This is a genomic window from Planctomicrobium stercoris (assembly GCF_051465655.1).
Classification (GTDB): domain Bacteria; phylum Planctomycetota; class Planctomycetia; order Planctomycetales; family Planctomycetaceae; genus Planctomicrobium.
On record NZ_CP195791.1, the window covers coordinates 57672 to 115342 of the forward strand.

The following is a 57671-nucleotide window of genomic DNA, read 5'->3' on the forward strand; positions in this document are numbered from 1 at the left end:
CTGCAGACCCCATTCGATGCCGATGGGTCGATCGATCTGCCGACGCTGCAGAAGGAGATTGACTGGGCTTTCTCCCTCGGGGCTGACGGGGTCGTCATTGCCATGGTGAGCGAAATCCTTCGTCTCACCACCTCCACGCGGAATCAACTGACCGAGCAAACCTGCCAGATGGCTGCCCGGAGAGGGAGTGTGGTCATCAGCGTGGGTGCCGAGAGCACTCGTCAAGCGATCGAGTGGGCCCAGCACGCTCAGGAATGCGGCGCACATGCCGTCATGGCGATCCCTCCTGTCGCGACCTCGTTAGGCAGCACCGGAATCGTCAACTACTTTTCCGCGATCGCAGACAGTGTCGAGATCCCCCTGATCGTGCAGGATGCCTCCAGCTACGTCGGAGCAGCAATTGATCTGAAGGTGTATCAGGTCCTGCTGGATCGGTTCGGCCCGGATCGAATCTACTTCAAGCCAGAAGCCAGTCCACTGGGTCCCAATCTGTCACGGCTGCGAGATGCCACCCAGGGGCAGGCGCGGATTTTCGAAGGCTCCGGCGGGATCAATCTGGTCGACTGCTATCGCCGTGGAATCTGCGGGACGATGCCCGGGATGGACCTGCTGGACGGCATCATCGCTCTGTGGAAAGCGCTGGAGCTGGGCGATGAAAAGAAGATCTATCAGCTGGCACTCCCGATCAGTGCCCTTGTGGCAATCCAGCTTTCCGCTGGGCTGGATGGGTTTCTTGCCATCGAGAAGTATCTGCTGAAGCAACGGGGCATCTTCAAGAACACCCTGCAGCAGGAGCCGACCAGCTGGAGTCTGGACGAGGAAACCCGCAGCGAAGTCGATCGACTGTTCACTATTCTGCAACAGGCACTCGCCGGGTAAAACGGCATCACCCTATCCCAGTCGAGCGGGGCAGTTGTCGCACCGCAGCAGGAAAGCCTCCCCTGAAGAGGATGCTTCAAACGAGGGTTGTTCAGTTTGTTCGGGTTCGATGTTTTCGGGTGTCAATTCCCGGCAGAACCTGCCGCATGCGAAGGATTCCGTTCATCCCGTCTCCGCAGGCGTGACGATTCCTTCCCATGGAGCATGGTCGCACGGATCCCGCCGGGACAACCGCGCCATGCTGAATAATTCATCGGCACAGAAGATTCGGATGTCTCGCCTGGACAGAGTTCGTGCGAGCGGTTGACCATGGCGTTCCGGAATCCAGTGCCATCTGAATGCCTTCGAGGAGATCATCATGCGCAGCCCGTTGAAATCATTAGCTCATTGGCTTCTGGTTGGGGCTTGCGTCTGTTGTTGTTCTCAGACCGAAGGCCTGCAGGCTGCTCAGCCAGTCCCCGGAGAACCGGACTGGATGCCCGTGGTATTTGCACGCGGAGCATTAAGGGAACAGCTCGACGCCACGCCGATCGAACTTCGCCCGTATCGTCCTTTCCACTTCTACGGGAATACGGTCCGGCGGGTCCACTACCGGGGGACTCCATTCCCCAGGTTCGGTGAAGTCATCGCCACCCCGGCCCGCGCAGCGATGCCGCGGTCTCAGAATCAGACATATGTCTCTGAGCCCGCCCGGGAACGGGTCCGGGAAACCCGCATTGCCTCAAGACGGCAGTAGGCATTGATCTGCTCACGGATTGTCGAATTGACTGCGGGTTGAACGGCGTTCAGTCCCCATGGAGCTGACGCAGGCGGCTGGAGGTCCGGAGCATACATTGGATGCGTTCGAACTCATTCAGCCAGTCCTGCAGCACAGCCTTGTTTAACTCGTTGTCAATTCCCAATCCGGTCGGGCAGCTGGCTCCTTCCAGCTTCTGTACCGCATCCCGGTACTTCGAGAGAGTCTTGTCACCGTAGCGTCCGCAGAACTGACCATCTTCGCTCAGGAAGACGACGGCTGGAACACGCGCTCCCCCGCAAGTCGTCAACGCCTGCGCCAACTCCGGCGCGTCATCGCGATCGGCATATCGAATCTGCAGCTTGGGAGTCTGCGAGGCGAAGTGTTCGAACATCGGGCACTGATTCACGCAGTCGCCGCACCAGGCTCCTGCGAGCACCAGCACTTTCATCTCCCGTGTGAAGCTGGCGAGCAATGCTTTCTGTGAGTCGGTCAGCGAAATCGATGCGTGAAAATCGGCCCAGCGGCGCTGCTGTTCCGCAGTCCCGTATTTGGTCAGAAAGTCGTGATAAGGAAGTCCGGTTTCAAAGGCCGCGGCGAAATTCATGATTGTCGTTTCAGCTTCAGGAAGCGTTCAGGAACAGATTCAGATGGCAGTAATCCCGGTATTGTCCCAAATCAGGACGGAATTTTGAATGCCGCCGGGGGCGTTCCTGACCGTCCCGAACGGTGGTCGAAGAACCTGCGGATTTATTGAATGCTGAACTGTTCCAGATCGGGGAGTTCCGGCTCTTCGTCGGCCGGCGCCTGCGAATCGGCCCCCGTTTGCGAGTCTCCTTCTTCACCGAGGAGCCGGGAACGAATGCTGTTCAGCCAGCCTGTCGGGGGCAGTCCGTAAGGACGGAACTTTTCGATGGTCCCTGTTTCTTCGCGATAGATCAATGCTCGATGCGTCCCCAGACGCGACGCGGCCGGTGAGTCGATCAGGTTACTCGAATCCGCAGCATTCACCTGGAAAGCGATTCGCAGTTCCAGCTCCCGCATGGTCTGACGGGAGAACCAACGGTCGACGTTGTTAAAGGAATCACACCAGATGATTGCATGGATGCCATACGACGGACCGCGGGAAAGAAGATCAGAGAAGAGTTTTCCGGGCTCAGCAGGTTTTTCAGTTCCCCCTCCAAAGCTTCCCATCCCAAAATCATCGTCGACTTTCCTCAGGTCACGGAACCGGGCAATGTTGAAGACCAGCAGGACAATCGGCGGGGCCTGAGTGTCGTTCTCGGTCTCCCGTCGCTTTAACTCGGCCGACATCGCCTGCAGAAACGGACCTGTCTCACCCGGAGAGATCAAACGGGCATCAACCGGCAGGGTCTCCACAAGCATCTTCCACGCGTCAGATTCGACTGTTCCGGCGTGGCTGCCATCCAGAACAAACAGCGAATTCATGTCCTGCTCCGGAGACAACGAGGCAGCCAGTGTGGTCATCGCAGCTGCCATCACCCCCAGAGCTGCATCCGCATCCTGCCCAACGAGCAGTACATTGCTGCCGCTCTGACGATGCAATGTGATCGCTGTCGCGGGTGCAATTTCCACAGCATCTCCCAGCCAGATTGTGGGAGTCAGGATCGGTTTCGAGCGAGTTGGGTATTCCCGCACCCGCTCATCGACTTCCGCATTGCGAGTCAGATCCGAAGGGATATTTCCTTCGAAAACAATCGTCGGTTCGAGCTGCATGGGAGTCTGACGCAGCCGCTGCTGCATCGCATCCAGTGCCGTCTCCCGCTCGGCATCCGTGATCCAGGCAATCTGAAAGGGATGATTCCCTTCGAGCATGCCATTGGCATCATTGTAGATCGCTTCCCCCGGCCGGGTGAGTAACCGTGCGGCGGTGTTGTCTTCACTGAGAATCAGATGAGCATCGGCTTCACTGCACTGTAGCGCGACGCGGACGGCCACCTGCCCCAGCGTGCTGCGGGCGAGCGAATACGCTCCTCCCAACGTCTGCGATCCGAGAATTACATGAATTCCAAATGCCCGGCCCTGCCGCACCAGTCGATCGAGGAGCAGAGCTGCGTTCTGGCTGATCTTGTCATCCTCGACGAAGAACTCCTGAAACTCATCGACGACCAGAAGGATTCGCGGCAACGGCTTTCCGGTCGCATTTCGAAATCCAGCAATGTCCTGAACACCTTGCCGCCGGAACAGTTCTCCCCGCTCCTGAAGCACATCCCCCAGACGAACAAGAGCGCTGACTCCAAATTCCCGATCACTCTCCACAGCAATGATGCGGGCATGCGGCATCCGGTGCGTGGCGTAGTCCTTGAACTCGACCCCTTTCTTGAAGTCGATCAGGAAGAAGTTGACTTCATCCGGACTGTAATGCAGCGCCAGATTTGTGATCAGGATGTGCAGAAACGTCGACTTGCCCGATCCGGTCTTGCCGGCGACGAGCATGTGCTGCGATGTCCCTTTCCCCAGTCGCAGTTGCTGCAACTTCGTAGCCCCTGCTCTCCCCAGGGGAATCACCAGTTCGGAACGGCTGTCCCCTTTCCAGACCTGTTCCGCCGGGGGAGTAATCCGGGTGAAGGAAACCTCGACGCGGCGGGCATCCTTGGAGGCATCTCCAACCATCTTGACGATCGAAGTAAACTCCTCCGGCGGCGGAGGAGTATCAATGGTGATCGGCCATTCCGGAAGAGGGGAGTCGGGAGCCCGGAAGGCGTCCTCCTTCCACTCGAACCGGAACATCTTCGACTGAATATCCGCGAGACTGAAATTGTTGGGCATCTGCTTGCCCGGATCACAGTTCATCAGCGTGTAGACACCGCAGCGGGGTCCACTGTTGACGATGCTGATGAGCCGCCGGGCAGCAATCTCGCTGAACTTGGCCGGGAAGTCGCTGATGACCAGAACATGATACGGTTCCGCAACTTCACCAGCAGACTCATTGTATTCTTCGATTGTCTGAAACTCGTTCCGCAGGTACTTCTGCAGGACGTTCTCCATATGCTCCGTCAGGTCCGCCAGACGAGCTTCGATCTGATTGGCTTCAGTCCAGATGCGGCTGGTCACCAGCAATTCATCGAAATCCGCCAGATGCATGAACCCGCCAAAACTTTCCCCCAGCCCCACCGGATCGATGATGGTGAACCGCAACTTCCCGGGAGGGAGCAACGTCAGCAATCGCAGCATCAGACATTGCAGACCTCCAATCGCCTGCGTCCTCGCCTGTGCATTGGTCGACTTGAACAGGACCGACGTCGCTTCCGGGAACGGGAGAGCAAACGGCAGCTGATGCTGAGTCACGCGGGGGGCCAGACGGGGATCTTTCGATACCGCGCCGGGCCACTCATTCAGATCGAGGAAATACCTGCCGACGCGAACCCCCTGCGGGATCCGTTCGGGTGGCTGCCAGTCCCCTTGGGCAAGCTTCGACCAGCTGCGATAGCGATCTTCATCATCCCGGACTGCGCCCCGTAATCCCGACTCAAAGTTCTGCCAGCCCCGTTCCCAGTTCGACTTCAGCTGCCCCCACTGCTCCTGTTGTTCCCGCCGACGACGACTGACCGTCGCCTCCAGTTGCGACTGGGCTTCTTCGATCCGGCTGGTCCAGTTTTTCGAGAGGCGTTCGAGATTCTCCTGATGAGCATTCTGCAGCTCTTCCAGAGTCTGTCGCTTTCCGGCGGACAGGCTGGCGTGCTCCTCAGCGTATCGCCGGAGTTCGACCCGCGTCAGTTCCGCCTGTTCGGCATCAATCTCTGCGAGCTTCTGTTCATGGGCCTGTTCAAAGCGACTGAGTGAGACCTTGCGATCGCGTTCAATCTTCTTCTGCTGGATTTCAAACTCACGTTGCTGCTGCTGAAGCTGTTCTTTCGCGAATCGCAACCAGTGCTGATGAGCCCAGTACGCTGCGCCCCGGGATTCGATGAGCTGCCGCAGAATCTCGGATTGTCGCATCGCCGCGAGCGTGTAAAGCACGAGCGTCAGCAGGAGACTAAGGACCGCTCCAGCACCGGCGGACACAAAGAGCCAAGTCTTCTGGCTGCCATCCTGTGGGATGCCGAATGTCTGAGGCGATACGTTGAAATAGATGGGTGCCGCCAACGCTGCCGCCAGGATCAGAAACAGGAGGACTGATCGAAAACCGCGGACAAGCTGCGGGAGGATCAGGGACCGCAATTTCTGAATCTGCGATCTGGCTTCGCCAATCGACTTCGTGAACTGAGCAGCCGCCGCCTCTCGATCGGGCGGGGGAGAAGTCTGCTCCACGGGCGCATCCAGCAACACGTCCCGTTCCGCAGCTTCAGTCGCGACTGCGGCCTCAAGTTGTTCCCACTCCGACGTCTGGTCTTCTTTCGATTTCTGCAGCAGAGACTTGAACCGGTCGAAGACTCGCGCGGGACTGTCCTCTGCGCTGTCGTCCATCACGGATGTGACAACCCATGTACTGTCATTCCGCTGCTTCTCGATGTTCGACCGCGATTTGAATGCGTTCGATTCGATGCTGCGGAGCGTTTCGCGATGCTCCTGCTCGGCGATTGCCAGACGTTGATCGAAATCTGCAGTCGTACTCTGGAAGACCGATTCGAAGTCGAGGGTCGCCGCTTCGATTTGGGCATCCCGGGATTGCAGGAGCCCCGAGACCGTGGCCCGGAGTTGGCTCTCCTGCGGATCCGGACCGGAACTCGATTGACGAAGCGCGTCTTCCGCGTGCGAACGTCGCTGAATCTCGCGTTCGAATTCCGTCAGCAGCTCAGAAGGATTCATGATCGGAGATCACATAGGTACAGGACATTTCCCCGATCATCAGGCATCCACCGGGAGACTTGCAACTCATCTAAAAACGGAGACCGACCAGCGAGTTTAACGTCGCTGAGGGAACTTACGGGGCGAGAGTCGCACAGTGATGAAGTCGAGAGGAGATGCGACGGGCACAAAAAAAGGCATGCGGTAAAACCACATGCCTTTCGAATTTCATTTCACGTTTTAGTAGCTGAACTGCCGTTCCAGCTTCTCCGCACAGGAGACGCAGTGTCGGGCGTGTGGAATGTGCTTGAGCCGCATTTTCGGGATCCAGCACTTTGAAGGTGGACGCCCCAACTCCACACAACTCTCGCAAACCCCGTATGTCCCATCATCAACCCGTTTTAATGCAGCACGGATCTCTTTGAGGACTTCCTGATCGCTTTCCATGATCCGGAGATCGAAATCCTGCTCGTAGGTTTCGGTCCCCAGTTCGGCCATATGAGTCGGGCTTTTGGATTCAGACGACGAGCCAAGCGCTCCCGAAGTCAACGTCTGAACATCTCCTTGGAGCCGAGCCTGCAAGGACACCAGCAGGTCTCGAAACTGCTCCAGGTCTTTATTTTTCAGCATGCGTTCATTCCGGCTTACGAAAATCAGGGGCTGGAAACTGGACCCGAATTATCGCGGCGAGGTGGTCAAAATACAAGGATTTTGTGGATTTCGTTGGGAATTGACCCATGCGGAGAAAATTTGCCGTCAAATCCCCCGCATTTTGAAATTGAACGCTTTCAGAAGAACGAAATGGACGATTTATTGTTCAAAATGACTGTTTTGAACGATTTTCTAATTGAAAGATCGTGCGCGAGGCATAAAAATCGGCAGAACCAAACCTGAGGAGCCCTCAATGCCCGCAACCGCGACTCGAAAACCACGTTCAGGTCTGATGCAAAGCCAAATCGAACGGCTCCGCTCCCTGAATGCCACTTGGATCCCCTCTTCAGAATTCAAAAAACTGACCGAAGCAGACATCCGCAACTCCGCTCCAGCAGACCTCTATCAACCGGCCGCGACCCAGCAATCCGAGGACCACATCGCGTCAGCGTTACTCACTCCCGAGGGAGAACGACATCTCTTCCGGCTCTGCAACTTCCTCAAGTACTCCGCAGCGAAGATGCTCAAAAAGCTGACCAGCGAAAACGCCTCCAGACTGGTGCCTGAAGTTGAAAGGTTGACCCGCGAGTGGCAGGAGGCCCGCACTCAACTCGTCCAGGCCAACCTCCGGCTGGTGATCGGGCTTGCCCACAAATTTGCCGCCTTCCCGGAACTCGTCGACGAATTCATCAGCGAGGGAAACCTGATTCTCATCAACGCAGTCGACAAGTTCGACTACACACGCGGATTCCGCTTCAGCACCTACGCCACCCATGCTGTGCAACGGCATTTCTTCCGTTTGATGCTGCGCCGACAACGCAGGAAGCAACGCGAAGTTTCTTCTCCCGTTGATTTTCTCAGAAACGTTTCGGACGTGGTCGAGGAAGAAAGTCCGTTCGATCCAAAAATGGCCCAGGCTTTGATCCAACGATTTGAGGACTGCCTGAACCCCCGCGAACAGGACATTCTCGAACAGCGGTTCGGATTACGAGGCAATACCTCAGCCACACTGAAAACCATTGCGGAGAAAGTGGGGCTCAGCAAGGAACGGGTCCGCCAGCTGCAGATGACCGCCATTGAGAAGCTGCAGGATCTCGCGAGCCAACTCCGCCTGCATCCTGAAACGTGCCTTTGATGTCGCGCTCCCGGCGGCAGGCATGGCGATTTCGCCACACGTTGCCTACACGCCACACAGCCCACATCGCACGTTGCGTTTGAGCATCACCCAAAAGGGGTAAAACTGGACCTGGCGATCCACTGAAAAAACCGCATCTCATTTACCCTCAAAGAGTTTTGACCACAAAAAAACCTCAGTAACAAACTCCGGCATCGCATTTGAAGTCTGCAGATTCGTTCACATCCGTGAATGAATCGAAACACGTTGTCCAGCCTTTCGAACGGAATAACCGCTCCACTGGCAGACACGTTCACCGCAAGCGTGATCAGGCAGAACTTCGCATGTCAGCACCCACCGTTATTGTTGCCACCTCAGATGAACGACTCGGACGGGAACTCGCCGGACAACTGGGCGAGGTCTACTCTCTCAGCATCACGACTCAGCTGGAACATGTCTCACTGCTGCTGCGGGAACGCGAAGTCGACTTACTGGTCATGGACCTGCGATTCGTCCTCGACGGTGGCCGTGCTGCCGATCGACTGATTGCAGATGTGCAGGCCCGCAATCCCGAGACAGCAGTTCTCGCCGTCGTCCGGGACCGCTCTCTGGAATTGCTGAATCAACGTGCCAGCGATGGCACCGTGACACTCTTCTCCGGACTCCTCTCTTCCACTGCTCTGGTCATGCAGATCACGCAGATGCTCGAAGTCGCAGAGGCTGTCGAAGAAGAGCCGGCCGCCCCGGTCAGCCCTCCGGTCGTTGTTCAGGAGTCTCCTCTTGATGAAGGACGAGAAACATTCGGGGAGACCGTCTTCGAGGGCGTCACCCGACGGTTTGAAACCCGTTCCCCGGAATTGAAGCAGATGCTCGACGATCTCATGATCGCTGCAAGCCATGACGTGACGATTCTGCTCATCGGAGAGACCGGAGCGGGGAAGACATTCCTCTCGAACCTGATTCACGAAGCCTCTCCCCGCCGGAAAGAGCCGTTCATCCACATCGCCTGTGGTGCTCTCCCCCGGGAGCTGATTGAAAGCGAATTGTTCGGCCATTCCAAAGGCTCGTTCACGAGTGCCCATGCGGATAAAGAAGGCAAATTTGTTGCTGCCCGAAAAGGGACGATGCTGCTGGACGAAATCGATGTTCTCGGTCCCGAACAGCAGGTGAAGTTGCTGCGGGTGATCGAGACCGGTGAGTTCGAAGCCGTCGGATCGAACCAGACTTTGCAGTCGCAGGCCCGACTGGTTGTCGCCAGTAATCTGGATCTGGAACCGCTCGTGGAGCAGGGAAAGTTCCGGCCGGACCTGTATTACCGTCTGAACATGCTGAAGTTCGAAATTCCCCCCTTGCGTCGGCGGAAGGTCGACATTATTCCAATGGCGAAGAAGTTCATCAGCCGCTTTGCCCAGAAGCATTCGATCCAGATTCACAGGATCGAAGATTCCGTGCTGGAAGCGCTGTTGAGCTACCCCTGGCCGGGGAACGTCCGCGAGCTGGAGCACGTGATTCAGCGTGCGGTGATCTACTGCCGCAACGGGGTGCTGACCCGCGAGTCGCTGCCGCCGCACCTGCTCTCAGGCCGCGTCGGTCCGGCGAATGATCCAAGCGTGAGCTTCGGTCCGGCGGTCATTTCGCAGACTCGTTCCCTGGAGAAGCAGGTCTCTGTCACGGAGAAGGAGATCATCGAACAGGCTCTGTTCAAGAACAACTTCAGCCGCACCCGGACCGCCAAAGACCTGGGGATCAGCCGGGTCACGCTGTACAATAAGATGAAGAAGTACGAGATGCTGAAGTAGGGTTTAGGTGATTCACTTAGGCCAGAGGTGCGTGTGAAAGAGAAACGATTTTTCCACCAAGCCATCGTCAGATGGAACCGTCCTCGTCGAAGGTCGATCGGAATATTCTGTTGGACGATCGCGATGGCGGTATTGGTCGCTTCCGTATGGCTGTACCTTGAGGGTCATCTCTCAGACAGTAATTGGTTAATTCTGCAACTCGTCTTCGCACTACCTTTGCTTGTCGTTTCCTTGATCCTGAATCCACCGAAAATAAAGACTTCGCACCGGTGACTGACTTCTAGACCCGAAAAACTCAGAATTTTGAAACGCAGAGATCGCAGAGGACGCCGAGAAATAGGGGAGATCTCTTAAGAGTTTCTCGGCGAACTCGGCGGCCTCTGCGTTTCAATCTCATTTTCTCTTCATGAATTCCGGCAAGATTCGGATTTCGGCTTTGGTTCTTCGGATTTCCCCGCACGGTGCCGGATTGCGGCGATTTGCTGCGTTGTTTAAGCTGCCCGTATTCCATTCCGAGGCCTCTATCGAATCTCCCCATTCGTGACTCTGATCGTCGAACAAACAGAATTTAACCGTCTGTGCGACCGTATCCGCGCTGCGGGTCTGGTGGCTTTCGATACCGAATTCGTTTCCGAATCGTATTTTCGGCCGCGGCTTTGTCTGCTTCAGTTCGCGCTTCCCGACAGCGAAAGCTTCGGCGTCGACCCGTTTCTGGTCCCCGATCTCTCCGAATGGTGGGACATCATGACCGACAACACCACAACGATTGTGGTGCATGGCGGACGCGAAGAAATCCGGTTCTGTCAGTTCGCAACAGGGCATCGCCCGCACAAGCTTGTCGACGTGCAGATCGCGGAAGGACTCCGATCCCGGGGCTTCCCGATCTCTCATACGAATCTCGTCACGCGCGTTCTGAATCGCTCCATCCAGCATGGAAAAGAGACTCGCACCGACTGGCAGCACCGCCCGCTGACCGAACATCAACTCAACTACGCCCTCGAAGATGTGCGGCACCTCCCGGAAGTCTGGGAGACTCAGCGAAAGTCGCTCGCTGCGCAGGGACGCCTTGACTGGGCAGAAGCTGAGTTCGAACGCTTTATCGAATACGTTCTGGCCGAGGAAGACCGGGACGGCTGGCTGCGACTTCCGGGATACGGACGCCTCAACCGCCGGGAAATGGGGGTTGCCCGGGCTCTCTATCAATGGCGAAACAAAGAAGCGGAGCGGATCGACAAGCCGCAACGGCGCATTCTTCGCGACGACCTGCTGATTGAACTGGCTCATCGGCAGCCGAAAACGGTCCGCGAACTGAACATGACCCGCGACATGAATCGTCGCGACTATCAGCAGCACGCTGAAACGTTTATTGAGATCATTAAGGCCGCTGGAGAACTCCCGAACGATCAGCTCCCCGAGAAAGTGGGGGGCAACTCGCACCCTGCTCAGGATGAAGTACTCGCCAGGATCCTGGGACTGGCCTTGGCGAATCGCTGCCAGGAGATGGGCCTGTCGATGACGCTGGTGGCAACCTCAGCCGATCTGAAAGACTTCGTTCGCTGGCATGTCTTCGAAAATCGAAAAACTGAAGTTCCCCGTCTGATGCAGGGGTGGCGTGAAGAAGTCTGCGGCCAGCTGCTGGCCGATGTGCTGGACGGCAAGGTGACACTCCGCGTCTTAGATCCGAAATCGGAGTACCCACTGGGATTCGCGCGAGATGGGGAATGAGGGAGCTTTTCAACAGGTGGCACAGACATTTCTGTCTGTGCGAAATCGACGCAGCAGCATGGAAAAACATCAGCAAGTAATCCCTGCTTATTGGAAACTTTTCCCCGGTAGATGAGATTGACGCACAGACAGAAATGTCTGTGCCACCATTTTCCGCTGACCACTTCTTCCCCGCTTGTTTCCGTTTCCCTGCGCAGCTACGCTGCTGTACTCGAAATTTTGGCGGCGGAAGATGTCCGATTCTTTGCAAGACGAAAACAGGATTGTCATTACGGGCGTTGGCCTGGCTGCGCCTAATGGAAATAACCTGACCGAGTATCGCGCTGCGCTGCTCGCGGGAAAATCCGGCGTCGTTCCGTTTGAAACCCGCTACATCAAACAGCCGGTGCTGGCGGGCGTCTGCAACTTCGATGAGTTTCGTTATCAGAAGAAGAAAGAACGCCGACGCGGCACCCGGGCCGGCTCCGTCTCGATCTACTGTGCCAACGAAGCGCTGCTGGACTCCGGAATCGACTGGCCGCAAGTCCCGAAAGACCGGGTCGGCGTCTATCTCGGAATCACCGAACACGGAAACGTTGAGACTGAAAACGAGATCTACGAGATTTCGCAGTTCGACTACGACACCAAGGTCTGGTCACATCACCACAATCCCCGGACCGTCGCGAACAATCCCGCTGGCGAAGTGACCCTGAACATGGGGATCACCGGTCCGCATCTCACCGTCGGGGCTGCCTGTGCAGCAGGGAATGCAGGGTTCATCTACGGCCTGCAGATGCTGCGGCTGAAGGAAGTGGATCTGGCAATCGCCGGGGGAATCTCGGAAAGCGTGCACACGTTCGGGATTTTCGCCAGTTTTGCCAGCCAGGGAGCACTGGCCTGGAATGAAGATCCCGCCAAGGCGAGCCGCCCGTTCGATGTGAATCGGAACGGGATTGTCGTGTCTGAAGGGGGAGGGATCTGCACGCTCGAGCGGCTGCCGGACGCCCTCGCACGCGGAGCGAAAATCTACGGGGAAATCGTCGGTTACGCGATGAACTCGGACGCCCTCGACTTCGTGCTCCCTTCGTCGAACCGACAGGCGGAATGCATTCAACTCGCCCTGAAGCGGGCGGGACTCACCCCTGATCAGATTGACATCGTCTCAAGTCACGCGACCGCGACGGAGCAGGGGGATATTGAAGAGTCCAAAGCACTGCGGTCAGTGTTCGGGGACCGCCCTTCGCTGGCGATCAACAACACAAAAAGCTTCATCGGGCACGCGATGGGGGCTGCCGGGGCGCTGGAACTGCTGGGGAATATCCCTGGCTTTCAGGACAACATTGCCCACGCTACAATCAACCTCGATCAGCAGGATCCGCGTTGCGAATTGCGCCAGGTGGTGGCCAACCGTCCGCGGCACATGGAACGAGTCGAGTACATTCTCAATAATTCCTTTGGGATGCTCGGAATCAATTCCGTCGTGATCGTCAAGAAATTCCCGGCGGAACATGGCGGCGTTTACGCCTGACCTTGGAACTCTTCGGGATCGGTTTTACCACGGAGACACAGAGGCACGGAGTAGAGGGTTCGATATTCGGGACCAGAGGCCTTTCATTCTCTGAGTGCACGAGGATCGGACCGGTATGAAGATTCATCGCCACTTAATCGTGGTTTGAAATTTCTCGGTGTCTCCGTGTCTCCGTGGTAAAAATCAATGTCCGGAGATCGGATGACTGCAGATCACGGCGTCCCAATGTACGGGACTTTGATTTGTCAATTTCGTTTGGTGGATGAGGAAGTAGCGGCATGACTCGGCCAGAAATTCGGGAAGTGATCATCGGTATTCTGGAACGGATCGCCCCGGACGAAGACCTGTCGAATCTGGATGACGCTGTCGCGTTCCGTGAGCAGATGGAACTGGACAGCATGGACTTCCTGGACATCGTCATGGAACTCCGCAAGCAGTACCGCGTTCAGATCCCTGAAAACGAGTACGAACACCTCATCACGATGGACAGCACGGTCAATTACCTCGAGCCGAAACTGGCCGACGTCCCGAAGTAATTCCTCCCTTTGCTCCCAGTCAGTTTCTGACCAGGGAGTGAGTGGAGATCAGGCGTTGTAACGTCACAGTCAGAAATGTCTGTGCCACCCATCGAGCGTCGTAGCTTATCGCGCCATCTCGATCGGATAGGGGAGCTCCCGGTAGGACGTGCTCACGCTGCGAAACCCGATCGACTTGTAGAGTTCGACGGCAGGGGTGTTTTCTGCCGTCACATCCAGGCTGACCCGCAGCAGGCCGTCGCGGCGAAATCCCGCGAGCGACTTCAGGACGAGTGCCCGCCCCAGTCCAAGACCGCGGTAGTCGGCGACCACTCCCACATTCTGAATCGACCCCTGCGTGGTGTTCAGCGAGATCCCCTGAATCGTTCCACAGGGGACCGGACCGGCGATTTCATTTCCGACGAACTCGATCAGCCAGGTGGCTTCGGGGAGAAATCCGGAATGTTTCGCGATTCCGCGCATGAGATCTTCGCAGCCCGCATACGTGGCCAGCGCCGCGAACATGTGGCTGTCCATTTCACGGTGAAAGCTCGCGCACTTCACCGCAGCATGGTCCCGCAGCAGCCGTGGACTCCACGCGCGCCAGATGAACCCTTCCGGCAGCACAGCCCTTTGCAGGGAGATACGTCGGAAGTCCAGCTGCATATGAAAGCGTTTCAGGTATCGCGTCAGCATTGAAGTTGCCAGAAAAACTGCCTCCGTTCAGTTTAATCCCGCTCTGAAGCGGGTCAAAAGCGGTCTTCGCGGAATTTCGCAAATCCTGCATTGCTGCCCGCTGCGGGCCCGATTCCCGTTAAAGTCCGCTTCCGCCTGTCGAACCTCCCATCCGGCATTGAGTTATCAAGATCCCAACTCATAGACTCGCCGAGGATCAGGCCCCATTTCCGTCACACACATTCAGGCAATTCCGCTGCGTGAACAGATACTTCGACATCATTTCCGGAAAGGATCGCGAGTGGTCGGCCGACCTGATTCGATATGGCCTCACTCTGTGTTCCCTTCCCTATGCAGTCGTCACAGAAGTCCGGAACCGCTGCTACGACTTCGGAATCCTGCCGGTCCGATCGGTTCCAGTCCCGGTCCTGTCCATCGGGAATCTGACGACAGGCGGGACCGGGAAAACGCCAGCTGTCGCCTGGCTGGCCAATCTGCTGAAGAGTCTTGGCCAAAAACCAGCGATTGTCAGCCGTGGATATCGCTCACTCGATGGCGAGGAGAATGATGAGAAACGATTGCTGGACGACCTGTGTCCGGGCATTCCTCATCTGCAAAATCCCAAGCGATCTGACGGAGCACAAGCTGCAATCCGCACCCACGGGGCGAATGTCATTGTTCTGGACGACGGATATCAGCATCGCAAGCTGCATCGCGATCTCGACATCGTCCTCATCGACGTCCTGAATCCCTGGGGGTACAACGCCCTGCTTCCCAGAGGACTGCTCCGGGAGCGGATCGGGCAACTGTCCCGGGCCGACGTCATTCTGCTGACACGCTGCGAACTGACCGACGCTGAGCATGTCGACCAATTAACCCGGAAGATCCGCCGATACTCCTCTGCTCCTGTGCTGCGAACCGCGTTTCAGGCGACACGTTTCATTAACTTCAACGGAGAATTCCTGTCGCTGGGTCAGGCTGCGGATCGCCCGAGTCTGGCCTTTTGCGGGATCGGCAATCCGGACGGGTTTCGCAGGACGTTGACAACACTGGCGTCAGCGGTTTCGCAGAACCGGTTTCTGACGTTCCCGGACCACCATCACTATCAGGAAAGTGACCTGCTTCGAATTCAACAGCAGACAGAAACGAACCATGCAGAGTTGCTCCTGACCACCCGCAAGGATCTGGTCAAGATCTGTCAGGATCGCATCGGCGACATCCCCTTATGGGCACTCGATATTGAGCTGACTTTTCTGGACGACGCTTCGTTTCTGACCGGATTACTTCGAACTCTGCTGCCGGACATCCACCACTCCCCGGCCTCCCGCTGATTCCGCTTGATCTGATCGTTGAGAACCCGTCAGAATCAAGTGAAGAACGACAAGACGCCGAGAGCCACGCAAGGACATTCATGGAGATTCTGAAGACCGAACTGCCTGACGTTCTGCGGATCCGCCCGCGCGTGTTCGGCGACGATCGCGGTTTCTTCCTCGAGCTGTATCACTCGGCGAAGTTCGCTCAGCAAGGGCTGCAGACGACGTTCGTGCAGGACAATCTCTCCCGTTCTCGACAGGGGGTTCTGCGCGGATTGCATTACCAGATTCAGCACGCGCAGGGAAAACTGGTCACCTGCCTGTCGGGCGACATCTTCGATGTGGCTGTCGATCTTCGTAAAAGTTCAACCTCGTTCGGAAAATGGATCGGGGTGCGTCTGACGAGTGAGAACAGGGAGTCACTGTACATTCCGCCGGGGTTCGCCCATGGATTTTGTGTTCTGTCCGAGTCTGCGGATGTCCTTTATAAATGCACAGAGCTGTATCATCCCGAACATGAACGCTCGCTGTTGTGGAACGATCCGGACATCGGAATTGACTGGCCTTTGACCGGCGAACCGACATTGACCGACAAAGACCGTCGCGGTGCCACACTGGCGAATGCGGAGTGCTATTCATGACCCAGACATCCAAGGACTCTTCTGACATGGCGCTCGAGGAAAGACCGCGTACCGCGCTCACCATGGGAGATGTCGCCGGGATCGGACCGGAAATTCTGGCCCGCGTCCTTGCCGACACGAATGTCCTGAAGTGCTGCCGGCCCGTAGTTGTCGGAGATCCCGACGTCCTGGAACGGGCCTGCGAACTGCTGAAAATCCGCCTTCCGATTCGAGAAGTGCAATCGGTTCAGGAAGCGTGGGAAAGCGAGTCGTCGAGTGAGATTCCCTGCTGGAATCCCGGAACGGCAGCCACAGCCGATGTCGCCCCCGGTCGAATTGCCCCCCGTGCGGGTCAGGCATCGTACGAATGGCTGGTCGCTGCCACCCAGGCTGCACTGCGGGGGGATGTCGACACCATTGTCACAGCGCCGATCAGCAAAGCTGCGCTCCATGCTGCAGGCTTCCATTACCCCGGTCACACGGAGATTCTCGCAGAACAATGCGGGGTCAACGACTTCGCCATGATGCTTTATCTGCCGCACTGCTCGATTGTGAAAGGCCCTGCGGGTCTGGGGGTGGCGCATGTCACGCTGCACACCTCGATCGCGAGCGTTCCGAATCTCCTCACGACCGAAGCGATCCGTGAGAAGATCTTTCTGATGGACAGCTTTCTACGACGGATGGGCTGTGCCGCTCCGCGCATTGGGGTCTGTGCGCTGAACCCACACGCGGGCGAGGGGGGGCTGTTCGGAGATGAAGAATCACGGTTGATCGCGCCGGCCGTGGCGTTCGCCCGGAAAGAATCGATCGCAGCGGATGGCCCTGCTCCCGCCGACACCCTGCTGCAGCGAGCCGTCCACGGGGCGTATGACGGCGTCGTCGCGATGTATCACGATCAGGGGCATATCGCATTGAAACTGATTGCGTTTCAGAAGGCGGTGAACGTCACGCTGGGACTTCCGATCATCCGCACCAGCCCCAGCCACGGGACCGGCTTCGACATCTCCTGGCGAGGCATGGCTGATGATGGAGGAATGCGGGAAGCAATTCGGGTGGCGACGGAACTGTTCCGTCGAAGGAAGCTTGCCTCCTGATCACAGGCCTGAACAAGAAGACATTCAACCACGGAAGGAACAGAACTCACGGAAAAAGTGAAGAAGGGTTTTTAACCGCGAATCACGCGAATCTGACGAATCGAAAAGGTAAAAATTCGCTGTATTCGTGTCATTCGCGGTTTCACCTCATTTCCCGTGATTCTTCAGTTGATCCTGCGATTCAGTAGGGGCAGGACATCAACTCTCCTTGAGAGTAGTACAGAGAGACTGACCTCATGCACAGCTGCACTTCGCCCCTGTTTCAGTTCAAACGACGGCTCCCTGGGCTGCCCCTCGCATTCGCTGTCCTTTTGTGCCTGATTCAAACAGCCAGTGCCCAGGTCAAGGACCGATACGCGGCTCCCCGGCATCAGATGGTTCAGGAATGCATTGCCAGTGAAGGCGTGACCGACGAGCGTGTTCTTGAACAGATGAAGACCGTTCCCCGGCACGAGTTCGTCCGGGCTGACCTGCGTCATCTCGCCTACATGGATCAGGCCCTCGATATTGGATTCAAACAGACGATCTCGCCTCCGTTCATCGTCGCCTACATGACCGAAGTGCTGGAACCGCAGCCGACCGACCGCGTTCTGGAGATCGGCACGGGGAGCGGATATCAGGCCGCTGTCCTTTCAGGGCTCGTGCAGGATGTCTACACGATTGAAATCGTGGAACCGCTGGGCCGACGGGCGGATGCCCTGCTGAAGCGGCTGGGATATAAGAACGTCCTCTGCAAAGTTGGTGACGGCTATCAGGGCTGGCCCGAACATGCCCCTTTCGACAAGATCATCGTCACCTGCTCTCCGGAAGACATCCCCAAGCCGCTGGTGGATCAGCTCAAAGAAGGGGGGCGCATGATTATCCCCATCGGCGAGCGGTATCAGCAGGTCTTCTATCTGCTGGAGAAAAAGGATGGGAAGCTGGAGCAGAAGAAACTCATCCCCACGCTGTTCGTCCCCATGACCGGGAAGATGGAAGAGCTGCGGGAGAAGCAACCGGACCCAACCCGACCGCAGTTTTCCAACGGTAGCTTCGAAGTTGATGACAATGACGATTCCCTGGCGGACGGCTGGCACTATCAGCGGCGTTCCACAATTGTTGAGGATGCGGCCGCCGGAAAGAAATCGATCTGCTTCGAGAATCACGAGGCGGGACGCAATGCCCATATCCTGCAAGCCATGGCCATCGACGGTTCAAAGGTCTCACAGCTGACGATTCACTGGGCCATGAAAGCTTCCGGCATCGAAGAAGGTCGCAGCCACTCGGAAGCTCCCGGAATCGTGATCTATTTCTTCAACGACAAACGCATTCCCGTCGAGAAAATCGTCGTGGGTCCCTGGCTGGACGACATCGATGAATGGGAACGGTTTTCTGAAACGATCCGGATTCCGCTGTCGGCTCGGGAAGCCATCGTGCAGACGGGGCTCAACGGAGGGACCGGCAAGCTGTGGCTGGATGATTTCCGCATGGAACCGTCACGCTGACGTCCATATCAGCCGGTGATCTGTTCAATGATTTCCAGCGTTCGCCGAGCCATGGGAACGCTCCCGTAGTGATCGCGGACTCCCTGCCAGGCAGATTGTGAAAGCTGCTGACGTCGAACAGGATCGGCAAGCTCTTCAAGACCGCGGGCCAATGCCTGTGGGTCGCGAGGCGGAACCAGAATTCCCCCTCCTGTCTTCTGGATGATCTCCGGAAACGATCCGTGAGCCGGCTGGACGACCGGAATTCCATTCGCCATCGCTTCCAGAACAGGCATCCCTTTGGGTTCCAGAAAGTCGGTCGGGACCGAAAAGACGTCCAAGCTGTTCAGAAAGGCCACCTTCCCTTCAATCGTGTCGGGACTGCCGATGTTCTGGTAGGGAATTCCGTCTGCGTCCAGCTGATGCAACGTCTTGGCAGCGTAGTCCGCATACTGGCCCCCCTGATACCCGCCGACCCGAAGCTCCGCATGGGGAACTCGCTGCTTGAGCACCCGGAACGCTTCCACCAGATGATGCAGCCCCTTCTCCGGAGCGAACCGGGCAAAGTACCCGACGACGTATCGACCGGAGTCACCGGACCTGGGTACGCCCGGATGCTCCTGCAGATCGATCCCCAATGGGAGGACGTGAAATTTCTCGACCGGCAGAGAGAGATAGTTCGAGATGTAGTCCCGATAAAACTCCGTATGCGTGATAAACCCGTCGAATTCGCGTGCGTGCGATGAGACCAGCTCAATGGCACGTTGTCGGTATTCAGGGGTCAGTCCGTCGAGGAAGACATCATCCCCCTGCAGCGTACAGAGAACCGGAACGGGGCAATTCCGTTTAATCTCACTCAGCGCCCCCGCCAGCAGGGCATTGCTGAAGATGACGACATCCGGTTTCAAATCCCGGCCCAGAAACGTTGCCAGTTCGTGAATGGCCGCCCGATGCGGTCCGTGACTTTCCTGCAGCATCGAAATAGTCAGATCACCTAGCTCGGCCGCGTCATTGCTGACAGACCGACTGGTGGCCATCCGAATGATCCCGGGACGGTCCAGCCACGAAGTCAGCACGCGGGGAAGATGTTTCCACCAGCCGACCTTGTTGTTCAGGTAGACGTTGATTCCCCCCAAAAAGATCCGGTCCAGGCTGATGTTCTGTTCATCCAGCCGCAGCGGGGTGTAAGCAGGGATGAGAGAGACCTCGACACCTTGAGCGATCAGAGCGCGCGCCCAGGTGTTGTCGTGCATACACGACCCGCAGAACATGCCCGCCCCTCCGGCGGTGATGATGGCGATATGCATGAATGCGTTGAGGGTTTGGGGGGCGGGGCGATCAGGCGGCTGTATTATCGCTGATATTTGTCATTTGTCATTGGTCAATAGTCATCTGCCATTGAAGACGCGTCTGCGAGTTATTCAATAGCAATTGAGAAATGACAATTGACCAATGACAAATTCTTCCTCCTTCAGTCTCGTCCCCACAGGCATTCGGCGATCCAGTCGAGATCGGTCTGCTGCTGCTTGCGGGCCGGTTCGGGTGTGGCTGCCCCGGCCGAATTGAGTGCATTGATCACGATCAGTCGCATCACGCTGGAGAGCGGCATTCCAGGCTTCTGTGACAGGGCGCGGGCGATCATCGGATGCGTCCGGTTCAGAATGACCTCATTCTCGGCCGGTGCATCACTCTTGAAATGGGCATCAATCAGACGTTGAAACCCACGAGGAATCTCGCCCCGCTGTTTCATTTCATCAAAGGAGCGGACCAGTTCATAGCGTTCATTCAGAAACGCCATCACCGGCTGGTCTCTGCGGAAAGATCCGAGCAGGACTTTCGCATTCACCTGTGAAAAGAATTCGGTCCACTGCGGATCCAGATCTTCCAGATCGCTGACCCCCAGGATCGACGACGCGAACGCCGGTGCACTGGGTGTGGCGATCCGCAGGTCGGTATTCGTCCCCTTGGCGTTGTCGTCACCGGCACACTGCGCGAGCAGGGATTCCTCGAAGCTGCGGAAGGTGTGAACACAGGGAATCTCATGTTCGGCAAACAGACTGTTGACCCAGCGTTCCTGACGACGGTCGGTGTTGTACCAGACCACCCGTTCCGCCTCCTCTTCATACAGCGGGTCTGCCACCGAGCGTTCAAGGACCTCATTCAGAGTCATTGAACCGTGTGACGTCGGCAGTCGATAGCAATGCCGCAGCAGGTTTCGCAACCGACCATTCTCAAGTGCGGCCCCAGCGAAGGTGTAACGGTGCCAGTTGACGACAGCCTCCATCCTCGCGGGATCTTGCCGAGCCAGCTTTTCGAAGTGTTCGAAGATCAGTTCTTCCAGTGCCGATTTGACATGCTCGAAGTGTTCATCCCGGACCAGATCTTCACGGCTGGTCGTGGGGGAGCAGTCATGCAGCTCCAGACACCCTCGCAGGAAAGTGGCCCAGGGGGGAATCAGATTCTGAATGGTCCGGGAAATGACCATCCTCCGTACCGTCACCATGACGGTAGATCGATTGCTGAAGCCGGGAACCCGCTGCGGAGTGACGTAAAGTGCTCCGGCGATTGAAACCGGCTTTTCGATACGGACGGGGATCACATCCAGCGGAGCTTCATCGAAGTAACTTTGAAGTTCCAGTTCCGTTGCTTCCCGATCCGGCGAGGGCTCAAACCAAGCTGCATGGATCACATTGACCCGCTTGGGATTGTCATTGAGATAAATCGGAACCGGGAGAAAATCCGCGTATTCGCGGATCGCCTTTTCAACAGGATCCGGCTGCTTCGCCAGAAACAGAAACTCCGGCTTGAGAATCAGGGTGACGGTCGTGCCGGGAATTATGCGATCGGTCTCAGAAAGTTCGATCTCGGTTCCCGCACCGGCTTCCCAGCGAACCCCTGTGCGAGCATTTTCATGACGGCTCTCGACGATCAGTTTGTCGGCAAGCATGAAGGCACTGAGCAGTCCGACTCCGAACTGCCCGATCAGGTCTCCGCGGTCGCCCATCGCGCCGGCGGAATCCGGGACCGGGTCCGAACGTTTGATCATGCCGGTGATGCCCGAGCCGACCGTCCCCAGATACAGCTCCGCGTCTTCCGGAGTCAGTCCGATTCCGTCATCGCTGAAGGAGATTGTCCCCTGTTCCGGATTCTGCCGCACGTCAATGCGGCCACGGAACTCGAGATTGGTCCGACGACGACGCATGAGGGCATCGTGAGCATTCTGAATCAGCTCGCGAATCGGAGTATCCGGGCGGCTGTAGAGCGATGAGCCCATGATGTCGATGACACCGGCAATATCGACCTGAAACGAGATCTTCCGCTGCCATGCGGTCATGAGCACTCCTCGAGCGAATCCGCCAATGCATCAACGCTGATTAAAACGTCACGTTGTCGATCAAATTTGCGTCGACAAACGAGGAAAAAAACGATCAGATGTATGAAACTCGCCGGACGAGGGGAATCCTCGCACAGCGAGATGTTCCTAGTCTGTCTGTTTGGCGACCAAAAGAAAATCAAGCAGGGCCGACGAAGGCATGATTTTCACGTCTGAATCGCAGATGGCCAGTCTGCGATCACTTGGACTGGAAAGTGTCTGTTGACTGACTGAGCGCTTCGGCATTCAACACAGCGAACCATAGGGAGACGGATTTTTGCTTGATTTTTCGATGCGGGGAGCCGAAGTCAAACGCCTCGCTGCTGAAGCCCGACATGATCCGGACGGCAATTGGAAGCGCTGGGGAACTTACCTGTCGGATCGGCAGTGGGGAACGGTCCGCGAAGACTATTCGCTGGATGCCGAAGCCTGGCAGCATTTCTCGCACGATCAAGCAGTCTGGAAAGCGTACCGCTGGGGCGAGGACGGGATTCTCGGCTGGACCGACCGCCAGGGTCGCCTCTGTTTCGGGCTGGCCATGTGGAACGGCAAAGACCCGATCATCAAAGAACGTCTCTATGGGTTGAGCGGTCCGGAAGGCAACCATGGCGAAGACGTCAAGGAATGCTATTACCATCTGGACGCCACACCCACGCATTCTTACGCCAAGGGGCTCTACAAATATCCTCAGAATGAATTCCCTTACGCCAGGCTGGTCGAAGAAAACCGCAACCGCTCGCGACTGCAGCAGGAATTCGAACTGATCGATACAGGGATCTTCGACGACAACAGCTACTTCGACGTCTTCGTCGAATATGCGAAGGCTGCCCCGGAAGACATCCTCATCCGCATCACCGTCGCCAATCGCGGATCGAAAGCAGCGACCCTGCACCTGCTGCCGACATTCTGGTACCGCAACACCTGGTCGCATCCGAATGTCCATGAGGAAGGTGTTCCGCGTCCGTCGCTTCTGCAACTCGATCATGACACGCTGCTCGCGGACCATGCGACACTCGGGAAGTTTCATATCTCCGCCGATTCGGGTCCTCGCGGATCGCGGCCCCGGTGGCTGTTCACGGAGAATGAAACGAATATCGGGCGAATGAGTTCTCCGCAGATCAAGCGTCCCGGCTGCAAGGATGCGTTTCATCTTTATCTGGTGGAGGGAATGAAGCGGGCCGTGAATCAGCAACCACGCGGGACGAAGGCAGCGGCTCACTATGTGCTGAATGTCCCCGCTCACGGAGAAGTGGAAATTCGCCTTCGCATGAGCGAAGAGTCGATCGCCCCCCGTGAACCGTTTGATGACCGTTTCGAGACGACGTTTGAAACCCGGATCGCAGAAGCCGACGCGTTCTATGCCCTCAAGTTCGGCGGAGAACTGAATCCTGAAGAACGCCGGATCATTCGACAGGCGAGTGCCGGCCTGTTCTGGACCAAGCAGTTCTATTTCTACTCCGTCGAAGACTGGTTGAAGAACGGGCCAACCCGCCCGCCATACAACAAGGACACGCCCCTTCCCCGGAACGGTGACTGGGAACATCTGGTCAATCGGGACGTCATTTCGATGCCGGATAAGTGGGAATATCCATGGTACGCCGCCTGGGATTCGGCGTTCCACATGATCCCCTTCTCCCGGCTGGATATCGATTTTGCGAAAGAACAGCTGATCATGTTCCTTCGCGAATGGTACATGCACCCCAACGGGCAGATCCCCGCGTACGAATGGAACTTCAGCGACGTCAATCCCCCCGTGCATGCCTGGGCCTGCTGGAGGACCTATCAGCAGACCGGTCCCCCGGGACAGCGTGACCGCATCTTCCTGTCCAGAGTTTTCCAGAAACTCCTTTTGAACTTCACCTGGTGGGTGAACCGGAAAGACGTGCGCGGACGTCACATCTTTACCGGAGGATTCCTCGGGCTGGACAACATCGGAGTGTTCGACCGTTCCAAGCCGCTCCCCACCGGAGGACATCTGGAGCAGGCGGACGGCACCGCGTGGATGGCGTACTTCTGTTCAAGCATGCTCTCCATCGCTCTGGAACTCGCCGACGGCAATCCCGCTTATGCCGATACTGCGTACAAGTTTTTCAACCACTACATCGCCATCTCCGAAGCGATGAATACGCTGGACGGAACCGGCCTGTGGGATGAAGAAGACGGGTTCTACTACGATCATCTCCATGTGAACTCCCAAAGCATCCCGCTGCGCATCCGATCCATCGTCGGACTCATCCCGCTGATGGCTGTGGACGTCATTGATGAACGGGTCATCAACCAGCTTCCGGAATTTAAACGTCGTGTCGCCTGGCTGAAGAAGCATCGCAAAGACCTGGGAACCTTCATGACGTTCCTCGATCGCAGCGAGGAGGAAGGAGCCGGCAAAGGACTCTGGCTGCTGGGGATTCCAACCCGCCAGCGACTCGAACGCATCCTCGGTTACCTGCTCGATGAAAATGAGTTCTTCTCGGACTACGGGATCCGCTCTCTTTCGAAATTCCACGAAGAACATCCGTTCCGGTTCAATCTCCATGGCCAGGACATGACCGTGCGGTATGTTCCCGGCGAATCCGACAGCGTGATGTTCGGCGGAAATTCGAACTGGCGCGGACCGATCTGGTTCCCGCTGAACTACCTCATCGTGGAAGCCCTCGACCGTTATCACCAGTTCTACGGGGACACCTTCCAGGTCGAATGTCCGACCGGATCGGGAAACTACATGAACCTGGGAGCGGTCGCCGACGAGATCCGTAACCGGCTGGTGAAACTGTTCCTTTCCGACAAGGAAGGCAATCGTCCCTGCTACGCCCGAGGAGAACGGTTCCACAACGACCCTCACTGGAACAACCACGTTCTCTTTTACGAGTACTTCCACGGCGACACCGGACGGGGCATGGGAGCAAATCACCAGACTGGCTGGACGGCACTGGTCGCCCCCATTCTGGAGCACATGGCTCGCCAGCGGTCCCGCCAAGGTGAAACAGCCCCACAATCGATGGCAACCAGCCAGACTTGAGATCCGATGGGAGACTGGTCGCGAACATGTGACCAGTCTCCCGGGAACCCCCGTCGATGCCCGTCTGGTTCTCTTCTCGTGCAGCCGTCTCCCCCCAGATGGTTCCGTTGCTCGCTTCACAAACGATTTTTTCGGGAATTTTTCCGGAATCCGGGTCGTGAAGAGCGGTGATCAGCTTGTCCGATGCGAAGAATGTGATAATTCGGATCATCAAGGCAGGACAACTGCGCCGGGTTTGGATAACTTTACATAACTGCTTGGAACCACTGACATAGGGATTTACGGTCAAACGACCCTTGAGGGAGGAGGGGCGGCTTGATGCCTGAGCCAGATCGGCAGATCACGTTGAACTTCTCCGAAGCCAATCGGTCCGCGATTGAAGAAGCGTTTCATCCTTCTTCCGGAGGACTGAAGATCTTCAGTTGCGTGCATCCGGTCCGGTCGCCGCAGGGGGTCGTTCTGATGACTCATGGGCTCGGCGAGCACAGCGGTCGCTACGGCCACGTGATCCACTGCTTCCAGGAAAAGAGTCTCGCAGTTGTCCGGTTCGATTTGCGTGGACACGGACGATCCGAAGGGAAGCGCGGCCACGCCAGAGATTATGAACCGCTGCTGGACGACCTTTCTCGCATGGTCCGTTTCACGCGCGAGCGTTTTCCCGGAGTCCCACTCATTCTCTTTGGGCACAGCCTGGGGGGGAACATTCTCGCGAACTGGATCATTCGACGTCCGGACGAAGCCTCAATCGCCCATGGGGCGGTCCTGTCCTCCCCGTGGTTTACCCTGACCAAGAAGCCTTCCGCCTTCAAAGTGGCCGTGATTCGGTCTCTGTCAAAGATCTGGCCGGGACTGCTGATTCCGGCCGGCTTTCGTCCTCGCAAGCTCACACGCAACCCCACAGCGATCGCCGCTTACGAGCACGATCCGCTGATTCACAAGCACGCATCCGTCAGACTCATCAGCGACGCGTATTTTGCCGGGCTCTGGGCATTGAAACATGCTGCCGAGTTCCAGCTTCCGGTTCTCGCCCTGCATGGAACCGCCGATAGCGTGACTGGACCGGACGGCACCCAACTGTTCTGCGAACGTGCACCTCACGCTGAATTGATGCTCTTCGACGACCTCGTCCACGAACCTCACAACGAACCGGAATGGCGGGTGGTTGTTGAGGCGATTCGAAACTGGATGGTGGAACTGCTGAATCGGGGGTCGACCGTTCCGCCGGAAGAGTTGAGAGTTGAGAGTTGAGAGTCGAGAGTCGGCAAAACGCCTGAGCGTTTTGCCCCCTGCCCCCTGCCCCCTGCCCCCTGCCCCCTGCCCCCTGCCCCCTGCCCACCCCTTCCCTCCTCCGCCGCGAGTGCGTAACATCAACTGATTGAACTCTTTGAGCTTGTGCAGCGGCGGTTGTGATGGCAGGGAAGAAAAATCAGGCACCAGCGGACCCGAATTCGCGAGTGGTCTGCCAGAATCGGCGGGCTCGCCACGACTATGAAATTCTCGATGAGCTCGAGTGCGGACTCGTTCTGACCGGAAGCGAAGTCAAAAGCATCCGCGACAACAAAATCTCCATCGAAGAGTCGTTTGCCCGTGTCGAAAACGGCGAAGTCTGGCTGCACAACAGCGATGTCGCTGAATATCCCCAGGCCACGTACATGAATCATGAACGTCGCCGATCCCGCAAATTGCTGCTGAGCCGACACGAAATCCGGAAGTTCGCTGAAGGGGCGGAACATTCCGGGATGACGCTGGTCCCCCTGGATGTCCATTTTTCCGGCGGAAGGATCAAGCTGCAGCTGGCGATCGCCAAAGGCCGAAAGCAGCACGACAAACGGGAAGCGCTGAAGAAACGCGACGCGGAGAAATCGATGCGGGAGGCGATTCGCAGCCGAAAATAGCGGCTTTCTGCTCCGCAACCCGCAATTCCCCGCATCCTCACGTGGCTCAACAGTGCTGGATATCCCACAGAATCCGGTTATGCAGCAAGTGCGGAATATAGGGCTTCTGCGATGCATTTCCCGGGTTCCGCTCGCTGGAACATTACAACGGGCACTCCCGCCGTCGGCGAAGAAGATTCATTCCGATAATGAATGCAGCCACCATTGGAAGTGGTGGCGGTTCATTTGACGGACGACCTTCAAAAGAGATCAGACCGCGAGCGTGTCTGGTTTTCGATCGGAGTCCGTTCACACAAGTGCTCACAAGGACGTGCATCGATGGAAAGTCCATCGGTGAGATGCATTGTGCGTCATGAAAACATCGCCGAAATTTCGCTACGCGGTGAGCTGCGGAAGCCTCTTTCTGGTGTGCGGTTGTCAAACGACAGCCCGCATGACAGCGGAAAAGGTCCCGACTCCCCCCCCGGCGGCAACTTCTCCCTCGGCACAGGAAACCAAGGCCGCGGCTTCCTCTCAGCCGGCTGCAGACGTCGCGTTTGAAGACACCCCGGCCTCACGCTTCGATGAAGTCCTGCTGACCAATTTCGAAGATGGCGTGGAAGCAGGAATTGAGGGGACAGAAAAACTCGAAGAGGTTCCCCCGTCCCCTGCAGCGCCCGGGAACGAACTGCGACCCATCCCGGAGAACGGGAATCGGCTGGCTTCGGTGCAGGTGGGGCTCACGCTGGAAATGCTGGAGCAGATTGCTCTGGAGAACAACCCCTCGATCACGCAGGCGGGAGCCAGTGCCAGCAAAGCGTCCGGCTTCCGCAAGCAGGTCGGCATGTACCCCAACCCGAACATCGGGTACAGCGGTCAACAGCTCGACGATGCGGGAACGGCGCAGCATCTGGGTTATGTCGAGCAGGAAGTTGTCACTGCTCACAAGCTGAAGCTGAATCAACGTGTGCTCGACCAGGAAGTCCAGTCGCAGCTTTGGGAAGTCGAAGCCCAGCGATATCGGGTGCTGACAGATGTGCGACAGCGGTTCTACGATGCATTGGCAGCCCAGCAGCGACGCGATCTCGCCATCGATTTCGAAAAGGTGGCTCAAGAAGGGGTCAGGGTTGCGGAACTGCGACGCCAGGCCCTGGAAGGGTCCGTCCCCGAGGTGCTGCAGACGGAAATTCAGTTGAACGAAGTTCAGCTGATCCGGCAACGTTCGGAAATCGCCTATCACGCTGCCTGGCAGCAGCTGATCGCTGTGGCTGGAATTCCTCACATGGCTCCGTCTCCACTTGTCGGAGAGTTGCGGGTCTCATCGGAAAAGCGGGACTGGGACTCCACGTATCTGCAGCTGGTCGGCGGCAGCCCTGCGATTCAGGCCGCTCGGGCTCGGGTCTCCCGGGCCGTCGCCAACATGGATCGACAGGATGTGCAGGCCATTCCCAACCTGCAGACGTTGACGAGTGCCGGGTATGACTATGGAACCAACCACAGCATGATCCAGGTGCAGATGGGAATTGCACTCCCCATCTTCAACCAGAACATCGGGAACATCTCGGCAGCCCAGGCGGAATATTGCCGCGCCGCCCAGGAAGTCCGCCGACTGGAACTCTCGCTTCAGTCTCAGCTGGCTGTCGCCGCACAGCAATACGACTCCGCTGCTGTCACTGTCGAGCGGTATGAGAAGAACATTCTTCCCATGGCCCGGCAGACGCTGGAACTTTCAGAAAAGGCGTATGGTGCCGGTGAGTTCGGGTTCCTGCAGGTGCTCGTCGCACGACGGACATTCTTCGACTCCAACCTGCAGTACAACGAAGCGCTGCAGAATCTCGCGGATGCCAAGTGCCTTCTGGACGGGATGCTGCTGGACGGCGGACTGAATGAAACTGCCGACACTTCGATGGACGACGGCTTGCGTGGCCAGACGCTGTCCGGGCAGTAACCACTCTGAACGGAGTCGGGTTGCTCACTCTTGTGACAGCTCAGCGGAAAACAAAAAAGCCGCACACTCTGGCGTGTGCGGCTTTTCGTTTCAGATCTGACTACCGGACATAGAGACCGAACCCCGGGGTCGAGATCCCGAAGCTGGGCCCCTGATTGATATAGTACGGCGATCCGGTGTAAATCGGATACGGACGATAGACCGGGGGCCCGTACACGGGTCGCCCGTAGACGGGACCGCCATAAACCGGTCCCCTGTATCCGCCATGATGATGTCCATAGGGACCGTGGTTGGGGCCATGGTTATGACCCCAGTTGTTCCCGGGTCCGTGACCAGCTTCTGCGCTGGATGCCATTCCGAAAGTAGCCATTCCCACCACTGCGACAGCGAACATCATGAACTTTTTCATTTTCTAACTCCTGAAGAAAATAGTTTTGCTTTGCGGGTCACTCGATGGGGGAGAGAAAAGCAGCTTTCGTCCCGGACGTGCCAAAAAACCTTTCTCAAAGACACAACCTCTTGCACAACATGCCCTTAAAAATTTCGGCAGTTCATGCCGAAAGGATCGCTCACTGTCGCTTTTCTGCAAAGTCGACATCAAAATGACGACTCACCATCCTCCCGCGGACAATCAAAACGAGGACCGGCCATTCCAGCTGAGTCGAGGCCTGGCGCATTCGCGAGACTTTGGCCTCATCTCCCGCTGACTCGATCGCAGTCCGTTTCAACCTGCACTCTTCCCGTTACAATCAAACTCGTTCACTGCCCAAACTTGATTCGAAAGAAACTCCGATGCTGACGCTCGAAGGTTGCCAGGCGCGACGTCAACGACTCTGGGACATGGTTCCCGACGCCATCGAATGGCTGTTGATTGCCGATCCGCGACACGTGCAGTACCTGTCGAACTTCCTGGTTCAGCCTCTCAGTTTTTCCCGAGGCGAACGGGGACTGCTGCTGCTGGAGCGAGACGGACCGGCCACGCTGATGGCGGACAACTTCACCTTCCGCTCGGCATCGAATGATCCGTTCGTCGACCGCACGTCGATCACCACCTGGTACGATCACAAGCATTCCGTCATCGATCGCGATCACGCCTTGTTCAAATCGCTCAGCGATGTCGCCTCTCACCTGAAGAACCGACGCGGTCTGCTGGAAGCGGAATGGCTGCCGATCGGAGCTGCAGCCCTGCTCGACCCGGAGTTTTATGAATTCTCTTCCAACCAGAGCCCCGGCGCCAGCCCTTATCTGGATCTGGGGTCCATGCTCCGCTCCCTGCGGAGAGTCAAACACGCAGACGAACTCGCACTTCTGAAGGAGTGCATGGCGGCCGGAGAAGCAGGACAGGCGCGGCTCTTTGAAGTCGTCCGTGAGGGAGTCAGCGAACTCGAAATCTACACGGAAGTTCACAAGGCAGCGAATCTCGCCGCCGGACGACCAGCGATCGTCTATGGCGACTTCCGAGCCTGCTTTGCCGCCGAGCCCAAGAACGGCGGGCTTCCGAAGAATGGCGGCCGCAAGCTTCAGAAAGGGGACCTCTTCGTCCTCGACTACTCCGTCGTGCTCGATGGTTACCGCAGTGACTTCACCAACACAGTCAGCGTGGGAACCCCCTCCTCCGACGTGCTGGAACTCTTCGCACTCTGTCAGGCAGGGATGCAGGAAGGGGAAAAGGTACTGCGGGCCGGCGTGAGAGCTGCCGATGTTCACAAGGCAGTCGCCAGCCCTTATGTCCAGGCGGGCCGGGCAGAGATCTTCACCCATCACGCTGGACATGGAATCGGACTGGCCCATCCCGAGCCGCCGATCCTCGTCCCTCTCAGCACAGATACTCTGGAAGCTGGAAACGTCATCACCCTGGAGCCGGGAGCCTATGTCGAAGGGGTCGGCGGGATGCGGATCGAGAGAAACTTCCTAATCACTGAATCAGGTTACGAGACGCTCAGCCACCACGACATTCGACTCAGCTAATTCAGCAGTTTCGGCTTGTTGAAAAACTCCGGGAGTTGCCTGCCAGAGCACGAGGCGTGAGCGAGTGCATTTTCACGCGAAACAACCGAATGCACTTGCTCACGCAGCGTGCTCTGATCACAGTTGTTGTTGAGTATGGATTACGAGGACAAGTTTGCTAGTGCATCCACTCGACTGGCTGAACCCGGAGCTGGACGGACTGGCCTCCAAAGGTCTGCTCCGGCGGCAGCGGGAAATGCATCCATTCGCAAACGGAATGTGCAGGATCGACGGCCGAACGCTGTGGAACTTCGCTGCGAATGACTACCTGGATCTGGCAGGGGATCCGCGACTGGCTGCTGCGGCTCAGGAAGCGATGAAGGACTCTGGTCTGGGGGCGAGAGCAAGTCCGCTGGTCACCGGGCGGACCCACTGGCACGTTCAACTCGAGAACTCCCTGGCGAAGCTCAAAGGAACAGAAGCAGCGATCCTCTTCCCGACGGGTTTCGCCGCGAATCTCGGAACCATCCCCGCACTCGTGGGACCGGAAGACGTCGTCTTCTGCGACCGGTTGAATCACGCGAGCCTCATCGACGGTTGCAGACTTTCGCAGGCGCGGTTCCGTGTCTATCCGCATGGCGACGCAGCTGCACTCCGCAAGGAACTTCAAAAGGCTCGGACCTATCGTCGCAGGCTGATTGTTACGGACTCTCTCTTCAGCATGGACGGCGATCACGCTCCTCTCAACGATCTGCTGGAACTGGCAGAAGAGTTCGACGCGATGCTGCTGGTGGATGAAGCTCACGCGACGGGAGTCTACGGTGCACGCGGTGCCGGCCTGCTGGAAACATGCGGCATTCATTCAGATCGAGTCATTGCGATGGGGACTCTGAGCAAAGCGATCGGCCTGCAAGGCGGGTTTATCGCGGGGAGCCGGAATCTCATCGACTGGCTGTGGAATTCCGCACGCACACAGGTTTTTTCAACCGGACTTTCAATACCGGTCTGCGCGGCAGCGATCGCCGCCGTGGAGATCATTCTGCAGGAGCCGCAACGCCGTGAAGCTTTACTCAAAGCTTCCGAGCATGTTCAGAACGAACTCCGTTTGCAGGGCTGGTCGATCCCCTCAGCCACACACGGCCCCATCATTCCAGTGATCATCGGCAAGCCTGAGAAAACGATGCAGCTGGCAGCAAAGCTTGATGAAGCAGGAGTGCTCATTGCTGCCATTCGTCCTCCCACGGTTCCGAACGGCACAGCACGATTGAGAATTTCACTGAGCTACGCACATCTGGAGAGAGGCATCGATGAACTCCTCAAAGCGATGCAGTCCTGCAGCACGTGTTAGTTAGAGAAGCAGACAAGTTCCGCACTCGGAGAGGGGTACGTATGCTGCGCTCTCCGAGTGCAGCAAGATTTCGATTCCCTTTTTTTGATCCTCGATCACACCAGCTTGCCGTCGACAAGCTCGTATCGACGCGGAAGTCGCCCAGCGAGTTCCTGGCTGTGAGTGACGCAGATCAGCATCGTCTGCTGCTCGGCGGCCATCTCCAGCAGCAACGTCCCGATCATGTCAGCGGTCTTTCGATCGAGATTTCCCGTCGGCTCGTCTGCCAGCAGCAGGAGGGGTTGATTGATCAAAGCCCGGCAGACCGCGACCCGCTGCCGCTCGCCGCCGGACAGCTGTGCTGGAAGATGCTCCAGCCGGTCTTTCAAACCGACCCGTTCCAGAAGTGCACGGGCTCTCGCAGGTTGATCAGCAGCATCTCCCCCCGCAGCCAGCACCGGAAGCAGCACATTCTCCAGCACCGTACACTGCGGCAGAAGGTGATGATCCTGAAAGACGAATCCAACATGCCGGCTGCGAAACCGGGCTTGCGCAGCAGCATTCTGCGTTAATGGTTCTTCCCCATCAATCAGGACGTGACCGCCGGTCGGTTGGTCCAGCAACCCGACGATGTACAGCAGTGTACTTTTGCCCGAGCCGCTGGGACCGGTAATAGCAACCGCCTCACCCGACTGCATGTCGAGATTCGCTCCCGAGAGAATTTCGAGCTGACCAGCAGCTGTGGAAAACGACTTTTGCAGATGGGCGATCTGCAGTGTGTGGATGCGAGCGGTCATGACGTCTCAAGTGCCTGAAAGTCCATCAGCGGATGGAGGAATCCGAATTCGAATTTATTGAGAACCGGCCTCTCCGGCCTGAATTGCGTCCCGCTGATTCGGGCGTTGCGAAGGATCCGCTTCAAGTCCCTCTCCGCCGGGACCGCGCTGTGGACGACCGTCCCGAAAGTCACGGAATCCGAACGGCCCGCGGTCTGGTCCAGGGCCCGGTCCGGGACCCGGTCCTCCCCGCATGAGGCCTCGACCGAACAGTTCCCGAAGGTCCTGCATCCCGGGCAAATCCTTTTGTCCCTGTGAATCGAGATACATGTTCTTCAGATCGGTCTGAAAATCGGAAGCCTCCAGCGACAGCAGTTCGTACTGCCGATCAGGAGGGACAGACTCCAGAAGAAACTTTCGCAGCTTGTCTGAGTCCATGGTCTGCTGAGCCACCCGTCGCTGCTTGAACAGTTCCACCATCAGTGACCGCGAAATGACTCGGGCCAGCCGAGACTCGGGTGTCTGACTCCGTCCAGGAGGCCCGTCCCCTGGCGGCTGGGAGTGAATGAAGTTGCGAACGCGATCATCCGTCACGGAGTCATTGATGTGTTCTGTGACAGTGCGAAACTCTGCTGGGGGATCTTCCAGCAGCGGCCTGGGAGCATTGCCCCCTCCGGAAGCGTGTTCCTGAAGGATCTGCAACAACCGGAAGTCCCGTTTGAGCCCCTGCAGACTGTCGAGTTCCTCACGCTGAGCGGGGGTCAACCGTGGGTCAGCGGCCTGCCGCAGGGCGGACATGACGGATGCCAACCCCTTTTCATCCAGCACGGGAGCAGGGTCTCCCGGCATGCGGTCCCGAACGAAATCCTGACCGGGAAAGGGCATGTTTCTTCGCGCAGCACGCTCGGACTGTTTCCGTACGATCTCCCGCATCAACTCGATCCGCTTCCGGGGATCGGTGGTCGAGCTGAGTTGTTCCCGCTGATAGGGTTCAATGGTCTTCAGCCACGCGTCGTAACGATGCATGACTTCATTCAACTCCCCATGACCATGTTGACGGTCTTTCTCCAAGGCGTGATGCAGTGCCTGCATCGACGCCTTTTGCTCCGAAGTGGCGGCCAGATACTGTCGCTCATTCTGCAGCAGGCGCGCCCGCTGGGACTCGGACATCCGGGCAATCTGCGCGGCGTACTGCTCCGCCTGCTTCCGGGATGACTGGTCTCCCCGGGCGAGAAATGGGGCCGCCAGCACCGCAACGACCAGCGAGACTCCCAGCCAGATTTTGACAGCACGGGGGCTCATGGCTTGGTCGCTCCCTGAATTTCATTCATCAGTTGCTTCTCTCCAGCCAGCGACTCCAGAAACTGAACGCTGTCGACTTCGCTGTAGATGTCCAGATTCTGAATCAACGGCAGCTGCTCCAGCAGCAGATCGTCCTTTTGCGGGATCCACGCAGAGGTGAGTGCATAGCCACAGGCCGCGGAGGCCATGAACGCGACTGTCCAGAGCGCCATGGGAACCGCCCGTTCTCCCCAGCGATACCAGACCTGCTGCGAAACCGGTTTGCGATACCCCTCCAGCTTCGCGGTGGCGATCGTTTTCTCGGTGAATTCCTTCCCCACCTGCGGACGTGGAAGCAGGTCCAGCAGTTCATAAGTGCGGGCCAGAATCTCCACATCGTTCCGGGCGACAGAGCTGCTGGTCAGGATGGACTCAATGCGGCGCGTGGAGTTCTCGTCCAACTCGCCGTCCAGATAGGCGGTCAGGTTGTCGCGGTCTTCCGAAGTGAGTCTGGCAAGTTTATCCATGACCGGTCACGGCATTGGGCGTTCAGGAAAATCGTGATTACGTAAAGAACTTCTCCAAAGCAATCCGCAGGTTTTCACGTGCACGGGACAACATCGATTTGATCGCCTGAGGGCTCATTTCCATGATTGTCCCGATTTCGGCGTAACTCATCCCTTCAAACTTATGCAGCAGCACAGCCATCCGCTGCCGTTCGTTCAAAGTTTCCATAGCTGACATCACGTGCTCCCGCATTTCCTCGGTTTCGAACTGGCGGGTCGGCATGAGTGCAGATTTGTCGGCGACCAGAGCTTCTCCAGCACGCACCGGCTGAGATCCGCTGGTGCTCACGCTGAACTGGACTTCTTTTTTCCGTCCTTTCGTTCTTCGGGAATTGCTGGCGAGATTGCTGGCAATCTGAAAGACCCAGGTGGAAAACTTGGCGGTCGGTTCGTACCCCAGTCGGGCCCGGTAGACCCGCAGGAAAACTTCCTGAGCGAGGTCCTCGGCGAGGGCGGCGTCCCCGAACATGTTCGTAAAGATGCCGATCAGGCGGTCCTGGTATTTTGTCACCAGTTGAGCGAACGCAACCTGATCCCCTTCTCGGACACGCAGCATCAGCTGCACATCCGGATCGCGCAAGTATGCGGACGCTCCAACGGTTGTCGTGGCCACTATTTTTTGAGTGTTCGTGCTGGCGAACCGAATCGGTTCGCACAATGAAACCCCGTGAACCGGGATCGGGTATCGACGGATTTCCTCATTTGACAGACTAACGCATGAAACCGGCCGGAAGCAATTGGCCCAGCCACTTTCCACACCGACCTTTACGGAATCTGGCCCTTCCAGAAACGTCACAGTTCGCAATTTCAGAGAAAACAGGGACCGAAACTCTGCCGGCGGCATTCCAGGCAGAGCTTTTTTAATTCGTGTCGCCGGTTGTCGCACTCGGAGAGTGCGACATACAGTGTACCCCGCACTCTCCGAGTGCGGGAATGATCCCCCCACACACTCTGAGAAATCTTCAGCCGCTACCCCTTCCCCACTTGCACCATGTCACTCAGCACACTTCCCCTCAGCTACTGCACGAACGTGCATCCCGGAAAGACCGTTGCAGAAGTTGTTGCCAAACTCCGGGAACACACGATCCCCGCGAGAGAAAAGCTCCAGACCCGGATCGCAGCAGGTCTGTGGCTCGCTGCTTCTGTCGTGGAGGAACTGGAGCAGGCCCCGCAGAAACTGGACCTGCTGAAAGAAGCACTGCACGAGGGGGACCTGGTCTGTTACACACTCAACACATTCCCCTTCGGCGACTTTCACAGCGAACGCGTGAAAGAGAATGTCTACGTGCCGGACTGGAGTGCTCCTGCCCGACTGGCCTACACGCAGTCCTCCGCGAAGATCCTGGCAGAGCTGATGCCCGTCGGTGTCGAAGGAAGTCTGTCGACCGTCCCGCTCGGCTTCAAAGGGTTCGAGCACCCAGCCGATTTTGTGCCTCGCTGCATTGACCAGCTGCTCTCACTGGCAAACTCACTCGACCAGCTTCATGATGAAACCGGGCGGATCATCCGACTGGCGATTGAACCGGAACCGTGCTGCGTTCTGGAAACGACACCTGAAAGCATTCAATTCTTCCAGCAACTGTTCGCCATCGCGGAAGAACGGCAACAACTCGACATTGCCCTCCGCCACCTGGGGATCTGCTATGACGTCTGCCATCAGGCGGTCGAGTACGAAGAGATTGCCAAGTCCGTTCAGGACTTGAGCGCGGCGGGAATTCGTATCAACAAGATGCACTTAACGTGTGCCTTGCATGTTGATCGCCCGGGTGAGCGACCAGCTGCCCGGGATCAACTCGCAGGGTTCGTTGAGCCACGTTATCTGCACCAGACATTCGCCAGACATGCGGACGGGGGTCTGACTCATCGACTGGACCTGACCCGGGAACTCTGCGAATCGCCCGCGGAACCGTTTCTGGGTGCGGACAGTTGGCGGGTGCATTTCCACGTCCCGGTCCATCGGGATCAGCTGGGAGAACTTCAGACCACGCGAGCGGAATTGAAACAGGGAATCGCTGCCGCCGCAGCTCTGGAATACGCTCCACATCTGGAAGTGGAGACGTATACATGGGGAGTTCTGCCCGGAGAACAGCCCCCCAGCCTGACCGATGGAATCGTCAGTGAATTGTCTGCGACGGCAGTCCTGATCGCCGCGCAAAGGGGGTCGGGTACCGTTCCTGGAACTGGCTCAGAAACTCCAGCTTCGGCATAAGGTACGGGTGCTTGTACTGCTCGGCACTTCCCCCCAGCTGCGTCTGGCGAGTGCGGATAAAGTCATGCCAGTCACCGCGTGGCACAGACAACACCCCCAGCGGAGCCAGCCGGGCACTGCGACGCTTCTCCTGATACTCAGAGTTTCCTCGCAGGAGCTCGGCCTCGACCTGATCAGCGAAATGGTCGATCAGGTCGATGTTATGCAGCCGGCTTTCATCGACGAGCAGCACATAGCGTGGAGGATCGCCCCACTCCGGCGTGACTGTGAAGTGATCGAGACGCAGTTGAAGCTTCTGCGCGACCGTCGTGACGGCGTGCACAACTTGCGACTCAGTCAGTTTTTCCCCAGTCAGATTGCTGATGTGCGATCCCTTGTGAAGAAACCGCAGCAGCGGTGTCGTCCCCACAAAGCCGGTGCACTGCACAACATCCCGGATGTCGTAGCGATACAACCCCGAGGAGGTGGTCATGATGATGAAATAGGCTTCATCCTCGACGAGTTCATGTGCCAGCAGGATGTCTGGATTCGGAGAGTGAATCTGTTCTTCCGGAATGAATTCGAAGAAGTGCGTCCCGATATCCAGCAGCCCGTGCGAAGTCTCGTCTTCGAGCGGGATCGTCATCCGTCCCTCACTGGCGTGCAGGCCGTGATCCCGGATCGGAACATCCCCAATATATTCACGCAGAATCGGGAGATAGGCTGCCGCACTCCCTCCGGTCCAGACAGCCACCATCTGCAGGTTGGGCCAGACGTCGCTCGGTCGGAGTGTCCCTGTCGACTGCAGGATCCGGTCAAGTTCACGTGCCCGGGATCGATTCTGGACCCGTCTGAGTCGAGGAGGAAGAGTCAGCTGGTTTGCGTCCCGGTCACTCCCCTCGTAAAGGTCCCGCACCAGGGACTCGCTGTGCTCGGAGAGAATTCGAAACAGCTGACAGAGTGTGCTGGGATTCGCCGTCATCATCATGCCCAGACTCCGGGAACAGAGTCCGTGCTTCAGGGCGAAGTAAAGCTTTTCAAAGGGGTCGGGAATGTGAGTGGCCGCTGGAGGAACCACGTACATCAGGCGGAGCAGACGGCTTTGCATCTGCTGCACCAGCCCGCTGATGTTTCCACACGGGATGCCTCCTGCAGTCCGGAACTGATCCCATTGACTGCTCAGCTGGAAGATTTCGCTTTGGTGCAGACGTGGATGAGCGTCAAAGGCCTGAATCCCCCAGGCCTGCCAGCCTTTTCGATAGTCGCGAAGAAATCGCTGGGTGATCGGAATGAATTTCGACTGACTGGTCGTTCCGCTTGTTAGTGCAAACATTCGCAACCGGTTGCGTCGTCCGAGCAAAGCGGAATGCTTCCCGAGCTTCAGTTGCTCAACATAGGGAGCGACCCGGTCATACCCCGCCACAGGCAAGGCGCGGCGGAATTGTCGAACACGGCGAATATGATCCAGCCCGAAGTCCGATTGAAAGTCACTGCCGGCGTTCAGACGTAAGAGACGCCGCAGAGTTCGGGCCTGCGTGCGACGGCAATCCTGAGCGTCGCTGAGCATGCCTCGAAAATGTCGCCTCAGTTTCCAGCGAAATCCTGGAGCCAATAACTCTCGAACCGCACGTAGCATCGGGTGTCGTCCGCTTCCCCTACAAACAAAAAAACGGCTGGATGACAATTCATCCAGCCGTGGAATGGCGAAGGGAAGCGCTGAGGACGATCTATTTCTTCTTGCCGCCCTTGGCTTTGGGATCGTCTTCTCCCTCTTCCTTCTTCTTCTTCTTGCCGATGACCGCTTTCTGGACGCGGGTTTTGGGAAGTCCCAGTGGACTTTGCCCATCGCTCCAGCGGTCATCCGCCTTCATTTTCTCGACTCGCTCATCTCGTTTGAGCACATTTCGCGACCGACCAAGCCGGCTGCCACGTTTCAAACTTTTATCAATACCCATCTTAACCGCCTAAACAGCAATGCTTTACAGCTTGAATACACGATTCCCAAATCCGCTTGGCACAAAGTTTAGACCAAAGGGCAATCGAAAGCAATCTACGCTGTCAACATCGCCATCGTGTGTGCTCTCCCGAATTCCAATCGAACCCGAGAATCCCTGCGTCAACCTGCACCCACATTGCTCAGACGGACCCATTTGAGCAACTCATCGAGGAACCTTGCCTTCCACGGCATGCATTCAGATTACCACCGCCTAACAGATTTCAACCAACAGATTCCGCAGAATCACCTCATTTTTCTCAAAGTTCCTGAAACACTCAATTTAACAGCAAGAAACGGCACGATAACCTCATTCCGAGCGATCGGACCTGCAACGCAACAATTCAGAAGATTCCGACCAAAGAGTCTTTGCTCACCGACTCACCAAAGTTTCGACCACCAGACTCTCTGCAAGGTGTCCCGCAGCGGGGGACTCGGATAACCTTTTCTGAATCCCTTTCCCTTGGAAATCATGCCCGGCGCCGTCCGGAAACAACGGCAATTCGATGTGAGAAGGCCTTGAAATGACTTTGCGAGAGAAAATTCTTGATCAGATCGATGCTGTGCTGAAAAGCTGCGAAGAAGCCAAGCGCCCGTTGGAAATGGACCCGGCCCGCAGCGAGCTATTCAGCCTGTTTGTGGAAGCGGAAGCTGCTGGGGGCTTACAGGAAGAGAGCCCGCTGGACCTGGGAGCAGACGGGATCTGCCAGTCGCTGGCCGAACGCTGGGGACTGAAAAACGCGGCTGAAAGCTCAGTCCGGCAGAATTCCAACCTGCCGCCGGATCAGCTGGCGAAGATGCGAAGCTTGTGGAGCCTGCTGCGGATGTGGATGGAATGGACGTATGCCTGGGAACGGTGGCCCGACTTCCACACCGCGACGGGCGAACGACGCTCAAAACCGACAGGAAACGCAACTGCCGAAGGATCCTGACCCGCAGCCTGCGTTTTTTACGCATTATGACGGGCGTGCCGCCAGAAATTCCGATTGTTCCTGGAACAATTTGGATTTTCAAAGCGTCTCAAAACATGGGCCGGCAACTGTCAGGGCGAGCGGGCCACCTTGATATTTCTGCCAAGGGAAGTGCGGGCCGTGTTTCCAGAGGAAGGGCCGCCAAGAACTCTGGTGACGCGACTGACAGGGGCGTTTGCATTTGCGAACGCTCCTGTCGTTGCGTAAACTGAGATTTCATCATCACTTCAGCGCATCTCCAAGTAGTTCCTTCAGTTATCCGAGCCGGTTCTCGTTCTGACGAGATAACAGTCGCGTTCAGAAAGCTAAGTCTATGGCAGAATTCAGAGCAGCCTGGGGGATCGACATTGGTCAATCCGCTCTCAAGGCCATCAAGATTCGACGTGTCGCCGGAACCGACCAGATTGTGGCCGAAGCCTTCGACTACATTCAGTATCCGAAAATCCTCAGCCAGCCGGATGCCATCCCGGACGAGATCGTTCCGCAGGCGATGGAGACATTCCTGTCCCGGAACGACTTGAAAGGGGACGCTGTCGCCATCGGAGTTCCCGGGCAGTCTGCGCTCGCCCGCTTCATTCAGCTTCCCCCTGTTGAGTCCAGCAAGCTGCACGAGATCGTGAAATACGAAGCTCGCCAGCAGATTCCGTTCGCGCTGGAAGACGTGATCTGGGACTATCAGCCGCTGGGAGCAGGAGCAGAAGAAGGTGGATTCCTGCTGGACGCCGAGGTCGGTCTCTTCGCTATGAAGAAGGACCAGATCCAGCAGCAGATGAAACCGTATAACAATGCCAAAGTCGAAATCGAGCTGATTCAGATCGCTCCTTTGGCGCTGTACAACGTCCTGAGTCTGGACGAAATGGGGATTCGCCGTGATTCAGCCGGTGAGCCAGGCAACGACTATTACATCGTCCTGGACATGGGCTGTGACAACACGACACTCATGGTCTCCAATGGATACAAGATCTGGATCCGCAACGTCCCGATTGGTGGAAATCATTTCACCCGCGCTCTGACGAAGGAGATGAAACTCAGCTTCGCCAAGGCGGAACACCTGAAGTGCAACGCAACCAAGTCGCCTGACCCCCGCGCGGTGTTCCAGGCTCTGCGTCCCGTCTTCAATGACTATGTCGCAGAAATTCAGCGTTCGATCGGCTACTTCTCGAGCGTCAACCGGTCCGCCAAAGTGGTGAAGGTGGTCGGGCTCGGAAACGGATTCAAACTCGCTGGTCTGCAGAAATTCCTGCAGCAGAATCTGCAATACGAGGTCGATCGTCCGGACACGTTCCGGGCTTTGAGCGGCGATTCGGTGATCAACTCGCCGCTGTTCTCCGAGAACGTTCTGAGCTTTGCAGTCCCCTACGGGCTCGCCCTGCAGGGACTGGAACTGACTCGCATTCGCACGTCACTGCTGCCGCCGGAAATCACCGCGGCCCGCAGGATCCGGAAGAAGAAGCCATGGGCCGTGGCCACCGCTGCCACTCTTCTGGCCGGCCTGTCCCTCTCCACGATCGGTAACGCATTCTCTTACAAATCCGTCAATACGCCGGAGTTCAAGAAGGCGGAAGATGAGGCGACGGGGTTCGGGACAGAAGTCAGTAACTTCAAATCGAACTACGCAACGCAGGAAACCAATAACAGCGCCATCAAGGCCAAGCTGGATGAACTGACGGAAGGTCGCCGGGACTTTGCCTGGATGGAGCTGTTCAACGCGGTTCTCGACTGCCTGCCACGCGACCCGGCCGAAGTCGAAATTCCGCTGGAAGAAATCGGGCGGAAGAACCTGATTTCGTTGACTCAGTTCTCCTCGGAACGCATGAACGACCGCTCAACCTGGTATGGCACGTTGACGGATCCGCAGAAGCAGCTGATGTTGCCTGCGGACCGTGAAACGGGCCCGACTGGTCCCGGCTATATCGTCACTCTGCGGGGGTACACGTATCATCAGGACCCAGACAATCCCCAGGAGCCGGGGGTTCTCTACGTCATCAATCACTTCCTGAAGAACCTTCAGAAGAGAACAGTGAAGCCCGCAGATTTCAAAGAGCGGGATGTCACCCGGATGGGAATTTCCCACGCCACGATCGTGGACCACAGCCAGAAGGTTGAGCTCTACAATCCGGTCGAACGTGAAAAGGCAGCGGCCGCCCGTGTGATTCGCCCCAACACGCCCGGCATGAATAATCCCATGGGCGATTTCCCCACTCCAGGCAATTTCCCCGGACGGTCTCCGGGCAATCCGATGGGGAATCCCGCCGATCCTGCGAACGCCAAGGAACTGCAACGCACGGATTTCGTGATTCAGTTCGCGTTTGCCCCGATCCCCCCGGCCGACCGAATCGCAGCCGATGTCGCTGCTGCGGAGGCGGCTGCTGCTGCCGCGGCGAATCCGGAATCGGCCGACGAATCGACACCCCCAGCGCCGTAAAATCCTGAAGCTGTTTGAACATCAGTGACTCCGAAGTTTTTTGAAAGCAACGTCCCATGGACAAGCTGCAACCGGTTATCCGCCATCACTTCTGGATTCTCGTTGGACTGGTCGTTCCGCTGGTTCTGTACGGGTATTACTCGGCGAACGGATCGCTGACAGCTGCGACGGCAGAGCGAGAAAAGACTCTGGCTGGGGTCAAAAGCGGTGTCTCGTCCGGGAACGAACCGAACGAGAATTACGTCAAGAATCTCGAACATATCAACAAGTTTCTCGAAGCATCCGTACAGGATGCCATCGTGGATCTGTGGCGAAAACAGAAGGAGCGGATGACGTGGCCGCCGCAGGTGGCCTCACGTGTTCCTGAAGAATTCATGACTGATTTCGAGCAGCAGGTTCCACTGACCTACAAAGGTCTTTATCCCGGTCTGATCCGAAAGCTGCAGGCCCGTGCTCAGCCTGTCGAGCCGGTCCTGGCGGAAGGGACGACACCAGGAATCGGAACGGCCCCCGGCATCGGCGCCATCAATCCCAATGGTCGCCCCGTCCCGGGAAGACCCGCTCCGGTTCGCTCGAACCAGAAACTCATCCTCGCTGCGATGGTTCCACATGCGGTGTTTGATTCCTTCGGTCTGACGTCCCAGGAAATGTGGGATGCCCAGATCGACATCTGGATGACGGAAATCCTGATCGATGCCATCGTCAAGATGAATGAAGACAAAGAGTCCATCTCCGAAGCGGTCATTCGTCGCGTGGATTTGATCGAACTCATGGGAGGATCCGGAGAACCCAAAACCAAGGACAGTGCTTCCGAAGGAGGCATGGGGGGCGGGCCCGGTGGTGGAATGGACATGATGATGTCCGGAATGGGTGGAGGACGCGGGGCAGCCAATATTCCGACCGGCATTGCCTTTAGTCCCGAGGAAGAATTCGGACCTGCCCTCGAAGGTGGAGGTGAAGGGGGCATGGGGATGGGAATGATGTCCATGGAATCCGGAGGCGCCGCTCCGACTCCTCCCAAGCGATACATCAAAGAGAGTGAAGAAGCTCCGTTCCTCGAGCGTGGTTTCTATCTGTCAGTCATCATCCAGCAAACCAAGATCGCCGATTTCATCACGACGCTGGCCAACTCCGACTGGCCCGTACAAGTCCGCCGGTTTCAGGTGGGTGTGAATCCGTATGCCACCGAAAGTGCGAACATCACTCAGGGAGGTTTCGGTCCTGAAGGGATGGGAGGGATCGGTATGGGAATGGGCATGGGCCGGACTCCCGTGCGGGCTCCGATGTCGACTGGACGCGGCGGCATGGGCGGGCGCGGCGGCATGGGGCCCGGGTTCGGGGCAGGAAACACGACAGCCACCCAGCTTCCAAATCCATATGCCGACAACCTCCCGGAGTTCGCCTTGGCGTCGCTGAACCACCCGGATCTGGTGCAGCTTGACCTGTGCGGCGTGATCACGATGTACAAGCAGCCGAAGGAAGCATTGGCTGCTGTGGAAGCCCGCAAGGCTGCGGAAAAAGAAGCTGCCAGCGCCGGAAGCACGCAGACGACAACCCCGGACGGGCTCCCCGCCGAGGAAGTCCCAGCGACCGAAGAAGCCGATTCGGAAACAGATCCGGAAGCAATGCCGGCCGATCCTTCAGCTGAGGTTGAGATCTTCGAAGAAGAGACTCTGGAATCTCCGGAGACCAGTGAAGCCATGCCGACGGAAGAGCCCGGTCCGGATTCGGAACCGACCACAGATCCCGAATCGTCCACTCCCTCCGAACCCGGTGATGAGACAGCACCGACTCCGGAACAGTAGCGACGGTTCTCCAATCACCGAATCATTTCCGCAGCAAACAAATTCAGTTCATCGATTCGCGACGAGGTTCCCAATGGCCAAAATGAACGTCAAAAAACTGGCTGCCGATCACGCCGAAAAGTTCGTTTTTGGAGTGTTCGCGCTGATCGTCGTCATGGCCCTGGCCGGCACGAACTGGACCCCGTACGAGGGGACTCCCCGGGAGATCACGCAGAGGGTGATCGAAGGGAAAAAGAAGCTGAAGGCCAACACCTGGCCTGAAGAGGAAATGGCAAAGTACAAGATCGCGGATGAAGCGGCGCCGGCCAACATCGTCTACGACCGCCTGCGGAAGGAGTACAGCCCATCGCTGGTCGAAATGTCGGGACGGATGGTGGTCGATCCGTTCAAGGGGAACGAACCTGTCACCGAACCGATCCTGAAGCCGGCGGAAGAGCTGATTGCCAGCTCTGCCAGGGTCTTTATCAACATGTTCGATGAATCCAAAATGACTCCCGAAACCGAACAGGAGTCGATGCTGGCGGAGAAGGACGTTGACGACGACAGCGATCGCCCGGATGAACTGCGTCGAAATGCCAACACTGCTGCCAGTGGAATGCCCGGCATGGCGGGCATGGAAGGCCCCCGCAGCTACGGGGCAATGCAGTTCGAAGCCATGATGACCGCCCCCGGCGGGCCTTTGTCGGGTGGGGCCTTGTCGGGCGAGCCCGGAATGTCGGGACCAGAAGTTCAGACTCTCAAGGGCGAAGGGTATCACTTCGTCTCTGTCCGGGCCGTCTTCCCGCTGCGGGAGCAGATCACTCATTACGCTGAAGCCATCAACAAGTCGTTCCACTACGCAGCGGCGACCTTCGACATCCGCGACTTCGAACTCGAACGTCAGACGGCTCAGCCTGGAGACGATCCGTGGTCCGGCCCGTGGGAACCGGTCGACATGAAGATGGCGGAAGACATCCTCTCAAAGGCAGATGGATTCGATGCGGAAGTGGTCAATCCGATGATCACCAATGCCGTGATCACAATGCCCTTGCCGATGCGAATTTCCGGACGATGGGACAAACAGGCGACCCATCCGCGAATTGAAAAGTTCACCCTCAGTGATTCACAGATCGCTCTGGAAGCAGAAATGCAGAGAAAACTGCTTCAGGAAGCAGTCAATCAGCAGAAGGAAATGGACGCAAGCACCGTCAAACGAGGTGGATTTTCCCGTCTTACACTCGACCCGCGCCAGTTGAATCAGGACATGCTGGGGGTGGGGATGTTTGAAAGTCCCGGAATGGGCGCGATGGGTCGGGGACCAATGGGAGGAGCACTGTCGGGCTCCATGGGGATGGGCGGACCAGGCGGAATGCCGGGTGCAACCAACCGTACTCGCGGGAATACCGCGACCGTCGATCCGGTTCAGAAGTTGATTTCCGACATGGCCAAGGGGGCCACGAACAAAACCGAAGAAGAAGAACGCATCCGGAAGTGGATTCAGTCGCTGGTCTCCGCGGAAGGGGAACTGCTGCTGTTCCGTTATCTGGACTTCAACGTTGAACCCGGCAAGACCTACCGCTACCGCGTCCGTTTCATTCTCGCCAATCCAAACTACGGCAAGCGCATTGCTGACGCTGGTGGTCTGAACCACGTGGTGGAGGGGGAGACCCGCGAAACGCCTTGGAGCAACGTGACCCGTCCGGTTACGGTGGAAAAGGATGTGAAGTACTTCCTCACGGAAATTCGCGAACAGTCCTCGCGAGTTCTTCCCACCGTTTACCTCGACGTCTATGAATGGGCTCAGCAGCACGGAACCGTGATCAATGCCCTGCTGGACCTCCGCTTCGGACAGCAGATGAAACAGGAGAAAGAAACTCTGGTGATCGATCCGGCCAAGATGATCAACGGAAAGCAGAAGTTTGAATTCAAGGCGACGGACTTTCTCGTGGACGCAACCGAAGACATGAAAATCGACGAAGCATTCCACGAGAATGTGGATGACGGAACCGGAATCAAACTCCCGGTGGGAACCAGAGGCCGACTTCCCAACACCCCCAAGGTGCTGATGGCCAGCGTGGATCACGAACTGAAGTACCTCAATCCAGACCGGGTCAGAAAAGAACACAAGTCTCAGAAGGATTACGTGAAACTTCAGACTGAGCTGTTCGAATACCTGAAGACCCCGGAAACGAATGCTGGCGATGGAGCCCTGGCGGAACTGGGGCTGCTCGGCTCCGAAGGCCCAGCCATGAGCCAGGGCCCCAAAGGACGCGGCCCGCGGAGTCAGCTGCGCGTGCGGAGCGAGGCCACCAGCCAGGGCCCCCCGGGGATGGGAGGCAAGCCGGTCCCCGGACGTAGCCCCCGACCATAACCCTGTGTGAGAGTTCCAACAAATGATTGCCACCGTTTACGCGGTGGCAATTTTTTTTGCCTACTGCCCGGGACCGGTCGCCGGGATCAGTCATCCGTTTTGCTTGTTGCCCTCAGACTGGCCAGTCGAGGCGGTAAATACCCTGTCGAGCCATTCCGCAGATCGCCCAGGCCCCGAACGGATCGCAGATCAGATCAGCGATGTCGTCGTCCACCTGCGTGCTCCAGAGCATCTCTCCGCCTGCATTCAACCAGTACAGGGATCGCTCGATCGTCGCTGCCACCAGTCGACCGGGTTCGTAACTGGCATCAATGCGATGAACCGTCCCCTCGAGGACATAAGATCCCACAGCAGCTCCGTCACCATCAAAGGTCTGGATCCCGTGACCGAAGCTCGCCAGATAAAGCAGATCGCCGTCTCCCGTCAGACAGAGTCGTCCGACATTGGACCAGTTTGTCTGCTGCCAGATCGGAGCGCCGGCCAGATTGAAACAGCAGATCAGGCCGTGTTCGGCTGCTCCAAAGAGAATCGCTTCACTCGTGCAGAACCGGAGAAAGGCCAGAGGGCGTAGCGTTTCAAACTGGGCGATGCGGCGTTTGCGTTCGTTGTAGATCAGGGTCGTCCCGTTGGCGAGCGAGACAGCCAGATGATTCCCGTAAGGAGAAACCGCCACGCTCAGACAGACGTCAGGAAGATTGATCTTCTGAATGACCTGCAGATCACGCCCCAGTCGCAATACGACATCGTCTCCGACGATCGCCGCGCCGCGGGACCCGTCATCACTCCAGCTCAGCCCGACAATTGAGTCCGGCAGGTCCGCGACGGCGACCACCTTTCCGAAAGGATCAATCCGCGTGATCTGCTGAGAATCGCTCGCTGCAAACAGATCGCCTGCTTCGCGGCTGTAGGCCAGGCTCGTGAGTGTCCCGGAAACGGGGACATGCCATTTCACGTCCGGTCCACTTCCGCCGGGAGGAAGCCAGGCGGGAATCCGTTCCGGAGGTGAATGGGCCATGGCAGTCATTTCAGAGCTGGATCAATGAAAAAACTCGTGAACCGGAAAGTCCGATTCACGAGTGGATGATCATATCAGTTCGTGGGAAACGATGCCTAATTCTTTGTGAAATCGAGTCCTTGAATCTGTCGCAGAGCTTCCCGAAGGTCCGGGTCGTTCTCCAGATCGACTTCGCCGAGGACGCGGTTCTCCGGTCCGTTCTGCACAACGACGTCAGGCTGGAGTCCGATCTTTCCCCATGTGTTGCCGCGTGGCGAGTAGAACTTGGCGGTGGTCAGTCGGATGGCTGTGGAGTACCGCGAATCGAAGATCGACTGAACGCTCCACTTCCCGAAGGATGTTCGGCCGACGATGGTTCCTCGCTGATGATCGCGAATCGCACCGGCGACGATCTCGCTGGCACTGGCACTGTTTTCATCAATCAGGAGCACCAGTGGAATGTTCCAGGTCCCCGGACGGTGGGCGGTGTACGTCATGTTCTGATCACTGGCCCGGCCGCGAGTGGAGACGATCACCCCTTCTTCCAGGAACCGGTCCAGCACTTCGATGGCAGCTGTCAGCAGTCCACCCGGATTCTCACGCAGGTCCCAGATCAGCGAACGCATTCCCTGCTTGTTCAGATCGTTGAGGGCCTGATCCATCTCGGCCACGGTGCTCTGCTGGAACCCGGTCATCTGGATGTATCCGATGCCGCGTGTGGAGTCGATAATCTTGTAGACGGGGATGCTGCGAACTTTGACTTCACGCCGGTTGCAGCTGACCTGAAAGGTTGCGGTGTCTTTGCGTGAGACTTCCAGATTCACGCGGGAGCCTGCTTTTCCAGCCAGCAACCCGGCCGCTTCTTCCGTGGAGAAGTTGCGAACGTCTTTGCCGTCGACAGCGGTGATGTAGTCGCCCCGTCGCAAGCCCGCTTCAGCAGCTGGACTTTCCGGAAGGACTTGTGCCAGACTCATTCCCTTGCCCGCTTCGGCGTCCATGACAATCCCGATTCCGACGAACTCCCCTTTGATGTTTCCAAAGAGATCCTGCTTCTTTCCGGGGCTGAGCACGTTGGAGTAGTCATCCAGGCAATTGCAGGCACCGAATACGTATTCCATCACGACGGCACCGTTTTCCAGGCCGACGCTCTGTCGGCAGAGATCGCAGACTTCCGAGACCAGCTGACGGGCGCCCGCCTGACCGGAGACCTGTTTGTTCCAGTACTTTTCGTAGAGATCGCGACGCAGCTTCTGAATCCGCTCGCTGGGAGCACCGAACAGGTTTTCTTCGAGGAATCGATCGTTGCCGAGGGCCAGCCACAGACTCTCCGTCCCGTGTGCGACGATGGAGGTGGTGTTGATCGGATCGACGTAGTACGTCTGCACGTTGTTGAGCACATCGTCATACAGGGCGAGGGCCACGTCGCGAGACATCGGTTTGAGGGTGGTGAGGAACGTCGCGTCCGTGTAACGGCGAGCCACCGAGAACTGGAACTGGGAACGACGCAGCCCGCGGCTGAGCGCCTCCTGATCCGGCCACTGCTTGACCGCTTTCTTGTAGACCGAAACGGCTTCTTTCCAGTTTCGCTGTTCTTCGAACCGGGTTCCGCTGGCCAGTGCCGCCTGTGCGTCGGTCAGTTCCTCAGCAACGAGGACTCCCGCACTCAGGGTACACCACAGTCCAAAACAAATGGCGATTCTGAAGACGTTTCTGAATCGATCCTTGATGGTCGTCAAATCCATTCTGCTCCCCTTCACTGGCAGCTGGTGGACACTTCAAGCCGACCCTCCCTGCAAATAGCTCCCGGACATCGCGGAGCAGACGTCTTCGTCCTGTTGAAGTCGTTGTTTCAACCTACTTCACGATGCCATGGTGGGCAAAAGAGCACAAGCCCCTAACTTGATGAAAAAATGATTCACCGGTCGTTTTTGAGAAAACAAATGCGGTGGAACCGCCTGCGGCCCCTTTACTAAAAAGCGAAGCGGGACCCTTCAGGCAAAACACGCAAGAAATGGCAGAAATTCCTTCGAGAGAACCGGAATATCCCCACCCCCCAACAGCAGCAAATTCACTTCAATCAGCACAGCAAGCAAAACCGATGAAACAGGCTTTTTGACCACTCTGAATGCCCGATTTTCAGGCAGCATGTCGCCAACAGGGATTGGCCCGCCGCCCGACAGCAGGGACAGATGAAATCCCTCCCGTCCAACGAAAACGACCCCGAAAGCGCGAACGCCTTCGGGGTCATCAATACCGCTTTCAAATTGTCGTCAGGTCCGCTTACGCCTGCCGGGCGTAACGCTTCCCACGGCTCCCGTTTCCACCCTGGCCCCGACTGGCAGCACCGCCCGTACCGGAGCCCGAACCACCTGGGCCACGTGAGCGCCGACGCTGGCCGCTACGTTGACCGGATTTTGCTCCCCCTGGGGATTTCCCGCGAGTCTGTCCGGCTCCTGCAGGGAAACGATCCGGAAAATCCGGATGAACCGGGACGGAACGTCGAATCAGCTTCTCGATCGCCCGCAGCTGGCCCCGCTCAGTCGCATCACACAACGTATAGGCGATGCCGCTGGCACCTGCCCGACCGGTGCGACCGATACGATGCACGTAAGACTCCGGTTCGACAGGAAGATCGTAGTTCACGACGTGTGTCAGACCTTCGACATCGAGTCCTCGAGCTGCCAGATCGGTCGCAACCAGGACGTTCAACTTCTCCGATTTGAACATCTCCAGCGTGCGGGTCCGGGCGTTCTGCGACTTGTTGCCGTGGATGGCTTCCGCCTTAATTCCGTGCAGCGACAGCTGACGGGCGAGTCGGTCGGCTCCGCGCTTCGTGCGGGTGAAAATCAACGCCTTCCCGACGGTGGAACCCTGCAAAATGCTGTCGAGCAGCGGGCCCTTGTCCGGCGTGGAAACAAACAGCACCTGCTGTTCGATCAGTTCCACAGTGGAGGACTGGGGTGCCACTTCGACTTTCACAGGGTCAGTCAGTAGGCTCTGTGCGAGTTCCGCCACTTTCCCAGGCAGAGTCGCGGAAAAGAACAGGGAGTGACGTTCTTTGGGGAGCCGGGCAATGATCCGTTTCAGGTCGGGCAGAAAGCCCATGTCCAGCATCCGGTCAGCTTCGTCGAGGACGAAGGTTTTCAGCTGGTCCAGATGAATATACCCCTGATTGATCAGGTCGAGCAGTCGGCCCGGGGTGGCGACCAGCACGTGCACGCCGCGACTCAGCGACTGCACCTGGCGTCCCTGGCCAACCCCGCCGAAGATCACAGTCGTGCGAACTTTCAGGAATCGACCATAGGTCAGAAAACTTTCACCAATCTGCGAAGCGAGTTCGCGCGTCGGAGCGAGAATGAGCACCTGAGGACGGTTGGGAATGGATCGTTGCCGGTCGACACCGAGTCGGTTCAGGATCGGCAGCGCGAATGCAGCGGTTTTTCCGGTTCCGGTCTGGGCACATCCGAGCAGGTCACGGCCGTCGAGCAGATGAGGGATCGACTGAGCCTGAATGGGGGTGGGCGTGGTGTAATCCACTTCAGCCAGTGCCTGATGGATTTCGGGGAGCAGATTCAAATCAGCAAACAAGGTGGGTTTCAAGTCAACACTTTCAAAGACAATCGGAGCATGACGACAGAACATCTCGACACGAGTCGGAGTCCGGGCCAGCTGAACGGTGGAGAACTTCCTGAAGCGAAATAACGCAACGGAAGCGGGCCAGGCGGGTTTCCACGTCAGAATCGACACAGCAGGCTGTGATCGGCTTCTGAGTACGGCGTCTCACCGCGAATGCCCAGCCCTGGGAATCTCGCAATTTGACGTAAACGCCATCATCACCAACATCGACGATGAAATGTGTGCGTTTAGTAATGGGCCGCAAAAATTAGAATTTTCGACAAGCTGCCTCTGATTGAGCTGTCGAAGAGTTCGCGAAATTTCGCGGCGGTTGGGCCATTTCGCGGCAAGAAACGAATGAGCGCTCCAACCGAGTCGAGGCCGAAAGCGGAACAAAACCGAGTTGTTTCCGCTTGCTTGGTCTGCAGAAGTGTATCGGCAGTCTCGAGCTCCGGCAAGGCGGGTTTCCGGCGAGAATTTTCTGGAACACCTCGCGCAGCAGTTTCGAGTCCCCGTTCAAGTGAACTCGCTCCCGATCCACATTCAGTCGACCTGCAATCCGGACGTTAGACTTTCGTCAGCTGATCTACTCGCTTTTGCGATACAACGGATTGGAGTGCAGAGTTAATGGATCGACCTTCAGCATTCCTTCCGGGCCTGTTGTCATCGCCAGAATGCACGAGGCGGAATTTCCTTTCGCCGAATACAGGTCGATTGATGCCACCTCCTGGTCGGGATGCGGAATTTCGATCTCCGTAATGAAGAAATGCAGCTGCCGGGGCGGTTCCGCCTTCCACATTGAGTTGATCCCGGTCCAGACCTGTTGCGATTTTGGATCTCCCAGATCCTCAGGATCGTCGTCGTAGCGGTACCAGTCACGCACGTGGGTCCCGTATTCGAGAACCCGTTCATGGCTGGTCCCGTCGGCATAACGCAAGACAAGGCGCACGACCGGAGCCGCTTCTTCAGACCGATGGAACGTGGCGTGATACAGATACAGCGTCGAGAAATTTCGACCGACCCGAATCCCTTCCAACTGCTCCGGGAAGACCAGCCCGGTCTTCGCGTTCGCGCCTCCCCACAGGCAGATCATTCCCCCAATTTCGAGCGGAATGTTTCCAAGCACCTGATGCCCACGCGGAACGTCCCGCCAGGGGTACGACTGCATCGAGTCGAACTTCGCAGCGGAAGTCTGATAGTAACTCGTCAGATCGATCGGCAGGACCGCTTCTTCGGGCGATTCGGCCCGGACTTCAGAATTGAGGGACATCAGCCCCAGACTGAGCATCAGGCCCAGGACAACGGTCCCCGAAAAGAGTGTCACGTTTCGTTCAAATCGAAACATCGAAGATGCTCCTGATCTCGTGGCCCTGAAAACTGACAACACCGACAATACACCCGCGTCGAACCTGCTGTCCAGTTCGGTGGCCACACCCGAGCATCAAGCGCCGATCAAACGACGCTCCTCCATGAGATTCCCTCTATGATTCCAATTGTTCCAGTTCCGCCTGCAGTTCAATCCAGCGGTCTTCGGAGGCGGTCAGTTCATCACTGACCTTGGCGAATTCTTCATACAGATCGACTGCCCGCTGTGGATCGGTTTCCGTCTCCATCTGGCTGCTGAGTTCTTTTTTCCGCTCATCCAGCCGGGCGATCGCCTTTTCGAGATTCACCTTTTCTTTTCGAACGGTGCGTTCATCCCGTTGAGCCGTTTGAGCGGCAGTCTTCTTGACGCTTTTCGCAGCTGTGGATGGCATGGGTGCTGCGCGGCCCTTGCTGGCTGCCAGTTCGCGTTCACCCTCTTCAATCTCTTTGTTGACCGAGTACAGGTACGCTTCGTAATCCCCGCCGTAATTTCGCGCGTGGCCGTCGCGGACTTCGACAATACACGTAGCGACATTCTTCATGAAATGCCGATCGTGACTGGTGAAGAGCACCGTTCCCTTGTAGTTCAACAGGGCCTGCGTCAGAGACTCGACCGTTTCCACATCGAGATGGTTTCCCGGTTCGTCGAGAACCAGAATGTTGTAAGTTCCGAGCAGAAGACCAGCCATGCACAGACGGGCACGCTCCCCTCCGGAAAGGACAGAGATCTTCTTCTTGGTGTGTCCGCCACGAAACAGGAGTGCCCCCGCTCCGGCCAGCAGTTCCTGCGTTGTCGTGCCGGGTTTGGCGACGTAGTCCAGATATTCGAGCACCGTCTGATTGGGAGGAAGGCTCGTATAGACATGCTGGGCGTAGACCCCGATCTCGCATCCGTAACCCCACTTCACCTCACCGGAAAGTGGTTTGAGGGAATCGACCAGCGTGCGCAGGAGAGTCGTTTTCCCTTGACCGTTGTCTCCCACAATCGCGGCCCGCTGGCCGTGATCGATCTCCAGATTGATCCCCTTGGCAATCACGTGATCGCCATAGCCGATCGAAACCTCCTTGCAGCGGACGGCCGGCCCCTGACGGGGTTCGACCCGCGGAGCTCGCATGTGCGCAGTGGGATCATCACTGGCAATCTCGACGGTCTGCAGTTTCTCGAGCTGCTTCTCTTTAGACTTGGCACGGGTGGCTGTGCTGGCCCGGGCCTTGTTCTTGTCGATGAACTTCTGCAGATGTTTCTGCTTGGCAATGATGGCCTGATTGGCCCGTTCATCGTGTTCGCGCCGATCAGCCTGATACTGCAGGAAGCCTTCAATCGGCCCGGGGTACATCGTCAACTTGCCGCGTGTCAGATCGAGGGTATGCGTGCAGGTCGCTCCGAGGAACGCCCGGTCGTGCGAGACGATCAGACACGCCTGATCGAAATGCTTCAGAAAATGCTCCAGCAGAATCTGCGTTCGCAAGTCGAGGAAGTTGGTCGGTTCGTCCAGCAGCAGGAGTCGCGGTTCATGCAGCAGAAGCGCAGCTAGCTTCACGCGGGTCTGCCATCCCCCGGAAAGCTTGGAGACCGGTCCTTCGAGATAGGCTCCCTTCAGTTCGAACTCGCCCGCGACTTCTCCACACTTCCAGTCGGGTTGACCGGAATCGCGCATCAGGAATTCGAGCGCAGATTCCCCCGGCAGAAACGGATCATGCTGGCGAAGGTATCCGACCTGCAGATTCGAAGCCCGGCTGACTTCTCCGCTGTCGAGCTCTTCTTCCCCCAGCAGCACACGCAGCAGAGTCGATTTTCCCGCCCCGTTCCGCCCGACGAATCCGACTTTGACTCCGTCGTAAAGGGTCACCTCAGCTTCGTCGAGGAGAAGTTGATCGCCGTAACTCTTTACAGCGTCTTTAAGTTGAAGCAGCACTGCCATGACAATTCCAATAATCCAATGTTTCCAGCGGAGGATCGTAAGCGGGGGATGTTTCAAGGTAAAGAGCGAGCCCACCACCGGAATCGCGGACATCTCGCTATGGACCGGACATTCTGCCATTCGAAAGCCCAAAGTCGTGACACCTGCATCGGTTTCGACAATCGATCAGATGCCATCGACTGTGAAACCGGGGAGTCGCCAACGTCCGGCAGAATCAGCTTTTCTTGTGAAGCTGCCAGGAGAAACGTCCGAATTCATCTCGCCCGATGGAAAGAGCACAACTAAGCTGACATTCCCTGCAGCTGAAAATCCGCGCTCTCCACGCAGGGAAGGTTCGCACCCGTCTTTCGGACAGGGTGCAACATCACGGATCCAGGAAGTATTCACGAGATGCACGCTCCCCTCGACTCGATCCGTTCCGTCAGCCCGCAAACGCTGAGACCTGCGGAGGTGCGTGATGTCACCATGGTCGAACCCGCTCCGCACGAGCGTACGTCCCAGCCCCCTCCGGCACCGCTGATCCACACGATTGGTGTGACCATCGGGATCGTCCTTCCGTTCGCTGGGCTGATCGCAGCCATGGTGATCAGCTGGCGCAGAGGCTGGCTCGACTGGACTCAACTGGCGATTCTGTTCGTCGGCCAGTTGCTGACAGCTCTGGGGCTGACGCTGGGGTATCACCGGCTGCTGACCCATCGTTCCTTCTCGACCTATCGGTGGGTTCGCGCCTTCTGGATGATGATGGGGGCGCTCGCGCTGCAGAAGTCTCCCGTGGAATGGTGTGCTGCCCATCGCAAACATCACGCCCTCAGTGACAAGCCGGGCGATCCCCATTCGCCTCATGATCATCCTCCGGGATTCATGAATTTCCTGCGAGGGTTCTGGCATGCACATGTCGGCTGGATTTTGACCGGACACATTATCTCGACCGACCACGTGCGGTATGTCCCCGATCTACTGGCAGACCCTGTGGCGATGGCGATTCATCGCACCTGGGAAATTGTCTGGTTCCCGTTGACGTTCATCATCCCCACACTGGTGGCATGGGGGATCACCGGGACAGCGGATGGCGCTTTGCTGGGATTTCTCTGGGGAGGATGTGTCCGGGTCTTTCTGGTTCAGCACATCACATTTTCGGTCAACTCCATCTGCCATCTGTTCGGTCGTCGTGACTACCACTCGAACGATGAATCCCGAAACAACTTTGTGTGCGGAATTCTGAGCGCCGGGGAAGGCTTTCACAACAATCACCATGCGTTCCCGACATCCGCACGACACGGGCTGGAGTGGTGGCAACCGGACTTGACCTGGTACGTCATTCGCCTGATGGAAATGACCGGTCTGGCCTGGGATGTGAAGCTTCCTGCTCCGGAGCTCCTGGAGAGCAAACGACTTCTTCCCGAGAAATCGCCGCGTTAGACCAGTTTGGTCTATCAGGTGCAGGTGATTCAGGATTTCCTCCGCATGCAAGCCCATATTATCGCCTGCGGAACGTGACAGTCCTTTTGGAAAACTGCGATAGAAGGATACGATTTTTTTGAGAATGCTCGCACCCGTAGAGTGCGAGATACAGTCTCCGCACTCTCCGGGTGCGGGAAATCAGCGAACTTTGTCAGAGCCCGTGCCGATTGGTCATCTGACGTTGCGATTTCGAGTATTTTGAAAAAACCGAAATTCCTCTGTCGATTTGCCCCGATTTCATCGACTACTTCAGGAAGTCACTGATGTTTCGCCTGCTGAATCGAGGAACCGATGAAATTCATCTGTCTGGGATTTCTGGATGAGACCGCCTGGGACGCGTTCTCTGCTGAAGAACGTGACCAGCTGATCGAGCAGTGCTTTGCCTACGACGATGAACTCCGGCGTGGAGGACATTTTCTGGGGGGCGAAGCCCTTCAGCATTCCCGCGAAGGTGCCACGGTGAGAATGCAGAACGGCAAGGTGAGCGTGACCGACGGACCCTTCGCTGAGATCAAAGAACATCTGGGAGGGATCCTCTTCCTGGAAGCCCGGGACCTGAATCACGCGATCCAGCTGATGTCGCTGCATCCCGGGGTCCGGATGGGAGGCTTCGAAATTCGTCCTGCAGACGTCGCGTTCTGTGAACTCGCAGCCGCTCGAAAGTCACGCCTGGAAGGTCAGCTCACTCCCTGACAAACTCGAATCGATTTGGTGAGCCGGAGGTGTCAGCATCCGGACCACTTTCAGATCCGCGAAAAACCGTATCAACATCTCGTAGTCAATTGAATTCAGAACGCAAGGAGAAGATTTCATGTTCGCGAAACCTCAGGAACAACATGCCTGGCTGAACAAACTGGTGGGTGAATGGCGATCAGAAATGGAATGCAGCATGGGACCTGATCAGCCTCCTATGAAGCATACGGGCCGGGAAGTTGTCCGATCACTCGGAGGATTGTGGGTGATCTGCGAGGGAACTGCGGAAATGCCTGAAGGAGGCACAGCGGTCAATATCATGACGCTGGGATTTGATCCTGATCAGGGGCGCTATGTTGGGACATTTGTGGCAAGTGTGATGACATACCTGTGGGTCTACAGCGGCGAGGTGGATTCCACCGGCAACTCACTCATTCTGGACACCGTCGGTCCCAGCTTCAGCGGCAGCGGGACAGCCCAGTACAAGGACAGCATCATCTTCGTGAGCGATGACCACCGCATGCTGACCTCGCAGGCCTTGCAGCCGGACGGCACCTGGATGCAGTTTATGACTGCCAACTACTATCGAGTGAAATCGTCCTGAATGTTCTGACTGGATACGTTAACCATGAAATACATGCTGTTGATTTACTCGGATGAAAAGGCGTGGACGGAGGCGGAACGGCAGAAGTGCTTCGACGAGTCCACCGACTTGACGCATGAACTGCATCGCCAAGGTCAATTCGTGGCCGCCTCTCCCCTGCAACCGGTCGCAACCGCCACCAGCGTGCAGCTGCGAAATGGAAAACGGATGGTGACCGACGGACCGTTCGCGGAAACCCGCGAACAGCTGGGAGGCTATTTCATCGTCGACGCTCCGGACCTGAATGCAGCGATCGACATTGCCAGCCGGATCCCCGCTGCCCGGAAGGGAACCGTCG

Annotated in this window: 44 protein-coding genes (2 of these 44 cut by a window edge); 26 read left to right on the top strand and 18 right to left on the bottom strand. The window is 57.3% G+C overall.

Going from position 1 to position 57671, the window contains the following annotated elements:
* Together SH661x_RS00245 and SH661x_RS00250 are read left to right on the top strand one after the other, a co-directional pair.
* Positions 1–879, top strand: partial view of a dihydrodipicolinate synthase family protein gene (locus SH661x_RS00245; RefSeq protein WP_437226861.1) — the 3' portion only. It extends 45 nt beyond the left edge of the window; the window shows 879 of its 924 coding nt (coding positions 46–924); the start codon falls outside the window, past its left edge; it ends in the stop codon at positions 877–879.
* Positions 880–1354: 475 nt separating this feature from the next.
* Positions 1355–1615, top strand: a complete 261-nt coding sequence (locus SH661x_RS00250; RefSeq protein ID WP_437226863.1) for a hypothetical protein — start codon at positions 1355–1357, stop codon at positions 1613–1615.
* 49 nt (positions 1616–1664) lie between these two features.
* Here SH661x_RS00250 and SH661x_RS00255 read toward each other — a convergent pair whose 3' ends face one another.
* From SH661x_RS00255 to SH661x_RS00265, 3 genes are all read right to left on the bottom strand, one after another.
* On the bottom strand, positions 1665–2222 hold the full coding sequence (locus SH661x_RS00255; protein WP_437226865.1) for a thioredoxin family protein: 558 nt from the start codon (positions 2220–2222) through the stop codon (positions 1665–1667).
* Positions 2223–2365: 143 nt separating this feature from the next.
* Positions 2366–6385 carry an FtsK/SpoIIIE domain-containing protein gene (locus SH661x_RS00260; RefSeq protein ID WP_437226867.1) on the bottom strand — a complete coding sequence of 1340 codons (4020 nt, stop codon included), beginning with the start codon at positions 6383–6385 and terminating at the stop codon, positions 2366–2368.
* Positions 6386–6604: 219 nt separating this feature from the next.
* Positions 6605–6994 (bottom strand): TraR/DksA family transcriptional regulator, encoded by a 390-nt coding sequence (locus tag SH661x_RS00265; RefSeq protein ID WP_437226869.1) that lies wholly within the window; start codon positions 6992–6994, stop codon positions 6605–6607.
* 274 nt (positions 6995–7268) lie between these two features.
* Between SH661x_RS00265 and SH661x_RS00270 the strand changes: the two genes are divergently transcribed.
* The 5 genes from SH661x_RS00270 (at position 7269) to SH661x_RS00290 (ending at position 13696) form a co-directional block, all read left to right on the top strand.
* The gene (locus SH661x_RS00270; RefSeq protein WP_437226871.1) at positions 7269–8150 is read left to right on the top strand and encodes a sigma-70 family RNA polymerase sigma factor; all 882 of its coding nucleotides are present in this window, start codon (positions 7269–7271) and stop codon (positions 8148–8150) included.
* A gap of 323 nt (positions 8151–8473) precedes the next feature.
* Positions 8474–9928, top strand: coding sequence for a sigma-54 interaction domain-containing protein (locus tag SH661x_RS00275; RefSeq protein WP_437226873.1), 1455 nt, complete (start codon positions 8474–8476; stop codon positions 9926–9928).
* Between the two features lie 540 nt (positions 9929–10468).
* Positions 10469–11653: a ribonuclease D gene (locus SH661x_RS00280; RefSeq protein ID WP_437226875.1), complete on the top strand. Its 1185-nt coding sequence runs from the start codon at positions 10469–10471 to the stop codon at positions 11651–11653.
* Between the two features lie 232 nt (positions 11654–11885).
* Positions 11886–13160: a beta-ketoacyl-[acyl-carrier-protein] synthase family protein gene (locus SH661x_RS00285; RefSeq protein ID WP_437226877.1), complete on the top strand. Its 1275-nt coding sequence runs from the start codon at positions 11886–11888 to the stop codon at positions 13158–13160.
* A gap of 278 nt (positions 13161–13438) precedes the next feature.
* Entirely contained in the window at positions 13439–13696 is a 258-nt protein-coding gene (locus SH661x_RS00290; protein ID WP_437226879.1) for an acyl carrier protein, read from the top strand.
* Between the two features lie 105 nt (positions 13697–13801).
* On the opposite strand, the gene SH661x_RS00295 is transcribed toward SH661x_RS00290, so the two are convergent.
* Positions 13802–14371 (bottom strand): GNAT family N-acetyltransferase, encoded by a 570-nt coding sequence (locus SH661x_RS00295; protein WP_437226881.1) that lies wholly within the window; start codon positions 14369–14371, stop codon positions 13802–13804.
* 239 nt (positions 14372–14610) lie between these two features.
* Between SH661x_RS00295 and lpxK the strand changes: the two genes are divergently transcribed.
* From lpxK to SH661x_RS00315, 4 genes are all read left to right on the top strand, one after another.
* Positions 14611–15681, top strand: a complete 1071-nt coding sequence (gene lpxK, locus SH661x_RS00300; protein WP_437226883.1) for a tetraacyldisaccharide 4'-kinase — start codon at positions 14611–14613, stop codon at positions 15679–15681.
* Between the two features lie 80 nt (positions 15682–15761).
* Positions 15762–16304: a dTDP-4-dehydrorhamnose 3,5-epimerase gene (gene rfbC / locus SH661x_RS00305; RefSeq protein ID WP_437226885.1), complete on the top strand. Its 543-nt coding sequence runs from the start codon at positions 15762–15764 to the stop codon at positions 16302–16304.
* Positions 16301–17377: a 4-hydroxythreonine-4-phosphate dehydrogenase PdxA gene (gene pdxA, locus SH661x_RS00310; RefSeq protein WP_437226887.1), complete on the top strand. Its 1077-nt coding sequence runs from the start codon at positions 16301–16303 to the stop codon at positions 17375–17377. Before rfbC ends, pdxA begins: the two co-directional genes overlap by 4 nt.
* 236 nt (positions 17378–17613) lie before the next feature.
* On the top strand, positions 17614–18861 hold the full coding sequence (locus tag SH661x_RS00315) for a protein-L-isoaspartate(D-aspartate) O-methyltransferase (protein ID WP_437226889.1): 1248 nt from the start codon (positions 17614–17616) through the stop codon (positions 18859–18861).
* Between the two features lie 8 nt (positions 18862–18869).
* Here SH661x_RS00315 and SH661x_RS00320 read toward each other — a convergent pair whose 3' ends face one another.
* Together SH661x_RS00320 and SH661x_RS00325 are read right to left on the bottom strand one after the other, a co-directional pair.
* Complete coding sequence (locus SH661x_RS00320) at positions 18870–20147, bottom strand: glycosyltransferase family 4 protein (protein ID WP_437226891.1); 1278 nt, start codon at positions 20145–20147, stop codon at positions 18870–18872.
* 164 nt (positions 20148–20311) lie between these two features.
* On the bottom strand, positions 20312–22174 hold the full coding sequence (locus tag SH661x_RS00325) for an ATP-binding protein (RefSeq protein WP_437226893.1): 1863 nt from the start codon (positions 22172–22174) through the stop codon (positions 20312–20314).
* A gap of 331 nt (positions 22175–22505) precedes the next feature.
* On the opposite strand from SH661x_RS00325, the gene SH661x_RS00330 reads away from it, so the two are divergent.
* The 4 genes from SH661x_RS00330 (at position 22506) to SH661x_RS00345 (ending at position 29051) form a co-directional block, all read left to right on the top strand.
* Positions 22506–25229 (top strand): MGH1-like glycoside hydrolase domain-containing protein, encoded by a 2724-nt coding sequence (locus tag SH661x_RS00330; RefSeq protein WP_437231155.1) that lies wholly within the window; start codon positions 22506–22508, stop codon positions 25227–25229.
* 318 nt (positions 25230–25547) lie between these two features.
* A complete protein-coding gene (locus tag SH661x_RS00335; RefSeq protein WP_437226895.1) occupies positions 25548–26477 on the top strand; it encodes a lysophospholipase in 930 nt (309 codons plus the stop codon).
* Positions 26478–26638: 161 nt separating this feature from the next.
* The gene (gene smpB, locus SH661x_RS00340; protein WP_437226897.1) at positions 26639–27124 is read left to right on the top strand and encodes an SsrA-binding protein SmpB; all 486 of its coding nucleotides are present in this window, start codon (positions 26639–26641) and stop codon (positions 27122–27124) included.
* A gap of 352 nt (positions 27125–27476) precedes the next feature.
* Positions 27477–29051, top strand: a complete 1575-nt coding sequence (locus tag SH661x_RS00345; protein ID WP_437226899.1) for a TolC family protein — start codon at positions 27477–27479, stop codon at positions 29049–29051.
* 100 nt (positions 29052–29151) lie between these two features.
* On the opposite strand, the gene SH661x_RS00350 is transcribed toward SH661x_RS00345, so the two are convergent.
* A complete protein-coding gene (locus SH661x_RS00350; protein ID WP_437226901.1) occupies positions 29152–29460 on the bottom strand; it encodes a hypothetical protein in 309 nt (102 codons plus the stop codon).
* A gap of 383 nt (positions 29461–29843) precedes the next feature.
* Here SH661x_RS00350 and SH661x_RS00355 point away from each other — a divergent pair, with 383 nt between their 5' ends.
* Complete coding sequence (locus tag SH661x_RS00355) at positions 29844–31019, top strand: M24 family metallopeptidase (protein ID WP_437226903.1); 1176 nt, start codon at positions 29844–29846, stop codon at positions 31017–31019.
* A gap of 160 nt (positions 31020–31179) precedes the next feature.
* The gene (gene bioF, locus SH661x_RS00360) at positions 31180–32346 is read left to right on the top strand and encodes an 8-amino-7-oxononanoate synthase (protein ID WP_437226905.1); all 1167 of its coding nucleotides are present in this window, start codon (positions 31180–31182) and stop codon (positions 32344–32346) included.
* A gap of 95 nt (positions 32347–32441) precedes the next feature.
* Here the strand turns inward: bioF and SH661x_RS00365 are convergent, their stop codons facing one another.
* The 4 genes from SH661x_RS00365 to SH661x_RS00380 are packed head-to-tail and all read right to left on the bottom strand — an operon-like array spanning position 32442 to position 35504.
* The gene (locus SH661x_RS00365; protein ID WP_437226907.1) at positions 32442–33122 is read right to left on the bottom strand and encodes an ABC transporter ATP-binding protein; all 681 of its coding nucleotides are present in this window, start codon (positions 33120–33122) and stop codon (positions 32442–32444) included.
* Between the two features lie 54 nt (positions 33123–33176).
* Complete coding sequence (locus SH661x_RS00370) at positions 33177–34403, bottom strand: hypothetical protein (RefSeq protein WP_437226909.1); 1227 nt, start codon at positions 34401–34403, stop codon at positions 33177–33179.
* Positions 34400–34909, bottom strand: a complete 510-nt coding sequence (locus tag SH661x_RS00375) for a hypothetical protein (RefSeq protein ID WP_437226911.1) — start codon at positions 34907–34909, stop codon at positions 34400–34402. The genes SH661x_RS00370 and SH661x_RS00375 overlap by 4 nt, the downstream gene beginning before the upstream one ends.
* Positions 34910–34946: 37 nt before the next feature.
* Complete coding sequence (locus SH661x_RS00380) at positions 34947–35504, bottom strand: RNA polymerase sigma factor (protein ID WP_437226913.1); 558 nt, start codon at positions 35502–35504, stop codon at positions 34947–34949.
* A 435-nt stretch (positions 35505–35939) separates the two neighbouring features.
* Here SH661x_RS00380 and eboE point away from each other — a divergent pair, with 435 nt between their 5' ends.
* Positions 35940–37157 carry a metabolite traffic protein EboE gene (gene eboE, locus SH661x_RS00385; RefSeq protein ID WP_437226915.1) on the top strand — a complete coding sequence of 406 codons (1218 nt, stop codon included), beginning with the start codon at positions 35940–35942 and terminating at the stop codon, positions 37155–37157.
* Here eboE and SH661x_RS00390 read toward each other — a convergent pair.
* Together SH661x_RS00390 and SH661x_RS00395 are read right to left on the bottom strand one after the other, a co-directional pair.
* Positions 37063–38703: a GH3 auxin-responsive promoter family protein gene (locus SH661x_RS00390; RefSeq protein WP_437226917.1), complete on the bottom strand. Its 1641-nt coding sequence runs from the start codon at positions 38701–38703 to the stop codon at positions 37063–37065. The two genes, eboE and SH661x_RS00390, sit on opposite strands and share 95 nt — an antisense overlap.
* 160 nt (positions 38704–38863) lie before the next feature.
* Positions 38864–39091: a small basic protein gene (locus SH661x_RS00395; RefSeq protein WP_437226919.1), complete on the bottom strand. Its 228-nt coding sequence runs from the start codon at positions 39089–39091 to the stop codon at positions 38864–38866.
* A gap of 562 nt (positions 39092–39653) precedes the next feature.
* Between SH661x_RS00395 and SH661x_RS00400 the strand changes: the two genes are divergently transcribed.
* The 4 genes from SH661x_RS00400 to SH661x_RS00415 all read left to right on the top strand — a co-directional run bounded on the left by SH661x_RS00400 (position 39654) and on the right by SH661x_RS00415 (position 46680).
* On the top strand, positions 39654–40061 hold the full coding sequence (locus SH661x_RS00400) for a hypothetical protein (RefSeq protein WP_437226921.1): 408 nt from the start codon (positions 39654–39656) through the stop codon (positions 40059–40061).
* Positions 40062–40413: 352 nt separating this feature from the next.
* Positions 40414–42525, top strand: a complete 2112-nt coding sequence (gene pilM / locus SH661x_RS00405; protein WP_437226923.1) for a type IV pilus assembly protein PilM — start codon at positions 40414–40416, stop codon at positions 42523–42525.
* Positions 42526–42581: 56 nt separating this feature from the next.
* On the top strand, positions 42582–44330 hold the full coding sequence (locus tag SH661x_RS00410) for a hypothetical protein (protein ID WP_437226925.1): 1749 nt from the start codon (positions 42582–42584) through the stop codon (positions 44328–44330).
* Between the two features lie 73 nt (positions 44331–44403).
* On the top strand, positions 44404–46680 hold the full coding sequence (locus SH661x_RS00415) for a hypothetical protein (RefSeq protein WP_437226927.1): 2277 nt from the start codon (positions 44404–44406) through the stop codon (positions 46678–46680).
* A 112-nt stretch (positions 46681–46792) separates the two neighbouring features.
* On the opposite strand, the gene SH661x_RS00420 is transcribed toward SH661x_RS00415, so the two are convergent.
* The 5 genes from SH661x_RS00420 to SH661x_RS00440 all read right to left on the bottom strand — a co-directional run bounded on the left by SH661x_RS00420 (position 46793) and on the right by SH661x_RS00440 (position 54576).
* Positions 46793–47695: a YncE family protein gene (locus SH661x_RS00420; RefSeq protein ID WP_437226928.1), complete on the bottom strand. Its 903-nt coding sequence runs from the start codon at positions 47693–47695 to the stop codon at positions 46793–46795.
* Between the two features lie 95 nt (positions 47696–47790).
* Entirely contained in the window at positions 47791–49416 is a 1626-nt protein-coding gene (locus SH661x_RS00425; RefSeq protein ID WP_437226930.1) for a S41 family peptidase, read from the bottom strand.
* 538 nt (positions 49417–49954) lie between these two features.
* Positions 49955–51274: a DEAD/DEAH box helicase gene (locus SH661x_RS00430; RefSeq protein ID WP_437226932.1), complete on the bottom strand. Its 1320-nt coding sequence runs from the start codon at positions 51272–51274 to the stop codon at positions 49955–49957.
* A 601-nt stretch (positions 51275–51875) separates the two neighbouring features.
* Positions 51876–52634, bottom strand: a complete 759-nt coding sequence (locus SH661x_RS00435; protein WP_437226934.1) for a hypothetical protein — start codon at positions 52632–52634, stop codon at positions 51876–51878.
* A gap of 136 nt (positions 52635–52770) precedes the next feature.
* On the bottom strand, positions 52771–54576 hold the full coding sequence (locus SH661x_RS00440; RefSeq protein WP_437231156.1) for an ABC-F family ATP-binding cassette domain-containing protein: 1806 nt from the start codon (positions 54574–54576) through the stop codon (positions 52771–52773).
* A 390-nt stretch (positions 54577–54966) separates the two neighbouring features.
* On the opposite strand from SH661x_RS00440, the gene SH661x_RS00445 reads away from it, so the two are divergent.
* The 4 genes from SH661x_RS00445 to SH661x_RS00460 all read left to right on the top strand — a co-directional run.
* Positions 54967–55995 (top strand): acyl-CoA desaturase, encoded by a 1029-nt coding sequence (locus SH661x_RS00445; RefSeq protein WP_437226936.1) that lies wholly within the window; start codon positions 54967–54969, stop codon positions 55993–55995.
* 333 nt (positions 55996–56328) lie between these two features.
* Positions 56329–56730 (top strand): YciI family protein, encoded by a 402-nt coding sequence (locus SH661x_RS00450; protein WP_437226938.1) that lies wholly within the window; start codon positions 56329–56331, stop codon positions 56728–56730.
* Positions 56731–56848: 118 nt separating this feature from the next.
* Entirely contained in the window at positions 56849–57334 is a 486-nt protein-coding gene (locus tag SH661x_RS00455) for a DUF1579 domain-containing protein (RefSeq protein WP_437226940.1), read from the top strand.
* A gap of 24 nt (positions 57335–57358) precedes the next feature.
* Positions 57359–57671: the 5' portion of a YciI family protein gene (locus SH661x_RS00460; protein WP_437226942.1), read on the top strand. It continues 41 nt past the right edge of the window; only the first 313 of its 354 coding nucleotides appear in the window; it begins with the start codon at positions 57359–57361; its stop codon lies beyond the right edge, outside the window.

Coding starts and splice junctions, on each gene's coding strand:
- SH661x_RS00250 (WP_437226863.1), top strand. CDS start 1,355: ATGCCCGTGGTATTTGCACGCGGAGCATTAAGGGAACAGCTCGACGCC.
- SH661x_RS00255 (WP_437226865.1), bottom strand. CDS start 2,222: ATGAATTTCGCCGCGGCCTTTGAAACCGGACTTCCTTATCACGACTTT.
- SH661x_RS00260 (WP_437226867.1), bottom strand. CDS start 6,385: ATGAATCCTTCTGAGCTGCTGACGGAATTCGAACGCGAGATTCAGCGA.
- SH661x_RS00265 (WP_437226869.1), bottom strand. CDS start 6,994: ATGCTGAAAAATAAAGACCTGGAGCAGTTTCGAGACCTGCTGGTGTCC.
- SH661x_RS00270 (WP_437226871.1), top strand. CDS start 7,269: ATGCCCGCAACCGCGACTCGAAAACCACGTTCAGGTCTGATGCAAAGC.
- SH661x_RS00275 (WP_437226873.1), top strand. CDS start 8,474: ATGTCAGCACCCACCGTTATTGTTGCCACCTCAGATGAACGACTCGGA.
- SH661x_RS00285 (WP_437226877.1), top strand. CDS start 11,886: ATGTCCGATTCTTTGCAAGACGAAAACAGGATTGTCATTACGGGCGTT.
- SH661x_RS00290 (WP_437226879.1), top strand. CDS start 13,439: ATGACTCGGCCAGAAATTCGGGAAGTGATCATCGGTATTCTGGAACGG.
- SH661x_RS00295 (WP_437226881.1), bottom strand. CDS start 14,371: ATGCTGACGCGATACCTGAAACGCTTTCATATGCAGCTGGACTTCCGA.
- rfbC (WP_437226885.1), top strand. CDS start 15,762: ATGGAGATTCTGAAGACCGAACTGCCTGACGTTCTGCGGATCCGCCCG.
- pdxA (WP_437226887.1), top strand. CDS start 16,301: ATGACCCAGACATCCAAGGACTCTTCTGACATGGCGCTCGAGGAAAGA.
- SH661x_RS00315 (WP_437226889.1), top strand. CDS start 17,614: ATGCACAGCTGCACTTCGCCCCTGTTTCAGTTCAAACGACGGCTCCCT.
- SH661x_RS00320 (WP_437226891.1), bottom strand. CDS start 20,147: ATGCATATCGCCATCATCACCGCCGGAGGGGCGGGCATGTTCTGCGGG.
- SH661x_RS00325 (WP_437226893.1), bottom strand. CDS start 22,174: ATGACCGCATGGCAGCGGAAGATCTCGTTTCAGGTCGATATTGCCGGT.
- SH661x_RS00330 (WP_437231155.1), top strand. CDS start 22,506: ATGCGGGGAGCCGAAGTCAAACGCCTCGCTGCTGAAGCCCGACATGAT.
- SH661x_RS00335 (WP_437226895.1), top strand. CDS start 25,548: ATGCCTGAGCCAGATCGGCAGATCACGTTGAACTTCTCCGAAGCCAAT.
- smpB (WP_437226897.1), top strand. CDS start 26,639: ATGGCAGGGAAGAAAAATCAGGCACCAGCGGACCCGAATTCGCGAGTG.
- SH661x_RS00345 (WP_437226899.1), top strand. CDS start 27,477: ATGAAAACATCGCCGAAATTTCGCTACGCGGTGAGCTGCGGAAGCCTC.
- SH661x_RS00350 (WP_437226901.1), bottom strand. CDS start 29,460: ATGAAAAAGTTCATGATGTTCGCTGTCGCAGTGGTGGGAATGGCTACT.
- SH661x_RS00355 (WP_437226903.1), top strand. CDS start 29,844: ATGCTGACGCTCGAAGGTTGCCAGGCGCGACGTCAACGACTCTGGGAC.
- SH661x_RS00365 (WP_437226907.1), bottom strand. CDS start 33,122: ATGACCGCTCGCATCCACACACTGCAGATCGCCCATCTGCAAAAGTCG.
- SH661x_RS00370 (WP_437226909.1), bottom strand. CDS start 34,403: ATGAGCCCCCGTGCTGTCAAAATCTGGCTGGGAGTCTCGCTGGTCGTT.
- SH661x_RS00375 (WP_437226911.1), bottom strand. CDS start 34,909: ATGGATAAACTTGCCAGACTCACTTCGGAAGACCGCGACAACCTGACC.
- SH661x_RS00380 (WP_437226913.1), bottom strand. CDS start 35,504: ATGCTGCGTGTCCGAGAAGGGGATCAGGTTGCGTTCGCTCAACTGGTG.
- eboE (WP_437226915.1), top strand. CDS start 35,940: ATGTCACTCAGCACACTTCCCCTCAGCTACTGCACGAACGTGCATCCC.
- SH661x_RS00390 (WP_437226917.1), bottom strand. CDS start 38,703: ATGCTCAGCGACGCTCAGGATTGCCGTCGCACGCAGGCCCGAACTCTG.
- SH661x_RS00395 (WP_437226919.1), bottom strand. CDS start 39,091: ATGGGTATTGATAAAAGTTTGAAACGTGGCAGCCGGCTTGGTCGGTCG.
- SH661x_RS00400 (WP_437226921.1), top strand. CDS start 39,654: ATGACTTTGCGAGAGAAAATTCTTGATCAGATCGATGCTGTGCTGAAA.
- pilM (WP_437226923.1), top strand. CDS start 40,414: ATGGCAGAATTCAGAGCAGCCTGGGGGATCGACATTGGTCAATCCGCT.
- SH661x_RS00410 (WP_437226925.1), top strand. CDS start 42,582: ATGGACAAGCTGCAACCGGTTATCCGCCATCACTTCTGGATTCTCGTT.
- SH661x_RS00415 (WP_437226927.1), top strand. CDS start 44,404: ATGGCCAAAATGAACGTCAAAAAACTGGCTGCCGATCACGCCGAAAAG.
- SH661x_RS00420 (WP_437226928.1), bottom strand. CDS start 47,695: ATGGCCCATTCACCTCCGGAACGGATTCCCGCCTGGCTTCCTCCCGGC.
- SH661x_RS00425 (WP_437226930.1), bottom strand. CDS start 49,416: ATGGATTTGACGACCATCAAGGATCGATTCAGAAACGTCTTCAGAATC.
- SH661x_RS00435 (WP_437226934.1), bottom strand. CDS start 52,634: ATGTTTCGATTTGAACGAAACGTGACACTCTTTTCGGGGACCGTTGTC.
- SH661x_RS00440 (WP_437231156.1), bottom strand. CDS start 54,576: ATGGCAGTGCTGCTTCAACTTAAAGACGCTGTAAAGAGTTACGGCGAT.
- SH661x_RS00445 (WP_437226936.1), top strand. CDS start 54,967: ATGCACGCTCCCCTCGACTCGATCCGTTCCGTCAGCCCGCAAACGCTG.
- SH661x_RS00450 (WP_437226938.1), top strand. CDS start 56,329: ATGAAATTCATCTGTCTGGGATTTCTGGATGAGACCGCCTGGGACGCG.
- SH661x_RS00455 (WP_437226940.1), top strand. CDS start 56,849: ATGTTCGCGAAACCTCAGGAACAACATGCCTGGCTGAACAAACTGGTG.